This window comes from Aureimonas fodinaquatilis (genome assembly GCF_008369445.1).
Classification (GTDB): domain Bacteria; phylum Pseudomonadota; class Alphaproteobacteria; order Rhizobiales; family Rhizobiaceae; genus Aureimonas; species Aureimonas fodinaquatilis.
In genome coordinates this window covers 1-56,912 of record NZ_VTWH01000002.1, presented here as the reverse complement: position 1 = coordinate 56,912, position 56,912 = coordinate 1, and the positions used below count along the sequence as shown (strand labels likewise).

At 56.5% G+C, this 56,912-nt stretch carries 55 protein-coding genes and 1 pseudogene (1 of these 56 running past the window's edge); 31 read left to right on the top strand and 25 right to left on the bottom strand.

The genetic code is table 11. From position 1 onward, the window contains the following. Both FPY71_RS06335 and FPY71_RS06330 read left to right on the top strand, forming a co-directional pair. A protein-coding gene (locus tag FPY71_RS06335) for an N-acetylneuraminate lyase (protein ID WP_149298856.1) crosses the window boundary here: on the top strand, nt 1–849 show its 3' portion. 48 nt of this gene lie to the left of the window's left edge; the window shows 849 of its 897 coding nt (coding positions 49–897); its start codon lies beyond the left edge, outside the window; it ends in the stop codon at nt 847–849. Nucleotides 850–933: 84 nt separating this feature from the next. After that, on the top strand, nt 934–1,995 hold the full coding sequence (locus tag FPY71_RS06330) for an amidohydrolase family protein (RefSeq protein WP_149298854.1): 1,062 nt from the start codon (nt 934–936) through the stop codon (nt 1,993–1,995). Here FPY71_RS06330 and FPY71_RS06325 read toward each other — a convergent pair. Continuing rightward, the gene (locus FPY71_RS06325) at nt 1,992–3,161 is read right to left on the bottom strand and encodes a pyridoxal phosphate-dependent aminotransferase (protein WP_149298853.1); all 1,170 of its coding nucleotides are present in this window, start codon (nt 3,159–3,161) and stop codon (nt 1,992–1,994) included. The two genes, FPY71_RS06330 and FPY71_RS06325, sit on opposite strands and share 4 nt — an antisense overlap. Nucleotides 3,162–3,238: 77 nt before the next feature. On the opposite strand from FPY71_RS06325, the gene FPY71_RS06320 reads away from it, so the two are divergent. The 5 genes from FPY71_RS06320 to aat all read left to right on the top strand — a co-directional run bounded on the left by FPY71_RS06320 (nt 3,239) and on the right by aat (nt 8,234). Beyond that, a complete protein-coding gene (locus tag FPY71_RS06320) occupies nt 3,239–4,621 on the top strand; it encodes a M48 family metalloprotease (RefSeq protein ID WP_149298851.1) in 1,383 nt (460 codons plus the stop codon). A 52-nt stretch (nt 4,622–4,673) separates the two neighbouring features. Then, nucleotides 4,674–5,405 (top strand): DsbA family protein, encoded by a 732-nt coding sequence (locus tag FPY71_RS06315; protein ID WP_149300507.1) that lies wholly within the window; start codon nt 4,674–4,676, stop codon nt 5,403–5,405. 92 nt (nt 5,406–5,497) lie between these two features. After that, entirely contained in the window at nt 5,498–5,974 is a 477-nt protein-coding gene (gene accB, locus FPY71_RS06310; RefSeq protein WP_149298849.1) for an acetyl-CoA carboxylase biotin carboxyl carrier protein, read from the top strand. A 238-nt stretch (nt 5,975–6,212) separates the two neighbouring features. Then, nucleotides 6,213–7,565: an acetyl-CoA carboxylase biotin carboxylase subunit gene (gene accC / locus FPY71_RS06305; RefSeq protein ID WP_149298847.1), complete on the top strand. Its 1,353-nt coding sequence runs from the start codon at nt 6,213–6,215 to the stop codon at nt 7,563–7,565. A gap of 6 nt (nt 7,566–7,571) precedes the next feature. Next, nucleotides 7,572–8,234 carry a leucyl/phenylalanyl-tRNA--protein transferase gene (aat, locus tag FPY71_RS06300; protein ID WP_149298845.1) on the top strand — a complete coding sequence of 221 codons (663 nt, stop codon included), beginning with the start codon at nt 7,572–7,574 and terminating at the stop codon, nt 8,232–8,234. Here the strand turns inward: aat and FPY71_RS06295 are convergent. The 6 genes and pseudogenes from FPY71_RS06295 to FPY71_RS06270 form a co-directional block, all read right to left on the bottom strand. Further along, nucleotides 8,174–8,515 (bottom strand): annotated as a pseudogene (locus FPY71_RS06295) (DUF2155 domain-containing protein); the annotation flags it as partial. The gene aat and the pseudogene FPY71_RS06295 sit on opposite strands and share 61 nt — an antisense overlap. 65 nt (nt 8,516–8,580) lie before the next feature. Then, a complete protein-coding gene (locus FPY71_RS06290; RefSeq protein ID WP_149298842.1) occupies nt 8,581–8,967 on the bottom strand; it encodes an NADH:ubiquinone oxidoreductase subunit NDUFA12 in 387 nt (128 codons plus the stop codon). Between the two features lie 257 nt (nt 8,968–9,224). After that, nucleotides 9,225–10,721, bottom strand: coding sequence for an Asp-tRNA(Asn)/Glu-tRNA(Gln) amidotransferase subunit GatB (gene gatB / locus FPY71_RS06285; protein WP_149298840.1), 1,497 nt, complete (start codon nt 10,719–10,721; stop codon nt 9,225–9,227). A gap of 147 nt (nt 10,722–10,868) precedes the next feature. Further along, entirely contained in the window at nt 10,869–12,350 is a 1,482-nt protein-coding gene (gene gatA / locus FPY71_RS06280; protein ID WP_149298838.1) for an Asp-tRNA(Asn)/Glu-tRNA(Gln) amidotransferase subunit GatA, read from the bottom strand. 68 nt (nt 12,351–12,418) lie between these two features. Beyond that, nucleotides 12,419–12,706, bottom strand: coding sequence for an Asp-tRNA(Asn)/Glu-tRNA(Gln) amidotransferase subunit GatC (gatC, locus tag FPY71_RS06275; RefSeq protein WP_149298836.1), 288 nt, complete (start codon nt 12,704–12,706; stop codon nt 12,419–12,421). Between the two features lie 68 nt (nt 12,707–12,774). Continuing rightward, nucleotides 12,775–13,494: a metal-dependent hydrolase gene (locus FPY71_RS06270; RefSeq protein ID WP_149298834.1), complete on the bottom strand. Its 720-nt coding sequence runs from the start codon at nt 13,492–13,494 to the stop codon at nt 12,775–12,777. A gap of 78 nt (nt 13,495–13,572) precedes the next feature. Between FPY71_RS06270 and ruvX the strand changes: the two genes are divergently transcribed. The 11 genes from ruvX to rpmG all read left to right on the top strand — a co-directional run bounded on the left by ruvX (nt 13,573) and on the right by rpmG (nt 26,113). Then, nucleotides 13,573–14,070, top strand: a complete 498-nt coding sequence (ruvX, locus tag FPY71_RS06265; protein WP_149298832.1) for a Holliday junction resolvase RuvX — start codon at nt 13,573–13,575, stop codon at nt 14,068–14,070. Nucleotides 14,071–14,121: 51 nt separating this feature from the next. Then, complete coding sequence (locus tag FPY71_RS06260; RefSeq protein WP_149298830.1) at nt 14,122–15,075, top strand: aspartate carbamoyltransferase catalytic subunit; 954 nt, start codon at nt 14,122–14,124, stop codon at nt 15,073–15,075. Further along, nucleotides 15,072–16,379: a dihydroorotase gene (locus tag FPY71_RS06255; RefSeq protein WP_149298828.1), complete on the top strand. Its 1,308-nt coding sequence runs from the start codon at nt 15,072–15,074 to the stop codon at nt 16,377–16,379. Before FPY71_RS06260 ends, FPY71_RS06255 begins: the two co-directional genes overlap by 4 nt. Further along, nucleotides 16,376–16,987 (top strand): glycerol-3-phosphate 1-O-acyltransferase PlsY, encoded by a 612-nt coding sequence (plsY, locus tag FPY71_RS06250; protein WP_149298826.1) that lies wholly within the window; start codon nt 16,376–16,378, stop codon nt 16,985–16,987. Before FPY71_RS06255 ends, plsY begins: the two co-directional genes overlap by 4 nt. Nucleotide 16,988: 1 nt before the next feature. Then, nucleotides 16,989–18,092: a DNA-processing protein DprA gene (dprA, locus tag FPY71_RS06245; RefSeq protein ID WP_246160172.1), complete on the top strand. Its 1,104-nt coding sequence runs from the start codon at nt 16,989–16,991 to the stop codon at nt 18,090–18,092. A gap of 160 nt (nt 18,093–18,252) precedes the next feature. Further along, nucleotides 18,253–20,931 (top strand): type I DNA topoisomerase, encoded by a 2,679-nt coding sequence (topA, locus tag FPY71_RS06240; protein ID WP_149298822.1) that lies wholly within the window; start codon nt 18,253–18,255, stop codon nt 20,929–20,931. A gap of 5 nt (nt 20,932–20,936) precedes the next feature. Beyond that, complete coding sequence (gene rnr, locus FPY71_RS06235) at nt 20,937–23,192, top strand: ribonuclease R (protein WP_149300506.1); 2,256 nt, start codon at nt 20,937–20,939, stop codon at nt 23,190–23,192. Continuing rightward, nucleotides 23,189–23,629: a DUF983 domain-containing protein gene (locus FPY71_RS06230; RefSeq protein ID WP_149298820.1), complete on the top strand. Its 441-nt coding sequence runs from the start codon at nt 23,189–23,191 to the stop codon at nt 23,627–23,629. Before rnr ends, FPY71_RS06230 begins: the two co-directional genes overlap by 4 nt. A gap of 202 nt (nt 23,630–23,831) precedes the next feature. Next, complete coding sequence (locus FPY71_RS06225) at nt 23,832–24,533, top strand: NUDIX hydrolase (protein ID WP_149298818.1); 702 nt, start codon at nt 23,832–23,834, stop codon at nt 24,531–24,533. Nucleotides 24,534–24,672: 139 nt separating this feature from the next. Beyond that, nucleotides 24,673–25,854: an MFS transporter gene (locus FPY71_RS06220; RefSeq protein WP_149298816.1), complete on the top strand. Its 1,182-nt coding sequence runs from the start codon at nt 24,673–24,675 to the stop codon at nt 25,852–25,854. A gap of 91 nt (nt 25,855–25,945) precedes the next feature. Continuing rightward, entirely contained in the window at nt 25,946–26,113 is a 168-nt protein-coding gene (gene rpmG / locus FPY71_RS06215; RefSeq protein ID WP_149298814.1) for a 50S ribosomal protein L33, read from the top strand. A 215-nt stretch (nt 26,114–26,328) separates the two neighbouring features. Here the strand turns inward: rpmG and FPY71_RS06210 are convergent, their stop codons facing one another. Beyond that, nucleotides 26,329–26,697, bottom strand: coding sequence for a response regulator (locus FPY71_RS06210; RefSeq protein WP_149298812.1), 369 nt, complete (start codon nt 26,695–26,697; stop codon nt 26,329–26,331). 130 nt (nt 26,698–26,827) lie between these two features. Here FPY71_RS06210 and FPY71_RS06205 point away from each other — a divergent pair, with 130 nt between their 5' ends. The 3 genes from FPY71_RS06205 to FPY71_RS06195 are packed head-to-tail and all read left to right on the top strand — an operon-like array spanning nt 26,828 to nt 29,116. Then, a complete protein-coding gene (locus FPY71_RS06205; protein WP_149298810.1) occupies nt 26,828–27,136 on the top strand; it encodes a DUF3572 domain-containing protein in 309 nt (102 codons plus the stop codon). Next, nucleotides 27,136–27,801, top strand: a complete 666-nt coding sequence (locus FPY71_RS06200; RefSeq protein WP_149298808.1) for a hypothetical protein — start codon at nt 27,136–27,138, stop codon at nt 27,799–27,801. The genes FPY71_RS06205 and FPY71_RS06200 overlap by 1 nt, the downstream gene beginning before the upstream one ends. Nucleotides 27,802–27,829: 28 nt before the next feature. After that, the gene (locus FPY71_RS06195; protein WP_149298806.1) at nt 27,830–29,116 is read left to right on the top strand and encodes a DNA polymerase IV; all 1,287 of its coding nucleotides are present in this window, start codon (nt 27,830–27,832) and stop codon (nt 29,114–29,116) included. Between the two features lie 31 nt (nt 29,117–29,147). Here the strand turns inward: FPY71_RS06195 and dnaE are convergent, their stop codons facing one another. The 4 genes from dnaE to FPY71_RS06175 form a co-directional block, all read right to left on the bottom strand. Then, nucleotides 29,148–32,627, bottom strand: coding sequence for a DNA polymerase III subunit alpha (gene dnaE / locus FPY71_RS06190; RefSeq protein ID WP_149298804.1), 3,480 nt, complete (start codon nt 32,625–32,627; stop codon nt 29,148–29,150). A gap of 339 nt (nt 32,628–32,966) precedes the next feature. Next, nucleotides 32,967–33,182 carry a DUF3126 family protein gene (locus tag FPY71_RS06185; protein WP_149298802.1) on the bottom strand — a complete coding sequence of 72 codons (216 nt, stop codon included), beginning with the start codon at nt 33,180–33,182 and terminating at the stop codon, nt 32,967–32,969. Between the two features lie 27 nt (nt 33,183–33,209). Next, nucleotides 33,210–34,058 (bottom strand): serine O-acetyltransferase, encoded by an 849-nt coding sequence (gene cysE, locus FPY71_RS06180; RefSeq protein WP_149298800.1) that lies wholly within the window; start codon nt 34,056–34,058, stop codon nt 33,210–33,212. Between the two features lie 88 nt (nt 34,059–34,146). Further along, nucleotides 34,147–34,920 (bottom strand): alpha/beta fold hydrolase, encoded by a 774-nt coding sequence (locus tag FPY71_RS06175; protein ID WP_149298798.1) that lies wholly within the window; start codon nt 34,918–34,920, stop codon nt 34,147–34,149. Between the two features lie 152 nt (nt 34,921–35,072). On the opposite strand from FPY71_RS06175, the gene FPY71_RS06170 reads away from it, so the two are divergent. Together FPY71_RS06170 and FPY71_RS06165 are read left to right on the top strand one after the other, a co-directional pair. Continuing rightward, nucleotides 35,073–35,327, top strand: coding sequence for a zinc-finger domain-containing protein (locus tag FPY71_RS06170; protein WP_149298796.1), 255 nt, complete (start codon nt 35,073–35,075; stop codon nt 35,325–35,327). A 2-nt stretch (nt 35,328–35,329) separates the two neighbouring features. Beyond that, nucleotides 35,330–36,478, top strand: a complete 1,149-nt coding sequence (locus tag FPY71_RS06165) for an FAD-dependent monooxygenase (protein WP_188052239.1) — start codon at nt 35,330–35,332, stop codon at nt 36,476–36,478. Nucleotides 36,479–36,516: 38 nt separating this feature from the next. Here the strand turns inward: FPY71_RS06165 and FPY71_RS06160 are convergent, their stop codons facing one another. The 5 genes from FPY71_RS06160 to FPY71_RS06140 all read right to left on the bottom strand — a co-directional run bounded on the left by FPY71_RS06160 (nt 36,517) and on the right by FPY71_RS06140 (nt 42,642). Then, nucleotides 36,517–37,680 carry an AI-2E family transporter gene (locus FPY71_RS06160; RefSeq protein WP_149298792.1) on the bottom strand — a complete coding sequence of 388 codons (1,164 nt, stop codon included), beginning with the start codon at nt 37,678–37,680 and terminating at the stop codon, nt 36,517–36,519. 178 nt (nt 37,681–37,858) lie between these two features. Continuing rightward, on the bottom strand, nt 37,859–38,632 hold the full coding sequence (locus FPY71_RS06155; RefSeq protein ID WP_149298790.1) for an amino acid ABC transporter ATP-binding protein: 774 nt from the start codon (nt 38,630–38,632) through the stop codon (nt 37,859–37,861). Nucleotides 38,633–38,698: 66 nt separating this feature from the next. Beyond that, the gene (locus FPY71_RS06150) at nt 38,699–40,198 is read right to left on the bottom strand and encodes an amino acid ABC transporter permease (RefSeq protein WP_149298789.1); all 1,500 of its coding nucleotides are present in this window, start codon (nt 40,196–40,198) and stop codon (nt 38,699–38,701) included. 58 nt (nt 40,199–40,256) lie between these two features. Continuing rightward, nucleotides 40,257–41,447, bottom strand: a complete 1,191-nt coding sequence (locus FPY71_RS06145) for an amino acid ABC transporter permease (protein ID WP_149298787.1) — start codon at nt 41,445–41,447, stop codon at nt 40,257–40,259. A gap of 175 nt (nt 41,448–41,622) precedes the next feature. After that, nucleotides 41,623–42,642, bottom strand: a complete 1,020-nt coding sequence (locus FPY71_RS06140) for an amino acid ABC transporter substrate-binding protein (protein WP_149298785.1) — start codon at nt 42,640–42,642, stop codon at nt 41,623–41,625. 201 nt (nt 42,643–42,843) lie between these two features. Here FPY71_RS06140 and metC point away from each other — a divergent pair, with 201 nt between their 5' ends. Continuing rightward, a complete protein-coding gene (gene metC, locus FPY71_RS06135; RefSeq protein WP_246160171.1) occupies nt 42,844–44,034 on the top strand; it encodes a cystathionine beta-lyase in 1,191 nt (396 codons plus the stop codon). Here metC and FPY71_RS06130 read toward each other — a convergent pair whose 3' ends face one another. Next, the gene (locus tag FPY71_RS06130) at nt 44,035–44,844 is read right to left on the bottom strand and encodes a polyphosphate kinase 2 family protein (RefSeq protein WP_149298781.1); all 810 of its coding nucleotides are present in this window, start codon (nt 44,842–44,844) and stop codon (nt 44,035–44,037) included. A gap of 170 nt (nt 44,845–45,014) precedes the next feature. Between FPY71_RS06130 and FPY71_RS06125 the strand changes: the two genes are divergently transcribed. The 5 genes from FPY71_RS06125 to argC all read left to right on the top strand — a co-directional run bounded on the left by FPY71_RS06125 (nt 45,015) and on the right by argC (nt 49,382). Next, nucleotides 45,015–46,031: an SOUL family heme-binding protein gene (locus FPY71_RS06125; protein ID WP_149298779.1), complete on the top strand. Its 1,017-nt coding sequence runs from the start codon at nt 45,015–45,017 to the stop codon at nt 46,029–46,031. 213 nt (nt 46,032–46,244) lie between these two features. Next, nucleotides 46,245–46,709, top strand: coding sequence for a 50S ribosomal protein L13 (gene rplM / locus FPY71_RS06120; RefSeq protein ID WP_149298777.1), 465 nt, complete (start codon nt 46,245–46,247; stop codon nt 46,707–46,709). After that, a complete protein-coding gene (gene rpsI / locus FPY71_RS06115; protein ID WP_149298775.1) occupies nt 46,709–47,185 on the top strand; it encodes a 30S ribosomal protein S9 in 477 nt (158 codons plus the stop codon). Before rplM ends, rpsI begins: the two co-directional genes overlap by 1 nt. A 279-nt stretch (nt 47,186–47,464) precedes the next feature. Continuing rightward, a complete protein-coding gene (gene speB / locus FPY71_RS06110) occupies nt 47,465–48,433 on the top strand; it encodes an agmatinase (RefSeq protein ID WP_149298773.1) in 969 nt (322 codons plus the stop codon). 28 nt (nt 48,434–48,461) lie between these two features. Then, the gene (gene argC / locus FPY71_RS06105) at nt 48,462–49,382 is read left to right on the top strand and encodes an N-acetyl-gamma-glutamyl-phosphate reductase (RefSeq protein WP_149298771.1); all 921 of its coding nucleotides are present in this window, start codon (nt 48,462–48,464) and stop codon (nt 49,380–49,382) included. On the opposite strand, the gene FPY71_RS06100 is transcribed toward argC, so the two are convergent. Then, nucleotides 49,374–50,447, bottom strand: coding sequence for a COX15/CtaA family protein (locus tag FPY71_RS06100; protein WP_149298769.1), 1,074 nt, complete (start codon nt 50,445–50,447; stop codon nt 49,374–49,376). The genes argC and FPY71_RS06100 overlap by 9 nt on opposite strands. A 251-nt stretch (nt 50,448–50,698) precedes the next feature. On the opposite strand from FPY71_RS06100, the gene FPY71_RS06095 reads away from it, so the two are divergent. Both FPY71_RS06095 and FPY71_RS06090 read left to right on the top strand, forming a co-directional pair. Next, nucleotides 50,699–50,908 carry a DUF2842 domain-containing protein gene (locus FPY71_RS06095; protein ID WP_149298767.1) on the top strand — a complete coding sequence of 70 codons (210 nt, stop codon included), beginning with the start codon at nt 50,699–50,701 and terminating at the stop codon, nt 50,906–50,908. A gap of 124 nt (nt 50,909–51,032) precedes the next feature. After that, nucleotides 51,033–51,560 (top strand): polysaccharide biosynthesis/export family protein, encoded by a 528-nt coding sequence (locus FPY71_RS06090; protein ID WP_246160170.1) that lies wholly within the window; start codon nt 51,033–51,035, stop codon nt 51,558–51,560. 67 nt (nt 51,561–51,627) lie between these two features. Here the strand turns inward: FPY71_RS06090 and FPY71_RS06085 are convergent, their stop codons facing one another. The 6 genes from FPY71_RS06085 to FPY71_RS06060 all read right to left on the bottom strand — a co-directional run. Then, the gene (locus FPY71_RS06085) at nt 51,628–52,521 is read right to left on the bottom strand and encodes a glucosamine kinase nucleotide-binding domain-containing protein (RefSeq protein WP_188052238.1); all 894 of its coding nucleotides are present in this window, start codon (nt 52,519–52,521) and stop codon (nt 51,628–51,630) included. Between the two features lie 11 nt (nt 52,522–52,532). Next, on the bottom strand, nt 52,533–53,711 hold the full coding sequence (locus FPY71_RS06080; RefSeq protein WP_149298761.1) for a fumarylacetoacetate hydrolase family protein: 1,179 nt from the start codon (nt 53,709–53,711) through the stop codon (nt 52,533–52,535). Beyond that, complete coding sequence (locus FPY71_RS06075; protein ID WP_149298760.1) at nt 53,704–54,552, bottom strand: fumarylacetoacetate hydrolase family protein; 849 nt, start codon at nt 54,550–54,552, stop codon at nt 53,704–53,706. Before FPY71_RS06075 ends, FPY71_RS06080 begins: the two co-directional genes overlap by 8 nt. A gap of 192 nt (nt 54,553–54,744) precedes the next feature. Further along, nucleotides 54,745–55,677 (bottom strand): dihydrodipicolinate synthase family protein, encoded by a 933-nt coding sequence (locus FPY71_RS06070; protein ID WP_149298758.1) that lies wholly within the window; start codon nt 55,675–55,677, stop codon nt 54,745–54,747. A 94-nt stretch (nt 55,678–55,771) separates the two neighbouring features. Next, nucleotides 55,772–56,572: a transporter substrate-binding domain-containing protein gene (locus FPY71_RS06065; RefSeq protein WP_149298756.1), complete on the bottom strand. Its 801-nt coding sequence runs from the start codon at nt 56,570–56,572 to the stop codon at nt 55,772–55,774. Nucleotides 56,573–56,626: 54 nt separating this feature from the next. Continuing rightward, nucleotides 56,627–56,912: ATP-binding cassette domain-containing protein (locus FPY71_RS06060; protein WP_149298754.1), on the bottom strand; the 286-nt coding region annotated here is incomplete at its 5' end.

The window sequence follows — 56,912 nt, the reverse complement described above, 5'->3', positions numbered from 1 at the left end:
ACACCGTACACTTCAGATGGTGAAATCGACCATGGCGATCTGCGCCGGCTGGTCAATTTCGTCATCGGACAGGGCGTAGACGGATTATACGTTGGTGGCTCCACAGGCGAAGCTCTGCTGCACACGCAGGAAGAGCGGCAACGGGTTTTCGAAACGGTAGCAGAGGAAAACAACGGCCGCGTTGTTCTGATGGGACAGGTGGGTGCGATGGCGACCCGCGAATGTCAGGCTCTGGCCAACACCTGCAAGGCGCTTGGCTATGATGCGGTATCGGCCATTCCGCCGATTTACTTCAGCCATTCCAAGGCCAATATCAGCCGCTACTATCAAGACATTGTTTCGGCCGCAGACGGCGTGCCGCTGGTGGTTTACAATGTACCGGCGATGAGCGGCGTGAACTTCACGCTGGAAGACTTGGCCAGCCTCCTGGAAATTCCCGGTGTCATTGGTGTCAAACAAACCGCCAAAGACATGTACCAGATGGAACAGCTTCACCGCCTTTACCCTGACCTACTTTTGCTGAACGGCTATGATGAAATGCTGCTGGCCGGCATGGCCTCAGGTGCCAATGGCGGCATTGGCAGCACTTACAACATCATGGGCGGTCGTTACCTTGCCATGCGGCAGATGTTTGAATCGGGTGACATGGCTGGCGCGCTGGACATGCAGGGGCGCTGCAACAAGGTCATTGATGCCTTGATACAGCCAGGCGTTTTTCCGGCACTGAAATATGTTCTGTATCGAATGGGTATCATTCAGACACCGGTTTGCCGTGACCCGCTGGAAACTTTGCAAGGCACATCCTTCACCACACTCGACGCGATAGCTGCTGAACTGCGCCAGAGCTGATTTTCAAGGCAATTCGCCCTGCCGGTGCCCGGCAGAAACTGATGCGAATGTTATGCGCTTTCATTGCCACGGAGCGGGCTGGACATGGCTGGAGTTGGACTGCCGGATTCCGAATGGCTGGCCAGAACGCATGAAGATGCACTGGATCCGCAACAGCGCATTTGCGATGCCCATCATCATTACTGGGACCGGCCCGTGCCGGGTTCCGGTAATTTCAGATACTTGTTTGACGAGTTTGCAGCCGACCTGGCCACGGGCCACAATGTCTGCGCCTCTGTTACTGTAGAGGCCGGGGCGTTTTTGCGCCCCGGCCTTACACCCGGCACAATGTACCGCGCCGATGGCCCGAAAGAGCTGGAATCTCTGGGTGAAACCGAGTTTCTGAACGGCATGGCCGCTATGGCTCGCAGCCGCGCCTATTCTCCTGCCAATATCTCTGCCGGACTAGTTGCCTTTGCCAATCTTTCGCTTGGCGATGCTGTGGGCGAGATTCTGGATATGCATTGTGCATATCGCCGGGTTCGCGGCATTCGCAATCTCACATTCTACCATGAAGACGCGGCACTCGGCTTTCCTGATCTGGAGATAGAGCCCGGCGTGCTCGGCTCAGACGCATTCCGCGCCGGTTTCCGGTGTCTGGCCGACCGCGATCTCACCTATGATGCGACGGCGCTGCCAACGCAAATACCTGAAGTGACCGCACTGGCCCGCGCATTTCCCACAGTGAGAATTGTTCTCAACCATATTGGCGGCATATTCGGTGCCGGACCATATGACGGGCGGCGTCAGGAAAGCTTTGATTTGTGGCGCAGCGCCATGCAGGAGCTTGCCACCTGCCCGAATGTCTTTGTCAAAATTGGCGGCATGAGCAATGCGCGCAGCGGGTTCAACCTGCGCAACCGCCCTGCCCCTGCCAGATCACAAGAACTTGCGGCCCTGTGGAAGCCCTATGTTGAAACCTGTATCGAATTGTTCGGCGCAGACCGCTGCATGTTTGAAAGCAATTTCCCGGTCGAAAAACAGTCTGTCAGCTATACCGTTCTGTGGAACAGCTTCAAACTTCTGACAAATGGCTGTTCCGCCGATGAGAAGGACCGGCTGTTTTTTCAGAGCGCGGTCGATTTTTACCGGCTGGAACTGGTTTAGGCTCTGAGAAACGCCGCGATCCTGTCCAGCGCCTCGGCAATGGATGCGGGACTTCCGGCATAAGACAGACGCACTGTCGTTTCGCCGTGCAACAAATCAAAATCCAGCCCGGGTGTTATGGCGACATGAGCCTCGTGCAACACCCGGCGCGCAAATTCACTGGCTGTGCCATAACCTTCCGGCAGTTTGGCATATGTATAGAACGCGCCATCAATGGGCGCGATTCCTGAAAAGCCGAGCCGGGGCAAACGCTCGATCATCGCCGCGCGATTGATTTCATAGCCCGCACGCACGCCATCCAGCTCCTGCTTGGCATCGAACGCAGCCTGTGCCGCCACCTGCGACAGCTCCGGTGCGGAAATATACAGGCTTTGCGCCACGCGTTCGGTGGCGCGGGTCAGCGCCTTTGGCAAGACCAGCCAGCCCACCCGCCAGCCTGTCATGCAATAATATTTGGAAAAGGAGTTGATGACCAAAGGTCGATCGGAAAACTCCAGCGCCGAAGCGGCCGCTTCGCCGTAAACAAGCCCATGGTAGATCTCGTCCGAGATGAACAAAAGCCCTTCGCGGTCGGCAAACTGCACCAGACGCTCCAGCTCGTCACGCGGAGTTACCGTGCCGGTGGGATTGGCCGGGCTGGCAATGAGCACGCCCTGCAAGGGCTGCTTTGCATGTTCATGCGCCAGCCGCTCGGCGGTCAGCACGTAGTTATCCTCTGGACCGGTGTCAATTTCCACCGGCACCAGCCCCATGGCCTTCATGATGTTGCGATAGGCCGGATAGCCCGGAGCGGCAATTGCAATGCGGGCACCGGCGTCAAACCCGACCAGAAATGCCAGATTGAACCCGGCTGACGAGCCAGTGGTTACCATGACCTGAGCGGGGTCCACCACAATGCCATAAGCAGAGCGATAATGCCCGGCAATTTTATGGCGCAATGGCGAGATGCCCATCGCATCAGTGTAGGAAACAACGCCATGTTCCAGCATGTCGCGCGCCGCTTTCAGCGAGTGGCTGGAAGCCGGTGCGCCCGGCTGGCCCAATGCCAGCGAAATAACCGGTACGCCCTTGGCTTTCAGGCGGTTTGCATCCGCCAGCACATCCATTGCATGAAAGGGCGCAACGCCAGATCTTTCAGAAGGCCGAAGTTCGGGTAGCACAAGCATTAAAAAGCCTCATAATCACCAGACAAGAAAAGACAAACCTATCCGGCACGAATCGAATCTTGGGGGCAGGATTTAACATGAAAAGAAATCTTCGCCGCATATGGCGTGCGACCCTGATATCCGCTGTTGCTCTGACCACAGCGTTTTCGCCAATGATGGCACAGGTGGCTGAAGCGCAATCCGGCAGGCCGCGTCTGCCCGTCGTGCGTGATGCGCAGATAGAGGGGCTGATCAAGGATTATTCGGCCCCCCTGCTCAAGGCAGCGGGCCTTTCTGCCAACCGGGTGGAAATTATCCTGGTCAACGAGCTGACGTTCAACGCTTTTGTGGCCGGACAACGCATTTTCATCAACACCGGCACCATTCTCAATTCCGAAACGCCCAATGAAACCATCGGCGTTCTGGCGCACGAAATCGGCCATCTGGCTGGTGGCCATCAGGAAAGGCTGCGCGATCAGATGGCGCGGGCGCAGGTTATCGCCGTTGTTGCCAGCTTGTTGGGCGCCGGCATGGCCGCCGCAGGTGCCGCCGGCAACTCGCGCGAGGCCGCAGGCGTTGGCAGCGGCATCATGATGAGCGGCGGTGGCGTGGCCCGGCGCAGTCTGATGGCCTATCAGCGCACAGAGGAAATAACTGCCGATCGTTCGGCATTGACCTATCTGAACAAGACTGGCCAGTCGCCAAGGGGCATGCTGGAAAGCTTTGAAGGCCTGTTGCGCAACAATATTCTTTCCGGCCGCGGCACCGACCGCTATTTCAGCTCTCACCCGGCTCCTCAGGACCGCATCGGCTTTTTGCAGACAGCGGCGCGTGAAAGCCCCTATTTCGACCGTAAGGATCCGCCGGAGCTGCAACTGCGCCACGACCTGGCACGGGCAAAAATTGCTGCGTACAACGGTGGGGCCAATATGGTGCGGCAGACATTCGGCAAAGACCTGCACAGCCAGCCCGCGCTGTATGGAGATGCCATTGCCACTCAGCTTTCCGGCTCGCCCAGTGCGGCGCTGCAGAAAATAGACCGTCTGATCGCATCCAGCCCCAACACGCCATGGTTTCATGAAGTTAAAGGCGAAATTCTGATGGAAAGAGGCCGCGGCCAGGAAGCTGCTGCTGCCTTCAAACGCGCGGTGCAGTTGTCGCCCTCCCGATCCGGCCTTTTGCAGGCATCCATCGGCCAGGCGTTGGTAACCACCGGCAACCCGGCGCTCATGAAGGAAGCGATTGCGCAAATTCGCAAAGGCCTGGACATTGAGCCGAACAACTATAACGCGTATCGCTTTCTGGCGATGGCTTATGGCAATATCGGCGAAGTCGGCTCGGCAGAGCTGGCCACGGCAGAGGGCTACTGGCAGGCGGGCAATTTCAGGGAAGCGAAGGTTTTTGCCGCAAGGGCACAACAGAAATTCCGCCCCGGAACTCCATCCTGGCAACAGGCCAACGACATTATAACCACCCGCTGACGCGGATTGCGGATTAAGGAAACAGGCTTTGAAGCTGCAACTTTCACTGGCCATGGCCCTTTTGCTATCGCCGCTTTCCCCGGCGCTGGCACAAAATTTCGATGATTCGCAGAAGACCGAGATCGAAGAGATCATTCGCAACTACCTGATTGCGCAGCCGGAAGTGCTGGTAGAAGCCATGACGGCGCTGGAAGCAAAGCGCACTGCCGAACAGCGCGAAGGGCAGAAAGCTGCGATTGCCATGGCGGGAGAAACCCTGTTCCAGACCGCAAAGGGAGCTGAGCTGGGCAACCCGGAAGGCGATGTTACGATCGTCGAGTTTTTTGATTACAATTGTGGCTACTGCAAACGCGCCCATGCCGACATGCTGGCGCTGATTGATTCCGACCCGAATTTGCGCGTTGTGTTGAAAGAAGCACCGGTTCTTGGGCCCGATTCAGCGGCGGCAAGCCGTGTCAGCCTTGCTTTCCGCGAAATCATGCCAGAGCGTTACGGCGAGTTTCATTCGAAACTTTTGATGTCGCGCACCCCCGGAAATGAAGAGCGGGCACTGGAAGTGGCCAGGGAACTGGGCGCATCTGAGGCCGATATTCGCGCAGCCATGCAAAACCGGGAGATTGATACGGAGCTTCGGGCCGTATCTTTGCACGCCATGACGTTGCAAATCACCGGAACCCCGTCATATGTAGTCGGCGACGAGGTCGTCATTGGCGCTGTTGGCGCAGATGAACTCGCCGCTAAAATCGCCAATGTGCGCCAGTGCGGAAGTGCAACCTGCTCTTGATCGGCAAGTTTGTGGGCGCTTACACTTTCCGTAACGCTCACAAGCGGCTATAGGGCTGCAACGCATTTGCCCGTGGTTTGCAAGGATAAGAAATGTCGAAAGAAGACAACGCCGTCGATCGATCGCTCATTCGCGAACTCGCCGATATTCTGAATGATACGGATCTGACAGAGATCGAAGTGGAACAGGGCGATCTTCGCATTCGCGTTTCACGGCAGAAGGAATATGTCGCGGCTGGCGGCTATGCAGCAACTTTCCCGGCGCAATACGCGCCTGCGGCGCCTGCCCCGATGGCAGCGCCTTCGGCTGCACCCGTTGCTGCCAGCGGACCAGAAGCCGGCAGCGTGCCCTCACCTATGGTTGGCACGGTTTACCTGAGCTCCGCGCCCGGTGCCAAGCCGTTTGTGGAAGTGGGACAAAGCGTCAATGAAGGCGATACGCTGCTGATCATTGAAGCGATGAAAACCATGAACCAGATACCTGCGCCACGCGCTGGTGTTGTCAAACGCATCTGCGTTGAAAATTCCCAGCCGGTGGAATATGGCGAGGCTCTTGTCGTCATTGGGTAAAGCATTTTGCGTTGACGCGGTTGCGCTTCAACGTCAGGACGATGCGACAAACAATGCACCGGGGCGCTTTGCATCATCGAGTGATCGGTAAAAGCGTTCTGAAGCAATGTCGGCAAAACGTAGAACGGTTTTATGTGGGGCGCGGCCCGGTAGCGGAGATGAGAATCACTCCGTTCATTCGCGCCAGACAACAATTGGCAGTCGGGAATACGATCGTTGATCGGTGGGAAGGGTGTTTATGTTCAAAAAGGTTCTCATCGCCAATCGGGGCGAGATTGCGTTGCGCGTTTTGCGCGCCTGCAAGGAACTCGGCATTCCAACAGTTGCTGTTCACTCCACCGCCGACAACGCTGCAATGCATGTGCGACTGGCCGATGAAAGTGTTTGTATCGGCCCGCCCCCTGCCCGCGACAGCTATCTGAACATTCCGCAAATTCTGGCTGCCTGTGAAATTTCAGGCGCAGATGCCGTGCATCCCGGCTACGGCTTTCTGTCAGAAAATGCCCGCTTCGCCGACATTCTGGAAGCGCATAACATCACCTTCATCGGCCCGCGTGCAGACACCATTCGCACCATGGGCGACAAGATCGAAGCCAAGCGCACGGCCCAGCGTCTGGGTATTCCGGTGGTTCCAGGTTCTGCCGGCGCGGTAACCGATGATGGCGAGGCGCTGAAAGTTGCTGCGGAAATCGGCTACCCGGTGCTGGTGAAAGCCTCTGCGGGCGGTGGCGGGCGTGGCATGAAGGTTGCGCTTTCGGCTGCCGAACTGCCATTGGCGCTGGCAACGGCCCGTTCGGAGGCCGCGGCAGCCTTTGGCGATGACGCAGTTTACATGGAAAAATATCTCGCCAAGCCGCGCCATATCGAAGTGCAGGTCTTCGGCGATGGTGAAGGCAATGCCATTCACCTTGGCGAGCGTGATTGCTCTTTGCAACGCCGCCACCAGAAAGTCTGGGAAGAGGCCCGCTCGCCAGCGCTGAACGACGAGCAGCGTGAAAGAATTGGCGAAATCTGCGCCAAGGCCATGCGCGAAATGAAATATCGCGGCGCTGGCACGATTGAGTTTCTGTATGAAAACGGTGAGTTCTATTTCATTGAAATGAACACACGCCTGCAGGTGGAGCATCCGGTAACGGAAGCCATCACCGGGCTTGATCTTGTGCATGAGCAATTGCGGGTTGCCGCCGGTCAGGGGCTTTCCCTTACCCAGTCGCAGGTGGTCTTTTCCGGCCATGCGATTGAGTGCCGCATCAACGCAGAGGATCCGCGCACATTTGCCCCTTCACCTGGCCAGATCAGCTACTACCATGCGCCGGGCGGCCTTGGCATTCGCATCGATTCGGGCGTTTATCAGGGCTATTCGATTCCGCCCTTTTATGACAGCCTGATCGGCAAGCTGATTGTGCATGGCCGCACACGCAATGAGTGCCTGATGCGCCTGCGCCGTGCGCTGGACGAAATTATTGTCGATGGCGTCAAGACAACCCTGCCTTTGTTCCAGAACCTGATCGAAAACCCGGATATTCAGAACGGTGATTACGATATTCACTGGCTGGAAAAATATCTGGAAAGCGCCAACGCGGCAGCGTGAACAGCCATGACAAGCTCGGATGACGATGCAGTCACACCCGAGTTGCTACTGAAAGCCTATGCCTGTGGAATATTTCCTATGGCAGAGTCTCAGACCGGGGATTCGGTCCACTGGATCGACCCCACGCATCGCGGCGTCATATTGTTTGACAGGTTTCACGTTCCCCGTCGGCTTGCACGCACGATGCGGCAAAATCCGTTTGAAATTCGCTTTGACACGAATTTTGAGCAGGTCCTGACATTATGTGCGCAAACAACGCAAAGCCGGCAGGAAACCTGGATCAACGGCCAGATCCACGATCTCTATCTCAGCCTGTTTGAAATGGGTTATGGCCATTCCGTGGAAGCGTGGCACGAAGGTGAGTTGGTGGGTGGCCTCTACGGCATCAGCCTTGGCGGAGCATTTTTTGGCGAGAGCATGTTTTCCCGTCGCACCGATGCATCCAAAATTGCGCTGGTCTATTTGTGCCACCGCTTGCTGCGTGGCGGCTACAGCCTGTTGGACACGCAATTTCTCACGAGCCATCTGACAAGATTCGGTGCGTTTGAAATCTCACGCGCGCGCTACCACTCGCTCTTGCGCAAGGCGCTGAAGCTGGATGGCGATTTTCACTGCGGCGGCGTTGAAGACGTGGATTCTGTGCTGCAATCCTTCAGCCAGACATCGTAGACCGGGTGCTCAACTGCGTTCAAACCCGGTGAATCCGCAAACATCCAGCCCGTAAAGATTCTGCGAACCTGGCGGTCCAGCGTCACCTCATTAACCTCAACAAAGCTGTCGGTTTTCGGGGCTTCGTCGGGCGAACGGCTGTAGCAGATGCGTGGCGTTACCTGCAAAGTGCCAAACTGGAAGCTCTCATTGATCGCAACGTCAAAGCTGGTGATCCGCCCTGTTATCTTGTCCAGCCCGGAAAACACCGCAAAGCGGTTTTCAATGCGCGCAGCATCCGCAGGCACAATCAGCGCCAGCATTGTTGCAGCCATACACCCCGCCAAAACCCCTTTGAAGCACCGCATCAAGGCTTCCAGGCGTCGTAATCACCGGTGACGCGTGGGCGTTCGGCTGTATTGAGCAAGGAGCCTTTGGGTCTGTAGGCAAAGGCTGTACCGGTCAGATTTTCCTGATGCGGCTTTTCCCACTCATAAGGCTTGTAGTTCTCTGCTGTGGGAGGCGTGGCTACGCGGTGATGCATCCAGCCATGCCAGCCAGCGCCAATGGCGGAAGCCTCTGCAGGGCCGTTGTAAATGACCCAGCGGCGGGTGCCGTCGGCTGTTTGGTAATAGACATTGCCGCGCTCATCCTCGCCCACACGCTGGCCGAAACGCCACGTGTAGAAACGGGTGCCAATGGTCTGGCTGTTCCACCAGGTAAAAATTTCCACCAGCCAGTCTTTAAACTTCATAACCCTGTTCCTGCCACTCGGAAGCAATTTCAGCCTATAGCATTTCCTGTTGAAGCAAAATCGCTTTAACAGCAGGTCAATGCGACAAAGCAATGAGCCAGAGCGTTTCAAAAGATCATCCGATCAACTGAACGCTCTCAGCGTATAGCGGTATTACGACGGGAATTGCGTCAAAATAAAGAGGTGAAGCAATCCACGGAGCATGCGACGACAGTTGCACTCAAGCGCATATGCTACGCCTGCGCGCGAATGTCCAACTATTCCAATCCCAGCTTGGCCTTGACCAGTTCATTCACAGCCTGCGGATTTGCCTTGCCGCCTGTCGCCTTCATGACCTGCCCGACAAACCAGCCTGCCAGCGTCGGCTTTGCCAGTGCCTGAGCAACTTTTTCCGGGTTGGCGGCAATCACCTCTTCCACGGCCTTTTCTATTGCCCCGGTGTCGGTCACCTGCTTCAATCCGCGTGTTTCCACCAGCTCGCGCGGATCGCCGCCCTCAGTCCACAGAATTTCGAACAGGTCTTTGGCAATTTTGCCGGAAATCGTGTTTTCACGAATAAGATCCAGAACACCGCCCAGCTGATCGGCAGAAACCGGCGTCTCATCAATATCCTTGCCGGATTTGTTCAGCGCTCCCAGAAGATCGTTGATCACCCAGTTGGCAGCCTGCTTGTTATCCCGGCCCTCAGCAACCTGCTCGTAAAAATCGGCAATCGCCTTTTCCGAAACCAGAATGGATGCATCATAAGCTGAAAGCCCGCTGGCGATCAGCCGGGCGCGCTTGTCATCCGGCAGTTCCGGCAGGGTGGAAACGGCATCCGCAATGAATGCATCGTCAAATTCCAGCGGCAGAAGATCCGGGTCAGGAAAATAGCGGTAATCATGCGCATCTTCCTTGCTGCGCATGGAGCGGGTTTCACCCTTTGCCGGATCAAACAGCCGGGTCTCCTGCTGGATCTCGCCTCCATCTTCCAGAATGGCAATCTGACGCCGCGCTTCCGCTTCCACCGCCTGCCCGACAAAGCGGATGGAATTGACGTTCTTGATTTCGCACCGCGTGCCAAAATCGCCGCCGGGGCGGCGCACCGATACGTTGACGTCGGCCCGCAGCGAGCCTTCTTCCATATTGCCGTCGCATGTGCCCATGTAACGCAGCAGCGTGCGCAGCTTGGTCAGATAGGCGCGCGCTTCTTCAGCCGAGCGGATATCCGGTTTGGAAACAATTTCCATCAACGCAACGCCAGAGCGGTTCAAATCCACGAAAGACATGGTCGGATGCTGGTCATGCAGCGATTTGCCGGCATCCTGTTCCAGATGCAGCCGCTCGATCCCGATTTCAATTTCGTCAAAACCGCCCTTGGAATCCGGCCCGACAGAAACCTGCAACACGCCTTCGCCAACGATGGGCTGCTGAAACTGCGAAATCTGATAGCCCTGTGGCAAATCCGGATAGAAGTAGTTTTTGCGATCAAACACCGAGCGCTTGTTGATCTGAGCTTTCAGCCCCACCCCGGTGCGCACGGCCTGTCTTACGCATTCCTCATTAATGACCGGCAGCATGCCCGGCATTGCCGCATCCACGAGGCTGACATTTTCATTCGGCCCGGAACCGAAGCGCGTGGAAGCGCCGGAGAACAGCTTGGCCTCGGAAAGCACCTGCGCGTGCACTTCCAGCCCGACGATAACCTCCCAGTCGCCAGTGGCGCCGGAAATGAACTTCTTGGGATCAGGTGTGCGCGAATCAATGATGGCCATCAGATACACTCTGTTTCATGCCGGCAAAGCCGGAAAAAAATTCCAGAAAGTTTTGAGTTACTGTGAACTGCAAAACTCTCTAACCCCAGTTTGCCAGCAATTTTCAGCGCAGACCGTATGTCGGCCCGATGCAAATTGCTGTCACTTTTACCACCAGCGGGCTGGTGTAAAACGCCCTGCTGCCTGCTCGATCACCGAAGCAGTAGCAAACAGCGTTTCTTCATCGAACGGACGGCCGATCAATTGCAGACCAAGCGGTGTTCCCTGCGCTGACAAGCCGGCTGGCACCGCAATACCCGGCAGACCGGCCATGTTCACCGTGACGGTGAACACGTCGTTCAGATACATCTGCACCGGATCCTTTTTCATTTCCTCATCGCCAATTGCAAAAGCGGCGCTGGGGGTTGCCGGTGTCAGAAGGGCATCGACCCCCGCATGAAACACCGTTTCAAAATCCCGCTTGATCAGGGTGCGGATTTTCTGGGCCTTCAGGTAGTAGGCGTCGTAATAGCCGGCCGACAGCACATAGGTACCAATGAGAATGCGGCGCTGAACCTCGCGCCCGAAACCGGCGGCACGGGTATTTTCATACATTGCCGTAATATCTTTGCCGGATTCGCGCAGGCCGTAGCGCACGCCGTCATACCGCGCCAGATTGGACGATGCTTCGGCTGGTGCCACAATGTAGTAGGCTGGAAGAGCGTATTGCGTATGCGGCAGCGACACTTCAACAATTTCAGCGCCAGCGTCCTGCAGCCAGGCAATGCCCTGCTGCCACAGCGCTTCAATTTCGGCCGGCATATTGTCCACGCGGTATTCTTTTGGAATGCCGATGCGCAGGCCCTTGATAGATCGACCGACGGCTGCCTCGTAGTCCGGCACCGGCCTGTCAACGCAGGTCGTGTCCTTCACGTCCACCGAGGCCATGGATTTTAGCAGGATTGCGGCATCACGCACATCGCGCGCAATGGGCCCCGCCTGGTCCAGCGAAGAAGCGAAAGCCACCGTGCCCCAGCGCGAGCAGCGGCCATAGGTCGGCTTGATGCCCACGGTGCCGGTAAAGGCGGCCGGCTGGCGAATGGAGCCACCGGTGTCCGTTGCCGTGGCACCCGCGCACAATTGCGCTGCCACCGCTGCGGCGGAACCACCGGAAGACCCGCCCGGCACCAGCTTTTCCTCACTGCCCGTCTTGCGCCAGGGGTTCACAACCGCGCCATAATGGCTGGTTTCATTGGAAGAGCCCATGGCAAACTCGTCCATATTCAGTTTGCCCAGCATCACCGCGCCGTCTGCCCACAGATTGGCCGTCACGGTGGATTCATACCGCGGCTTGAAGCCATCCAGAATATGGCTGGCGGCCTGTGTGTGCACGCCTTCGGTTGCAAACAGGTCTTTGATACCCAGCGGAATACCTTCCAGCGCTCCGGCCTGCCCTGCAGCAAGCCGCGTATCGCTGGCTTTTGCCATTTCCTGCGCCTTGTCTGCGGTAACCGCGACATAAGCATTGACTGCCGGGTTTGCCGCTTCAATCGCGGCCAGATAGGCATTGGTCAGCTCCAGCGCAGAAAGGCTCTTGGCTTTCAGTGCGGCGCGGGCCTCTGCAATAGTCAGGGATGTTGGCTCGGTCATCTTCAAAATTCACAATCATCAACTGGGTGCAGCGAAGCATCGGACTTGCCGGGAAGGCCTGAAAAACCCTATTCGATCACTTTGGGAACCACAAAAAAATTGTCTTCCGAAAGCGGCGCATTGGCCAGGATGTCTGCAACCTTGTTGCCATCCGTTACGGCATCGGCGCGCTTGCGCATTTCCATTGGAGTCACGGATGTCATGGTTTCAACGCCGGTGACATCAACTTCTTCCAGTTTTTCGACAAAGCCCAGAATGGCATTCAATTCACCCTGCATCACTTCCAGATCATTGTCTGAAACGGCAATACGGGCCAGCCGCGCAACGCGGCGAACAGTTTGTATATCGACGGACAAGGTTCAGCCTTCCATACCGGAACTATCTTTTGTGGCTATATCGACACCAGGCGCAGGAGACAACGCCCTTAGGCGGTTTCAAGCGGCTGGATATCGAACGCAACGCCAATTTGCGGCGCAAGCACGGTCTTTGCCGCATCTTCCATCGCCTCAACAAAACCATCGGCTGTCTGGTCCAGCAATGGGAATGTTCCCCAGTGAATTGGCACGATTTTTTCAAAGCGGAAGTAACGCCGGCACGCCAGAGCCGCCACAGCACCACCCATTGTAAACCGGTCGCCAATCGGCACCAGCCCGATCTGCGGCTGGTGGAGTTCCTGAACCAGCGCCATGTCGCCGAAAATATCCGTATCACCCATGTGATAAATCGTCGGCCCTTTGGCGAAATGGAACACAAGCCCGTTGGCAGATCCAAGGTCGATCACACTGCCGTCCGCTTCAACCTGACCGGACGAATGAAACGCCTGTGTGAACGTTACTGAAAAATCTTCAAAGTGCAGGGTGCCGCCCGTATTGCCCGGCTCCGTGCGTGCAACGCCTTTTGATCCAAGCCAGCTCACCAGCTCAAAATTGCCAATCACCACCGCATTTGTGCGGCGGGCGATTTCAACCGTGTCGCCCACATGGTCGGCATGGCCATGGGTCAGCGCAATATGGGTTATACCTTCTGCCACCTCCTCCAGCGACCCTTTGAAATGGCCGTTGCCGGAGATAAATGGATCAACAAGAATGGATGACCGGTCTGTATCAATCCGAAATGCCGAATGGCCATAATAGGTCAGTCTCATGCTAAAGCGTCTCCAGGCGGGTGTGGCTGAACGGGATGCAAGACATATTGGCGCTTGCAAGGCAAAGGATCAAGAAGCGTGGCAGTGGTTGATATAGCAGAAATAAAAAGTCTTTTGCTGCCGAACACGGTGATTGCCGGGCTGGATCTGGGCACAAAAACCATCGGTCTTGCCGTTTCAGACCTTGGCCTGCGATTCGCCACGCCGCGCCCTGTGCTCAAGCGCACCCGTTTTTCAGACGACGCGGCGGCACTGGCAAAAATGCTGGATGAGGCGCGGTGCAGCGTCATCATCATTGGCCTGCCGTTGAATATGGACGGAACGGAAGGCCCAAGATCGCAGGCCACAAGAGCCTTTGTGCGCAATTATGGCAGGGGGGATGCACGCCCCGTGGTGTTCTGGGATGAGCGACTGTCCACCGTTGCTGCCGAACGCACGATGATAGATGCCGACCTTTCGCGTAAAAAACGTGCAGAACGTATAGATTCAGCCGCAGCGGCCTTCATTTTACAGGGCGCACTCGACAGAATGAGACATCTGAACACAACAGCAACAAATTTTCCGGTTGATGAGTGACACGGCCTGCTTGCCGCATCCGCTGGTTTGGGCATAAGAGCAACGCTTGATATGAACGTTGAAACAGCATCCTCGCCACATCCGCGTCGGCATTTAACGGGCATTGCGCATTTGTCGCTGCCTGAAATTCACCATCTGCTCAATCTCGCCGAAAGCGAAATCGCAGTCAGCCGATCCCGCGACAAGAAAAAGTCTGCCCTCAAGGGGCGGACCCAGATCAATCTTTTCTTCGAAGCATCCACCCGCACGCAGGCCTCTTTTGAACTGGCCGGCAAACGGCTGGGCGCAGATGTCATGAACATGTCTGTTGCCAATTCGTCGGTGAAAAAAGGCGAAACGCTGATAGATACGGCCATGACACTGAATGCCATGCAGCCGGATATATTGGTGGTGCGCCACCACGCAGCCGGTGCCGTGGCGCTGCTGGCGCAGAAAGTTGACTGTTCGGTTGTCAATGCCGGAGACGGCGCACATGAGCACCCCACGCAGGCACTTCTGGACGCGCTGACCATTCGCCGCCGCAAGGGGCAGATTGCCGGCTTGACCGTTGCCATTTGCGGCGATGTGCTGCACTCAAGGGTCGCCCGTTCCAACATTCTGCTGCTCAATGCACTGGGTGCAAATGTTCGGGTTGTCGCCCCTTCCACACTCTTGCCTGCAGGCATCGAAAATATGGGCGTTACGGTTTTTCATCGCATGGATGAAGGGCTGGAAGGCGCCGATGTGGTGATGATGCTGCGTCTTCAACGCGAACGGATGGAAGGAGCTTTCGTGCCTTCCGTGCGGGAATATTTCCGGCACTTCGGTCTGGATGCGCAGAAACTTGGCTGGGCAAAAGCGGGCGCGCTGGTCATGCACCCCGGGCCAATGAACCGTGGTGTGGAGATTGCCTCGGGCATTGCCGATGGTCCGCAAAGCGTGATTGAGGAACAGGTTGAAATGGGCGTTGCCGTGCGCATGGCTGTCATGGAATGGCTGGCTGGCGACGGTGGAGAAACCGCATGAGCCAACAGCCGCTACTCATTGAAAATGCCAGGGTTTTCGATCCAGCGAGAAATCAGGACGAAGCTGGCTCGATTCTGATGCAGGATGGTCGCATTGTTGCGGCTGGCGCCAGCGCCCGCAATCAGGGCAAGCCGGACGGTGCACTGGTTGTGGATGCCGACGGGCTTCTGGCCATACCGGGTCTGGTGGATGCACGCGTGTTCATGGGTGAACCGGGCTACGAGCATCGCGAAACCATACAATCTGTTGGGCAAGCGGCTGCGGCTGGCGGCATAACATCAATTCTGACCATGCCGGACACCAATCCGGTCATTGATGATGTGGCGCTGGCGCAATTTGTCATGCACACCGCGCGTGAAACCTCCAGGGTCAATGTCTTCCCGTCCGCTGCCCTGACCAAGGGTTTGAAGGGCGCTGAGATGACCGAAATCGGCATTCTCACCGATGCCGGTGTCAATGTGTTCACCGAAGGGCGCAAAACCCTTTCCAATCCGGCATTGATCCGCCGGATCATGACCTATGTGCGTGATTTTGACGGGCTGTTCATGCATGACACGCAGGATCCGGACCTGACCGGAAACGGTGTCATGAATGAGGGGCTTCTGGCCTCGTGGCTTGGACTGACGGGCATTGCGCGCGAGGCTGAGGTTATTCCACTGGAGCGTGACGTGCGGCTGGCTGCGCTGACTGGCGTTCGCTACCACGCGGCACAGCTTTCAACCGCCGGTTCAGTCGATGTTGTGCGCCGCGCCAAACAAAAGCTGGCCAATGTTACCGCCGGCGTGTCGATCAACAATCTATCGCTGAATGAAAATGACATTGGCGAATACCGAACCTTCTTCCGGCTTTCACCGCCCTTGCGGTCAGAGGATGACCGCCTTGCCATGGTTGAAGGTCTGGCAGATGGCTCTATCGACATTATTGTCTCGGCGCATGATCCGCAGGGCGCCGATGGCAAGCGCCGCCCGTTTCAGGAGGCGGCGGTCGGGGCGATTGGTCTGGAAAGCCTGCTGTCGGCCAGTCTGCGCCTGTACCATTCAGGCCAGGTCTCGCTGGAGCGCCTGATCTTTGCCCTCACCGCTGGTCCAGCCAGACTTTTGAAACTGGACCGCGGCACTTTGCAGCCCGGCAACCCGGCAGATATCACTCTGGTGGATCTGGACCGGCCATATGTGTTTTCTGAAACAGACATTCATTCGCTCCAGAAAAACACGGCGTTTGAAAATGCGCGGTTCCAGGGTCGCGCAGTGCGAACCATTGTGGCCGGGCAAACTGTGTTCAATCTGGATGGCGGCGCTGCATGAACGGGTTTTTCTCGCAGGTTCCCCTGGCAATATTGCTGTTCTGCGCCGCGCTGGGCTATTTCAGCGGCAGCATTCCGTTCGGGCTTCTGCTCACTCGGGCCTTTGGTCTGGGGGATCTGCGCTCTATCGGTTCGGGCAATATTGGCGCGACCAATGCGCTGCGCACCGGCAATAAGGCGCTGGCCATACTGACACTGGCCGGTGATGTTCTGAAAGGCACGGTACCGGTGGTGATTGCGGCGCGCTGGGGCGAACCAGCCGCGGCGATTGCCGGGCTTTCTGCCTTCATCGGGCATTTGTTTCCGGTGTGGCTTGGGTTCAAAGGCGGCAAGGGTGTGGCCACATATATCGGTGTTCTGCTTGGGTTTGCGCCATGGGGTGTGGCGGTGTTTGCCGCTGCGTGGCTGAGCATGGCCTTCCTGTTCCGCTATTCGTCACTGGCGGCTCTGGTTGCAACCCTGATTGTGCCGGTTGCGCTTTTTGCCATGGGCAACACGGTTGCAGCACTGCTCACAGGCATACTCACTGTTCTGGTTTATTTAAAGCACCATGCCAACATTCAACGCCTTCTGTCTGGAACAGAAGGGAAAATTGGCGGCGGAAAATAAGTTGCAAGCGTGCGGCCAGTTTTCTGAAACCGAACGTTATGCGCGTTTGCGGCTGGCCCGCAGCGTCAAGGTAGGTCCGGCAACATTCTGTGCACTGACAAGCCGATTTGGCAGCGCCCGCAATGCGCTGGTGGCACTGCCCCATTGCCGGGAGGCCAAATACCGCAGCATTGTTCTGGCGTCAGAGGCTGACATCGAACAGGAGTTTTTGAAAGCCGAGCGGTTTGGCGCAAAACTTCATTTCCAGGGTGAAAGCAGTTTTCCCGCTTTATTGGGCACCATTGCGCCTCCACCTCCGGTTTTGACCATCATGGGCGAATCGAACCTTCTGAACCGGCCGTCACTGGCAATTGTTGGCGCACGCAACGCATCGCTGGCCGGGATGAAGCTGACTCAGCGGCTTGCGAAACATGCAGGTGAAGCGGGACTTTGCATTATATCGGGCCTGGCGCGCGGAATTGACACTGCGGCGCATGAAGCAAGCCTGACCACCGGCACGGCCGGGGTTTTTGCCGGAGGGCTGGACCGGCCATACCCGCCGGAAAACAAACCGCTGATGCGCGCAATCCTGGACCATGGCGGATGCCTGATATCGGAAATGCCCTTTGGCTGGGAGCCGCGCCCGGCAGATTTTCCACGCCGCAACCGGCTGGTGGCGGGCCTTGCCAACGGACTACTGGTGGTAGAAGCGGCGGAACGTTCGGGTTCGCTGATCAGTGCGCGGCTGGCGCGGGAAATGCAGCGTCCGGTAATGGCCGTTCCCGGCTCACCGCTGGACAGCCGCTCGGCTGGCACCAACGCGCTTTTGCAGCAAGGGGCGATTCTTGTGGCAGGACCGGACGATATTCTGAAGGCACTGAACCAATGCGGCATATTTTCCGGCAGCGACTCAAAATCAATCAGCGAGATTTGCCCTGTTGATGGCGACGAACCGGATGACAGCGCAAAAATTATTGCCGCCCTCAGCACCGTTCCGGTCTCTCTGGATGAGCTTGTAGCCCACACTGGCTTCAGCGGTCCGATGGTGCAGTTGGTGCTGATGGAACTGAACCTTGCAGGCAAATTACAGCGCCATGCCGATGGGCGCGTTTCCCTTTGCGGCTAGTATGAAGTATGCCAGCAGGTGAAATGCGACTTGGTGGGAATAAAGGCAGGCGGGGTTGACCGTTGCCGCGTGGCTGTCCATTTGAGCGCAGAAAAATGATTCTGGTGAAGGCTGCAACCAATGCCGCCTTCTCCGGTACAAGCACCGGGATCTGTAGCCAATGGACGTCGTAATCGTCGAATCGCCGGCAAAAGCGAAGACGATCAATAAGTATCTGGGTAACAACTTCAAAGTTATCGCTTCTTTTGGCCATGTGCGTGACCTGCCAGCCAAAGACGGGTCGGTGCGCCCTGATGAAGATTTTCAGATGGAATGGGAGGTCGACAAGCCTGCCCAGAAGCGCCTGAACGAGATTGCACAGGCAGTGAAGGCTGCCGATGGCCTTATTCTGGCAACTGACCCTGACAGAGAGGGTGAGGCCATTTCCTGGCATGTGCTGGAGATTTTGAAACAGAAACGTGTTCTGGGCCAGAAGCCGGTGCGCCGCGTGGTGTTCAACGCCATCACCAAAAAAGCCGTGCTGGACGCCATGGCCAACCCGCGTGAAATTGATGTGCCCCTGGTCGATGCCTATCTGGCGCGCCGGGCACTGGACTATCTGGTGGGTTTCACGCTTTCGCCGGTGCTTTGGCGCAAACTGCCCGGCGCACGCTCTGCCGGCCGCGTGCAATCAGTCGCGCTGCGGCTGGTTTGCGATCGCGAAAGTGAAATCGAGCGGTTTGTTTCAGAAGAATACTGGCAGATCGGTGCGCAGCTTCAAACGCCGCGCATCGAGGACTTTGTTGCCCGCATTACCGGTTTTGAGGGCGAGAAACTGACGCGAATGTCGATTGGCAATGCAGATCGCGCCAATCAGATCCGCGCCATGCTGGAGGGGGCCAGCTTTCGCGCTGAAAGCGTTGAGGCCAAGCCGACAAAGCGCAATCCGGGCCCGCCTTTCACCACCTCGACACTGCAGCAGGCAGCATCCGCCAAGCTTGGCTTTTCCGCCTCACGCACCATGCAGGTTGCTCAGCGGCTTTACGAAGGCCTGGACATTGGCGGTGAAACGGTTGGTCTCATCACCTATATGCGTACGGATGGTGTGCAGATAGCACCGGAAGCCATTGCAGATGCTCGTTCGGCAATTGCTGCAACATTCGGCGAAAAATACCTGCCTGAAAAACCACGCTATTATTCCAGCAAGGCCAAGAATGCGCAGGAAGCGCACGAAGCCATTCGCCCGACAGGGTTTGACCGTCTGCCGCGGGACATGGAGCGTTTTCTCGATAAGGACCAGGCGCGGCTTTATGACCTCATCTGGAAGCGGGCGATCGCCAGCCAGATGGCGTCTGCCGAAATTGAGCGCACTACGGTTGAAATTCTGGCACAGAACGGTGCGCGCCACGCCAGTCTGCGCGCCACAGGGTCGGTCATCCGGTTCGACGGCTTCATTGGCGCCTATGTCGAACATCGGGATGACAGCGCACCGGCCGGCCAATCCTCCGATGATGATGATGATTCCGCCCGTTTGCCGGAAATCCGCGCTGGAGAGGATTTGAAGCGTCTGGCGATCAATGCAAGTCAGCACTTTACCGAGCCGCCGCCGCGCTATTCAGAAGCCTCGCTCATCAAGAAAATGGAAGAGCTGGGCATCGGGCGGCCTTCAACCTATGCCGCAACGCTGCAAACCCTGCAGGACCGGGAATACATCGTTCAGGACAAGCGCAAGCTGCTGCCGGATTCCAAAGGACGGCTGGTTACAGCGTTTCTGCACAACTTCTTCGACAAATATGTCGAGTATGATTTCACTGCCGATCTTGAGGGGCAGCTCGACCGGATTTCCGCCGGTGAGCTGTCGTGGAAAGAAGTGCTGCGTGATTTCTGGAAGGACTTCTCCTCTCAGGTTGACCAGACAAAGGAATTGCGCGTTACAGACGTTCTGGACGCGTTGAATGAGGAACTGGCACCTCTGGTCTTTCCTGCCCGGGAAGATGGCGGAGAACCGAGAACCTGCCCCCGCTGCAATTCCGGCGCATTGTCTTTGAAGCTTGGCAAGTTCGGTGCCTTTGTTGGCTGCTCCAACTATCCTGAATGCGGTTATACACGGCAACTGGGCAGCAACCTCAGTGCAGAAGCGGCAGGTGAAGCTGTCAATGAGCCGAGCGAGCTTGGCACTGACCCGCAAACCGGTGAGGCAATCACCCTGCGTTCCGGCCGGTTTGGCCCCTATGTCCAGCGCGGCGAAGGCAAGGAGGCAAAACGCTCATCATTGCCCAAGGGCTGGCTGCCTTCTGAAATGGATCTTGAAAAAGCCTTGCAGTTGCTGAACCTGCCACGTGAGGTTGGTCTGCACCCGGAAAGCGGCAAACCAATCCTGGCAGGCCTGGGCCGTTACGGACCGTTTCTCCAGCATGATGGTGCCTATGCCAATCTTGAATCGGTGGATGAGGTGTTCACCGTAGGCCTCAATCGGGCCGTAACCGTCATTGCCGAGAAAAAAGAACGCGGCGGGCGCGGAGCCCGCTCGGCACCGGCGGCCTTGGCCACGTTAGGCGAACATCCGACATTTGGCGGCTCCATCACGGTGCGCGATGGCCGGTTTGGACCCTATGTCAATGTTGGCAAAATCAACGCCACATTGCCCAAAGGCAAGGACCCGGCCTCGGTTACGCTGGAAGAAGCCATTCAGATTTTGAACGAACGGGCGGAAAAAACCGGGACCGGGACGAAGAAGCCCGCGACCAGGAAAGCGCCCGCCAAAAAGGCGGCGGCCAGCAGAACCGCAAAGGCCAAGCCCGCGGCAAAGGCAACCAAAGCCAAGGCCCCGGCTAAAGCAACGAAGAAAAAGGCGGAATGAGCAAAATGGCACGCCGGGATAGAGGCAAACCGCAAGCGCCGGAACTGAACCGCGAGGCGATTCTGCGCTTTATTGCCGAAAATCCCGGGCGCGCCACGAAGCGGGATCTGGCCAAGGCCTTTGGCGTCAAAGGCGGCGCGCGTATCGAATTGAAAACGCTTCTGGCCGAGTTGCAATCTGAAGGCGTGGTGGAAGGTGGGCGCAAGCACTATTCTGCGCCGGGCGAATTGCCGAAGATCGGCGTGGCGGAAATTCGCCACCGCGATGATGAAGGCGGCCTTCTGGCAGAGCCTGCTGGCTGGGATGAAGAGGCACGAGGCCCGCGTCCACGGTTCAGGGTTATTCAGACCAGCGGCAACACCGCCGGAATTGGCGATCGAATTCTTGCGCATTTTGATTATGACAATGAGGATGGGCCGACCGCTCGCACCATTCGCGTATTGGAAAAGCGCGGCGGCTCGGCCCTTGGCGTTTTCCGCAGCAACAATTTCGGTGGTGGGCGAATAGAGCCGGTAGAACGGCGTCAACTGGAATATCGAGTTGCGCCCGACGAGACAGGCGGCGCCAAGGATGGCGATCTGGTGGAGGTGGAGCCGCACCGCGTTGCACGTGCGGGGCTGCCTTCGGCTCGGGTGGTTGAGGTCATCGGCTCGCTCGGTACCGAGCGCGCCATATCCAGCATTGCCCTGCATGCTCATTCCATTCCGTATGTTTTTCCACAGGCCGTGCTGGACGAGGCGGAAAAAGCCACGGCTGCCACGATGGACCACCGTGAAGACTGGCGCGATGTGCCATTGATCACCATTGATCCGCGCGACGCCAAAGACCATGACGACGCAGTTTATGCAGAGCCGGACAGTGACGTTGCCAACCCGGGCGGCTTCATCGTCACCGTGGCCATTGCCGATGTGTCATGGTATGTGCGGCCCGGTTCCAAACTGGATGCGGAGGCCTTGCTGCGCGGCAATTCGGTGTATTTCCCGGACCGCGTTGTGCCAATGCTGCCAGAGCGCATCTCCAATGATCTCTGCTCACTGCGAGAGGGCGTGGACCGCCCTGCTCTCGCCGTTCGCATGGTGTTTGGCAAGGATGGCTCCAAACGCCGGCACCATTTTCATCGGATCATGATGCGCAGCCACGCGCGACTGTCCTATGAACAGGCACAAGCGGCGGTGGATGGCGCTGAGGGTGATGTCAGCGCGGATATGGTGGCAAATGTGCTGCGCCCGCTTTGGGAAGCCTATCAGGCCCTGCACACGGCAAGGCTGCACCGTCAGCCGCTGGATCTTGACCTGCCGGAGCGCAAAATATTGCTGCGGCCTGACGGCAAGGTGGACAGGGTTGTTATTCCCGAGCGGCTGGATGCCCATCGCCTGATTGAGGAAATGATGATCCAGGCCAATGTGGCCGCTGCCGAGACACTGGAGGAAAAGCATCAGGCGTTGATATTCCGTGCCCATGATGCTCCGTCCATGGCACGGCTGGAAGCGTTGCGTGACTTTTTGCGCACACTGGACATGCCTCTGGCCAAAAGCGGCAGCCTTCGGCCTGCGCATTTCAACCATATACTGGCAAATGTTCGCGATACCGAGCATGAAAGCCTGGTGAATGAGGTGGTGCTGCGCTCTCAGAGCCAGGCAGTTTATGCGGTTGAGAATATCGGCCATTTCGGCCTGAACCTTGCGCGTTACGCGCATTTCACCTCGCCTATTCGCCGCTACGCGGATTTGATTGTGCACCGGGCACTGGTCAAGGCCCTTGGGCTGGGCGAAGGCGGCCTGAGTTCCGATGATGAAGCGTCAATGGAAGGCACCGCCGACACGATTTCAAAGGCCGAACGGCGGGCCATGGCAGCAGAGCGCGACACGGTGGACCGGTTGATAGCTCATCATCTTGCAGAGCATGTTGGCGACGAATTTGCCGGGCGCATCACCGGGGTGACGAAATCGGGCCTGTTTGTACAACTGCCAACATTTGGCGCAGATGGCTTTATCCCGATTTCGAGCCTGGGCAATGACTACTATCATTACGACGAAGCGGGCCATATGCTGGTCGGACAGCGCAGCCATCTGGGCTTCCGGCTGGGCGACAGTGTCATGGTTCGGCTGGTCGAAGCTGTGCCGCTTGCCGGGTCGATCCGCTTTGAAATGCTGAGCGAGCCGCGCAAATTGCCCGGTGCAACGGCCTCATTTCATAAAGCGAGAAGCCGACTGCGCCGCCCGGGTGACAGGCCAAAGGAAAAACGCAGGAAAGGCCGATGAGCAACAAAGGTGACATCACTCTGCAGCTTGGCGGCGAGAAATCTGCGACAGATGCAGGGGCCCCCCGTCCGCTGATGCCAGCTTTGTGGAGTGGTTTTTTGTGCCGTTGCCCGAATTGCAACAAGGGCAGATTGTTTTCGGGCTTTTTGCGCAGTGTGGATCATTGCCAGGTCTGTGGTGAGGTTTACCACCATCAGCGAGCCGATGACCTGCCGCCCTATATCACCATTTTTGTGGTCGGGCATATTGTCGTGGCGCTGTTCATGGCAGCGGAGCAGTTGCTGGATTTGCCTTTGTGGGGCCACCTGGCCATCTGGGTTCCATTAACGACAGTCATGACAATAGGCCTCATGCAGCCGGTCAAAGGTGCCACCATCGCCCTGCAATGGGCCTTGCGGTTGCATGGGTTCGACAAGAACAGCAAAGAGCAGCATTGACGAACACCGGAGCGGAGCGGAGTTGCCTGCCGTTGAAACGTCACCGTTTCAACGAGAAATGCTCAGCCTCTTTGTTTTGTCGCATTGTCTTGCCTTTGAAACGTGACCGTTTCAACGAGAAATGCTCAGCCTCTTTGTTTTGTCGCATTGTCTTGCCGTTGAAACGTAACCGTTTCAACGAGAAATGCTCTAGGACAGGTTCATGACATCCGCACCAACTTCAAAACCTGCCATTCGAGATGCTGCGTCGCTGTTTATCGTCGATGACCGCGGCTCAGAACCGCTTATTCTGGTTGGTCGCCGTGCACACACCCACATTTTCATGGCTGGAAAAACCGTATTCCCCGGCGGTAGGGTGGACCCGGAAGATCTGCGTCTGGCACGGCAGTTTCGACTTGATGGGCCCGCAGAAGAAAGACTAACCGCCCAGACCACACGTCGTTTCTCCGCCACCCGCCCGGTTGCCCTGGCTCTGGCTGCCATTCGCGAAACTTATGAGGAAACCGGCGTGATGATTGGCCACAAAGGTCAGTTCGAGACCGCCAGTCCGGCATGGCAGCCCTTTAACCAGTCGTCGGTTATCCCCGCTCCGGAACTGCTGACGCCAGTGGCTCGGGCCATCACGCCCCCTGGCCTGCCCCGACGATACGACACGCGTTTTTTTGCTGTCAGCGCGCGCAGCATTGCCTGGCACACCCCGGATGGTGCCTTGCCGACCAATGAGTTGACGAGTGTGGAGTGGATGTCGCTGCCAAGGCTGGCGGAAGAGCCTCTGGCTGACATCACACGCATCATTCTGGCGGCGCTGGTTGAAAGAATGGAAAGCGGCGCGCTCTATGACCCGACGCATCCAATGGTGTTCCATCGCCGCCGAAATGGCGCATTCTGCCGCGCCCTGATTTAACAGTTTGCCATAAACCTGCTTTAGAGCGTTTCATGCGATCTCTCGTTCCACTGAACTGCTCTGCACTCTTTGTTTGTCGCATTATCCTGCCGTACCAGCGATTCCGCCTCAACGGGAAATGCCATTAAAGTCGTATCCGATGAACAGTGATAACAAGTCCCTTGAAATAGATACGGTAGATTGGCTTGGCGCGGGGGCGGCAATCGCATCCATAACCGCTGTCGGCGTGGCTCTGGGCCTGGGCCTGCCGCTGCTCAGCGTCATTCTGGAACAGCGCGGCTTCTCCTCCACCGTCATTGGCTTCAACACCGCCGTTGCCGGGCTGGCATCCATTCTGGCCACCCCGCTGACAACGCCCATCGCCCGGCGTCTGGGCGTTCGGCTGACCATGCTGATCTGCATTCTGGCTGCCGCGATTTCCGCACTGGGTTTCTACTATTTTACATCCCTTTTGGCCTGGACACTGCTGCGGCTGGTGTTCCACTTCAGCGTCACCACCATGTTTGTCCTGTCCGAATTCTGGATCAACATGGCGGCGCCACCAAAACGGCGCGGGCTGATCCTCGGAATTTACGCCACATCGCTGGCACTCGGATTCGCCGCCGGCCCATTTGTTTTTTCGCAGGTTGGCTCCCAGGGCATCACCCCCTTTGCCATTGGCGCATCCGTTTTGCTCGCCTCTGCCGTGCCACTTATTGCGGCATGGAATCGAGAGCCACCCCTGACAAAAACCCACAAAGGCTCCGGCTTTCGCCGCCACCTGTTTTCTGTTCCGGCTGCAACCGGTGCTGTGCTGGTGTTTGGCGCAGTGGAAGCTGGCGGTTTTGCGCTGTTTCCCATATTCGGCAGCAGGCTTGGCATGGACGAAGCGTCTGCCGCGCAATTGCTGACGGCGGTCGGGCTCGGCAGCGTCGCATTGCAAATTCCCATTGGCCTTATCAGCGACAGGGTGCGTGACAGACGCAGCCTCCTCCTGCTGTTCGCAGGAATAGGGTTGGCAGGCTCATTGGTCCTGCCGCTCATCAGCGGTAGCTGGTGGGCAATGGCCGTTGTGCTGTTCGGGTGGGGCGGTGTTGTCGCTGGTCTATACACCGTAGGCCTTGCGCATCTGGGCTCTCGCCTGTCGGGCCATGATCTGGCATCGGCCAATGCAGCGTTCATTTTCTGTTATTCAATGGGAATGTTGATCGGGCCACAGCTCATTGGTGGCTCTATGGATGTGTTCGGAACCAGCGGTTTCGCATGGTCCTTGGCCAGTATGTTTGCCGCATATTTTATTTTCATGGCGTTCAGGCTTGCCAGAATACGCCGCAGACCTTGACTTCCGGCTGTGTTTAAGTAGTGTCCGCCGCTGAATACCGGCGGTGGGGACTCCGTTCTGCCGGTCCCCCCTGCAAGATGGATTGACCGTTATGGCGAAGGCTACAACCATTAAAATCAAGCTGCTCAGCACCGCTGACACTGGCTTTTTCTATGTCACCACCAAAAACAGCCGTACCATGACGGACAAGATGGTGAAGACAAAGTACGACCCGGTTGCGCGCAAGCACGTTGAATTCCGGGAAGCGAAGATCAAGTAATCTTCGACTTTCAGCGCTTTTACAGCTGCATTATCAGAGCATTTTCGCCAATTTTTTCAATGGCGTTGATGCTCTGATTTTTTGTGCTGGCATCATAATCGCTGCTGGCCGGATGTGCGGTGCGTTTCGTGAAATCTCTCGATCGCCTGCAAAGCTGCCGGCCGTCTGATTGCGTGCATTTGCCGCTCTGAAAAACGGTTTCGGCAGGAAATGCTTCAGTCGCCAAGAAACTGTTTTATGGTTTCGATGAAGCGCGTCACGGAAATGGGCTTTGAAATGTAGGCCTCGCATCCGCCCTGCATGATTCTCTCTTCATCGCCCTTCATGGCGAATGCCGTAACGGCAATGATGGGAATCGATTTCAGCTCTGCGTCGGCTTTGATGGTTCTGGTGACATCCAGACCGGAAATTTCGGGCAGCTGAATGTCCATCAAAATCAGGTCTGGTCGCGTTTCACGCGCCAGCTCCACAGCTTTCAAACCGCTGCGCGTCTGCACGGTGTCATAGCCATGTGCTTCAATCAGATCGCGAAACAGCTTCATATTAAGCTCATTATCTTCGACGATCATTACGGTCTTCGACATCCGCAAAACTCCACTACCGTGCTGATGTTGCGGACAGGCGAGTTTCTCACGCATCCTGCCATCGAGTCGTAACCTGATATCATTTAAGAATTGAGAATCGATCAACGTTCAAAATTTCGGATCTTTGTTTATGATTCATTCAGACAATTCTCGCATCAACACCGCCAACGGTGCTGGAGCACAGGAAATCGGCGTTTCAGCGCTGACATTTCTGGCGCAGGATCCGATATTGTTGCAGCGTTTTCTCGCCCTTTCAGGACTCACAGTTGCAGATTTACGGCAGGCAGCACAAGAGCCGGCCTTTTTTGCCGGGTTGCTGGATTTTATCATGGGGCATGAGAAGACTTTGATGGAATTTGCCGAGTTCGCCAATATCAGCCCGGCCACTGTCGGCGCTGCCCGTGCGACATTTCGGCAAGTGTTTGGTGATGCCGAGTAATGGCCAATCGCAAACCCGTGACAGCAGGCCCGGCCCTGTCCGAGCTGAAACCGGAGAAGCCGCACCTTCTGGTTCTGGATATTGATGAGGTTGTGCTGCAATTCATCGACCCGTTTGTTTCAATTCTGAATGAAAACGGCGCGACGCTGCATCCGGAAGAGTTCAAACTCACCGGTTCGGCAAAATCCATGTCCACCGGGCAGGCACTTGGCGGCAATGAACTGAAACAACTGGTGATGCGGCTGTACGACGAACAGGAGACGCGCCAGCCACTTGTGCCGGGGGCAGCCAGCGCTCTGGCCAATCTGTCCGAACATGCCGACATTGTTTTTCTGACGGCAATGACGCCGAGCTACCATGCCAGACGGCGTCAGTATCTCGATGCATCCGGCCTGAATTTTCCGATGATAGCGACCGAAAGGCCAAAGGGCTCGGTCATCCACGAACTGGCGCAGCTCTGGACCGGACCAATTGCATTTGTCGATGATCTGCCGTCCAATCTGGCGGAGGTGCGCCGCAGTGCGCCGGATACGGGCCTTCTGCACTTCATGGCCAGCAAGCTGTTCTGGCCCTATTTGCCAGCCCTTCCATCCGGTGTGCAAAGCGCCAGAACCTGGCCGCAGGCAGAGACAATGATCCGGCAGTTGCTGGGGCACACTTCATGATTTTTGACCGGGACGAGGCTGAACGTCGATGAACCAGGAGGCAAAGGCAGTCATTTGCCGCGATTGTCTGAGCATGCAGTTGCAGTCTGCTCAGCGTTGCGGCCAGTGTGGCAGCCCGCGTCTTCTGCGCCACGCCGAACTGTTTGATCTTGCGATTGCCCATATTGATTGCGACGCCTTTTACGCATCGGTTGAAAAGCGTGACCGGCCCGATCTGGCAGACAAACCTTTGATTATTGGAGGCAGGCAACGCGGGGTTGTTCTGACCTGCTGCTACAATGCGCGCATTTTTGGCGTGCGTTCGGCAATGCCTATGTTTCAGGCCCTGAAACTCTGCCCGCATGCCACGATCATTCGCCCGGACATGGCGAAATATGCGGCGGTGGGGCGTGAGGTGCGGGAAAGAATGCGCACGCTGACACCGCTGGTCGAACCGCTGTCAATCGACGAAGCCTTTCTTGATCTTTCTGGCACAGAAAAGCTGCACAAGGCACCGCCGGCCTTGTCTTTGGCACGTCTGGCCTTTGAAATTGAACGGGATCTGCGAATTTCGGTGTCGATAGGGCTTTCGCACAACAAGTTTCTGGCAAAGCTGGCATCGGACCTGCAAAAACCCCGAGGCTTTTCAGTCATTGGACGGGAGGAAACACTCAGCTTTCTGGCGCAGCGCCCGGTCACGTCGATTTGGGGCGTTGGCGCTGCAATGGAAAAGACGCTGAGAGAAAATGGCATAACCCGCATTGGCCAGTTGCAGGAAATGGAGCAGGAAAATCTGATGCGTCGATATGGTGTCATTGGGCAACGCCTGTGGCGGCTGTCGCGTGGAATTGATCATCGGCAGGTGACACCGCATTCCGAAGCCAAGAGCATTTCAGCAGAAACCACGTTTAACGCCGACCTTTCCACCGCGTCCGAGCTTTTGCCGGAACTGCGCCGCCTTTGTGAAAAGGTTGCCAGCCGTTTGAAGAAAACCGAACTTGCAGGCACAACGGTTGTTCTGAAACTCAAGACTGCGCAGTTTCAAAGCCGCACGCGCAACCGCAAGCTCAGCGACCCGACGCGGCTGGCCGATAGATTGTTTGCCCATGGGCGGGAGCTTTTGCTGAAAGAACTGGACGGCACCAAATTCCGGCTTCTGGGCATTGGCTGCAACGAATTTGCACCTGCCCATCTGGCAGATCCGCCCGATATGCTGGATGCAGGGCTGGCCAGACGCGCCAAGGCAGAAGAAGCGCTGGAAATCCTGCGCGGAAAATTTGGCGATAATGCCATTGAGACCGGCTACACATTTCGCGGTCCCAAACCCAAGGAATAGAGCAAGGTGTAAAGGATGCTGGCGTTCTGACTCAGGTCAGTTCAACATCAATAACGCCGGGTGCAGCTTTGATGGCACCCGCCATTTGCGGTGACACGCGGAAATGGCCGGGCAAATTGATTTCCACCTCGCGCTCACCATTGTTCTGCACCAGAACAAGCGCCACCGTGCTGTCGCCGCCTTCCTTCAACTGGCCGCGAAAACTGTCCAGGGGCTTGGCGTCCCGCATAAAAATGCGCAGGCCCTTCTGCATTTTCATCGCTTCAGTTTCAAGGCTGTGCACAGTCTGCGCCCGCAGCGAAATGCCTTCCGGCCGTTCTTCCGCAGACACTGCAATGATGACAGAAGCACCGGCCTCCAGCATATCGCGATAGGTGACCAGAGTTTCCGTGAACATCACAACTTCAAACTGTCCGGTCGGATCGGAAAGCTGGACAATGCCGATCTTGCCGCCAGTTCGCGTGCGCCGCTCCTGCCGCGAGGTCACCGTGCCGGCCACGCGGCCTGCAGTGGCGCCTTTTTTCACCGCTGCAACAAGCTCGGCATGGCTTTGTACATTCAACCGGCGCAGCACGTCCTTGTACTCATCCAGAGGGTGGGCTGAAAGATAGAAGCCCACGGCCTGAAACTCCCGCAGCAGCCGTTCGGCTGTTGTCCAAAGCGCTGAATCTTTCAATCGCAAAGGCTCAGGTCCGGAGCCCGCACCGCCGAACATGTCGTGCTGGCCAGACGCGCGTCCTTCATGGATCATTGCCGAATAAGCCGCCAGACTGTCGATGTTGCCGCTCAACCTCGCGCGGTCATGGCCAAAGCAATCCAGCGCACCCGCTGAAATCAGACCTTCCAGCGTGCGCCGGTTGACAATCTTGGGATCAATACGGGCACAAAAATCTTCCAGAGAGGCAAACAGTCCGTTCTGGCGCTCTGCTACAATATGCTCCACCGCGTGCTCGCCAATCCCCTTGATGGCGGCCAGTGAATAGAAAATCCGGCCATTGTCCACTTCAAATGCCCGGAACGAGGTTTGGACGGATGGGGGAACCACCTCTATGCCAAGACGCCCCGCATCTGAACGAAAATCGTTCAGCTTGTCGGTGTTGCCCATATCCAGCGTCATTGAAGCCGCCAGAAATTCTGTCGGGTAATTCGCCTTTAAGTAGGCCGTATGATAGGCGACCAGCGCATAGGCTGCGGCGTGACTTTTGTTGAAGCCATAATCCGCAAACTTTGCCAGCAAATCAAAAATTGTGTTGGCCTGCCCCTTGGCAATCCCCCGCTCGACCGCGCCGTCCACAAAACGCACGCGCTGCGTGTCCATTTCTGCGCGGATTTTCTTGCCCATGGCACGGCGAAGCAAATCCGCCTCGCCCAGCGAATAGCCGGATAGAACCTGGGCGATCTGCATCACCTGTTCCTGATAAACAATGACGCCCTGCGTTTCGCGAAGAATTGGCTCGATCTTCGGATGAATGATCTCGACCTCTTCCTCCTTGTGCTTGCGCGCATTGTAGACAGGGATATTTTCCATCGGACCGGGGCGATACAAGGCCACCAGCGCAATGATGTCTTCAAAACAGTCGGGCCGCATGCCTATCAGCGCTTTGCGCATGCCCGCAGATTCCACCTGGAACACGCCCACGGTTTCGCCGCGCGACAATATTTCGAAGCTTTTCGGGTCATCCAGCGGAATAGCGCCCAGGTCAATATCCACCCCGCGCCGGGCAATCAACTGCACCGCAGTCTGCAATGTGGTCAGGGTTTTCAAGCCCAGAAAGTCGAACTTGACCAGACCTGCCTGTTCAACCCATTTCATGTTGAACTGGGTGACCGGCATGTCTGAACGCGGGTCGCGATACATTGGCACAAGCTGCGAAAGCGGCCTGTCGCCGATCACGATGCCGGCCGCGTGGGTGGACGCGTGCCGATAAAGCCCCTCCAGCTTGAGAGCGATGGAGATAAGCCTGTCCACCACCTCTTCACTCTCGCGCGCTTCCTGCAGGCGCGGCTCTTCTTCCAGCGCCTGGGCCAGCGTTACGGGATTGGCCGGGTTGGCCGGCACCAGTTTGCAAAGCTTGTCCACATGGCCATAGCTCATTTCCAGTACGCGGCCCACATCGCGCAAAACAGCGCGCGCCTGCATGGAACCGAACGTGATGATCTGCGCCACCTGTTCACGGCCATATTTCTGCTGGACGTATTGAATGACCTCTTCCCGGCGGTCCTGACAGAAGTCGATATCAAAATCCGGCATGGAAACGCGATCCGGATTCAGAAAGCGCTCGAACAGAAGTGAGAAGCGCAGCGGATCCAGATCGGTGATGGTCAAGGCATAGGCAACCAGCGATCCCGCGCCCGAACCACGGCCCGGCCCAACCGGTATGCCATTGGCCTTGGCCCATTTGATAAAGTCGGCAACGATGAGAAAATAGCCGGGAAACTTCATTTTCTCGATAACGGTCAGCTCAAAGTCCAGGCGCTGCCGGTAGCTGTCTTCGGTTTCTCCCGGGGCAACAGCGTGCGCGCGCAACCGCTCTTCAAGCCCCTCCTCTGCCTGCCGCCGCAACTCAGCCGCCTCGGCAATTTCCGCCGCTTCCGCCTGCTCATCTCCGCTGGTAAAGCGCGGCAAAATCGGCTTGCGAGATTGCGGACGGTAGGAGCAGCGTCTGGCAATTTCTATGGTGTTTTCCAGCGCTTCAGGCAGATCGGCAAACAGCTTTGCCATGTCTTCCTGCGATTTCAGGCAATGATCGGGGGTCAGCCGCCGCCGGTCTTCGTGGCTGACCAGCCGGTTTTCTGCCACCGCAACCAGTGCGTCATGCGCATCAAAATCATCCTGGCAGAAGAAGAATGGTTCATTCGTGGCAACAAGCGGTATGCCGAGATCATAGGCCAGTTCAACACTTTGCAATTCAGTGCGTTTGCCGCGCCGCTCATGGCGCTGCAACTCCAGATATAGCCTGTCGCCGTAAATTTCCTGCAGCAGCAAAAGCCTGCTGCGCGCCATTGCCGGTTTGTTTCCGGCAATCGCAGTACCAATCGGCCCAAGCGGGCCGCCCGTCAGGCAGATAACGCCAGCGGCGTGCTGCTGCAGCCAGGATGCCAGAACATGCGGACGGTGGTCGCCGCCATGGCGCAGATAGGCCATGGATACGACTTCGACCAGATTTTCGTAGCCGATTTCATCTGCCGCGATCAGAACCAGTGGTGCCGAGCTGGCAACAGCTTCCCGCTCCCTTCCGCTTGAAAGGTCTGCATCACCGTCCTGAAAATCCACCTCAATCTGGCAGCCGACAATTGGCTGAATGCCGGATTTTGCCGCTTTCTCGGAAAACTCCAGAGCGCCAAAAAGATTGTTGGTGTCAGCTATGCCAATGGCAGGCATGCCATCGGATTTGGCATATTTCACAATCTGGTCAACGCGCAGGGCACCTTCCAGCAGTGAATAAGCACTGTGCACGCGCAGATGAATGAATTTCAGCGGTTTGCCTGATCCGGCTGTTGCGTCATTCACGGCGACACTCCTGCTTTGATGCTGCCTTTACATAATACCGCTTTGTCTCAGCGTCTTCCCCTCCAGCGGACATTCCACCGGAATTGCTTACAAGGCGTGCAGGACCAGCGAGAACGAAACCACAAAGCCGGACAGAACAGTTAACGAGAGAAGCTCACGAACGAATGCCATATTCTCATTCCTTTCCCTATTTGTTCGCTTAATGTTCTCTTTTTGTTGAACTGAGTCAAGCCGATCTGCGAAATTTGAAATTATTGGTTAATAAAAAAGCCCCTGGCTTTCACCAGAGGCTCTGAAAACCCGGCGCGGCGTATTGCCAGCCGAAACCTGATTTCCGCTTCAGTCTTCCAGATCAATATCCAGAATGGTCATGGTGAAGTGGTAGGAAAGTTCCCCCTCATCCGTGTCCTTGGCAATCAGACCCGCGAACTCTCCGCCAATGTAAACCTCGGCAGTGTCGCCGCTTTTCTTTGGCAACGCCCGTACTTCAATATCGGCCGCCTTGAAGGTTTTCTTCAGATAGGCTTCGACTTTTTTAATCTCATCACCCTTCACGGGCTTCTCCTCAAATCAGGTCCGGCATCACGCCGGATTGCTTGTTTTACGCGGCTCAGCATCCTTGCCGAAGCACTGGTTCATGGTACGCGCCGGCTCTGAGCAGCCAGAGGTTCCAATAACTTTCGCGGGAATGCCCGCAACGGTGGAATTGCACGGCACGTCTTTCAAAACGACCGAACCCGCGGCAATGCGCGAGCATTTGCCAACCGTGATGTTGCCCAGAATTTTTGCGCCTGCGCCAATCAGCACACCATCGCCGATTTTCGGGTGCCGGTCGCCGAACTCCTTGCCGGTGCCACCCAAGGTGACTTCCTGCAATATGGAAACATTGTCACCGATCTGCGCGGTCATGCCGACAACCAGCCCGGTGGCGTGATCGAGAAAAATGCCGCGTCCCATTTTCATTGCAGGGTGAATATCTGTCTGGAAGGCAGCCGATGAACGCGATTGCAGATACAGGGCAAAATCATGCCGGCCACTGTTCCAAAGCCAGTGCGCCAACCTGTGCGTTTGAATTGCGTGAAAACCTTTGAAGTACAGGAGCGGCTCCAGATAACGCTCGCACGCCGGGTCGCGGTCAAACACTGCCTGAATATCGGTGCGCAGCATCTGCGCAAAGGATTTGTCGGCAATGAACATCTGGCCATAGGCATGGTCTATCAGCACGGCAGGCAGATCCGGATGGTCCAGTCGCTGCGAAATGCGGTGCGCCATCGCTGCTTCCAGCGTGTCGTGGTTCAAAACCGTTGCGTAAATGAACCCGCTCAGTGCCGGTTCCTTTTCGCTTGCCGCCAGCGCCTCATCCCGCACGCGTGCCCAGATCGGATCCACCGACTGAAGTCGATCCTGATATGGTTTGTTGGAAACGCTCATGGTCCTGCCTTTCCTGCCCCGCGCCCGATAGCTAAACTTTAGATAGATATCCGCCGACGCATTAACAGTGATAGCCTCAATTAAACGACTAGTCCGCCAGAGTGAACCCGTTTTCGTTCAGAAAGCGCAGCACTTCAGCTTTAAAGGTGCGATCGCCCACTGCCAGCATGTGATCGCGCCCTGCAATATCAAAAGCATGCGCATTGGGCATAAGATTGGCAAGCTTTTGCGCCGAGCCGGCAATATCATCGCGAGTGCCGACGCCGATCAGCACCGGAACGGTGATGGTTGCCACTTCATCGGCGCTCGGCTCTTCACGCGATGTGCTGATACAGGCCGCCAGCGCCAGCCGGTCGCTCCGCGTTCTATCGGCAAAACTGCGGAACATGCGGCCGCGCTCATCCGTCACATCAGCCAGCGATGGTGCAAGCAAGGCTTCTGCAATCGGGTCCCAGTCACCAACACCGTCGATCAATCCATAGCCCAGCCCACCCAAAACCAGTGCGGCGACACGGCTTTGGTAATGCAGGGCCGCATAAGCGCTCACACGTGCGCCCATCGAATAGCCGAAAAACACCGCGCGTTCGAGGTTCAGATGCTCCAGCAGCGCATCCGCATCGCTGGCCATGGCCCGCGGTGTGTAAAAGCTTGCATCATGCGGCTTGGCGCTCTTGCCATGCCCCCGGTGGTCGAACGCAATAACGCGCAACCCGGCCTTAGTCAGCGTATCGACCCAGCCCGGCTCCTGCCAGTTGACCAGAATCGATGACGCAAAGCCGTGCACCAACATCACCGGGAAGCCGTCACGCGGACCTTCATCGATATAATGCAGTTCCAGGCCTTCATGCTGAAAAAACGCCATTCTCGCCACCATCCGCTTCAGATGAGGCGTCATAACCCGCAATCGGTCATATGTACCAGTGCTTTGCTGCATAAGATGGTTGCGGCCTTTTCATAGCCGGGTTGTTTCATGTATGGTCCGGCCAATTCATTCAGCAATCGGAGACGGTCCTCATGGCCGGGCATGCAACCCCACATTTTCAGAACGATTCCGGCCACGAGACGATTGAGATCGGGGTCAAGGAGTTCATGTGCGTGGGGGCAATCCCGCCATTTGATCACCCGCATATCTACCTCGACATGGGCGATGACAGCGAAAAGGTCTGCCCTTATTGCTCGACGCTCTACCGTTTTAATGCGGCCCTTTCCTACAAGGAAACTGTGCCGGCAGGCAGCTTTTACGACGACCAAGCCATAAAAGCTGCCTGAAGGTGCGCAGCGCCACGATTGCCGGTGCTGGAATTGCAGGGCTGACGGCAGCACTCTGCCTTGCCCGGACCGGCTATCAGGTTGATATCTTCGAGCGCGCAACAGAAATTTTGCCGGTTGGCGCCGGTTTGCAGCTTTCTGCCAATGCGTTGCGTGTCATCCAGCGCCTTGGCTGTCTGGAAGAGCTGCAGGCTCTGGCATCAGAGGCTGACACTGTCACCCTTCGCAGCGGCAGTTCCGGTCGCATCATCGCCACCGTTCCCGTGCGCTCGCAAGATGGCACACCCTATCTCTCTGTACACAGGGCGGATCTACACCGTGTCCTGTTCTCAGAGGTTACGGCCAATCCACAAATAAGGTTGCATCTGGGCACAGGCGTTACAGGCGTCGAGTTGCGTGAAAACCATGCAGCGCTGACACTGGAATCTGACGGCAGAGTGTCCAGCCATGATACACCGCTGCTTGTGGCGGCAGATGGCATTCATTCCGCCATTGCTGAAAGCCAGGGTTTCGCGAGTCCGATCCGATCCGGCTTCACCGCATCTCGCATGATATTGCCAGCCAGTGCGGCCAATCACCGGCTTGCCACCGTGGAGGCATGGGTCGGCTCTGCGCGACACGCCGTGTCTTACCCCATCCATTCCGGCACGGCGATCAATCTGGTTTTCATTAGCCCTGACATGCCCGATGCGGATGATAGCGGGCATAAAACCGCCCTGCTGCAACAGTTCTCGCACTGGAACAGCGAGTTGGCGCAACTGATGCAGATCGCCGATTATGTCGGTCAATGGCCTCTATCAACTGCGCCTGTGCAAAGGCCTTACCACATTAATGGCGTGGTCGCTTTTGTTGGTGATGCAGCTCATGCCATGCTGCCCTTTGCCGCGCAGGGGGCGGCCATGGCAATCGAAGACGCCGCTGTTCTGGCCCACTGCCTGCACACATATGGCAAGGATGCGCTGGCACAGTATGAAGCGCAGCGGCGACCGCGCATCACGAAGGTTTTGAAGCGCGTTCGCTTTCACGACGTCATGTACCATATGCCGAAACCACTGAGTTATGGTCGCGACCTTGCCTTGCGTCTGACACCTAAGGAAAAATTGCGCAGCACCTTGGGCTGGCTCTATGACTGGCAACCGCCCGAGTTCTGATCACAGGCGATCGTAAAATCGCATGTGAGGCTCCAGGCTCAACTTGTGTCGTCCTGAGTATTTGGCGAAGAGTCGGACGCCAGAAAGTTTCCGAAAGACTGCATTCCATCAACATAGCTGGCCAGAATTTTGACACCCACCATGATTGGCACGGCCAGAAACATTCCGGTTATGCCCCAGATCCACCCCCAGAACGCCACTGAGAGAAACACCGCCGCCGCATTCATCTCCAACCGGCGACCCACCACCAGCGGCGTGATGAACTGACCTTCAATCGACGTGCAGGCAAAATATAGAACTACAGGTATCAGCGCCGTGGTGACGTCGCCAAATTCTGCCAGAGCGACAACACCCACCAGCCCCAGGCCGACAATAGCACCGATGTAGGGAACGAAGTTCAGAATTGCCGCCAGCGCACCAAACACCGCAGGTGTGGGCATGTTGACGAGCCAGAGCACAAAGCCGATGGCAAAGCCGAGGCATATATTGATCAGAGTGATGGTGAAAAGATAACGCGACAGCTCTTTTTCGATGGCGTGGGCGATCGAGAGCGCTTTTTTCTTGTCAGAGAATGTCGGCATGGTCTGGACAAGCTTTGAGTGAAACAAATCTCCCGAAGCGAGCAGAAAGAACAGAAATATCAGCGCAAAAGCAATTCCAGCCAACATCTGCGGCGCTGTGGTGGCGGCGCTGTCCAATAGTGATGGCGATCGGACGATGACTTCCTGCGGCACATCTTCCTGCGGTACGTCTACTGCAACCTCCGTTTGTTCCTGTACCGCATGGCGAGCTCTGGTCAGCTGGTTAAAGCGGCGGCGAACTTCCGATATTTCATCATCGACAGCCTGAGCATAGGTTGGGGCGTTGCGCACAATCTGAGTCATCGGATCGCTGAGCGCATAGAACATGGCGGTGAACCCGACCAGGGTGCCTACAACCAGAACAATCGCCGTGATTGGTTCCGGAATGCGAAGGCGTCGCCTCGCAAAACGAACAATCGGGCTGAGCACCAGCGCGAACAGGATTGCGAACACCACCGGAAGAAGAAAACTGGCTGTGAGGTAGAGAGCCCCACCCAGCAATATCAGAAATATGCCGATGACGGCCCATCTGGGGCCAACCTGCACCGTCTGTTTGGTTACAAGGCCGATATTAGGCGCAACAACAGTTTTGCGCTCCGGCGGCTGAACTGGTCCCGACACACCATCCCCCAATATCGATGCAAGCTACCACACAACGCTCTTCAACGCTGAGCGTTCCTTGCGTCTTCACAAAGGGCTGATAATAAAAAACGCCCGGTCCTGATCGGAACCGGGCGTCACGTTGAAAGACGCGCTGGCCTGGCACTGTTCCCATAGAGAACAGTACCCAGCCGACTTGCTAATGCAGAATTTGCGACAGGAACAGCTTGGTGCGCTCATGTTGCGGGTTGCGGAAAAATTCTTCCGGCACATTCTGCTCAACAATCTGGCCAGCATCCATGAAGATAACCCGATCCGCCACCTGCCGGGCAAAGCCCATTTCGTGCGTTACGCAGACCATGGTCATGCCCTCTTCCGCCAGGCCAACCATGACGTCCAGCACTTCCTTGATCATTTCCGGATCCAGCGCCGAGGTTGGCTCGTCAAACAGCATCACCTTTGGGCTCATGCACAGGGAACGCGCAATTGCCACACGCTGTTGCTGACCGCCGGAAAGCTGGCCGGGATACTTGTGCGCCTGATCGGGAATTTTCACCCGTGTCAGATAATGCATCGCAATTTCCTCGGCCTTGGCCTTGGGCATTTTGCGAACCCAGATCGGGGCCAGTGTGCAGTTTTCCAGAATTGTCAGATGCGGGAAAAGATTGAAGTGCTGGAACACCATGCCAACCTCGCGGCGCACGACATCAATCTTCTTGAGATCGTTTGTCAGCTCCACACCGTCAACAATGATCTGGCCCTTCTGATGCTCTTCCAAACGGTTGATACAGCGAATGGCTGTGGACTTGCCCGAGCCGGATGGGCCGCAGACCACGATGCGCTCACCTGTCTGAACCGTCAGGTTGATGTCACGCAGCACGTGAAACTCACCATACCACTTGTTGACATTGATCAGTTGAATGGCGGGAGCAGTTGATTTTGCCGTGTTAGCAGCTTTTGCCTCAGCACTCATTCGGGCACTCCGTAAATGGGGTTCTGGAAAAAGTCGCCGTTGCGACCGCGCGTAGGTTCAGCAGCATCATCGCTTATGACCTGTGCTGAGACGGCGTTCCATGTAGATAGAATAGCGGGACATGGCAAAGCAGAAGAGCCAGAAGACAAAACCCGCAAAGACAAGGCCGGTGGCCGGTGTGGACGGTGTGATCCAGACAGGATCGTTGAAGCCACGGCGCACGGTGCCGAGCAAGTCGGCCAGCCCGATGATGTAGACAAGGCTGGTATCCTTGAACAGCCCGATGAAGGTGTTCACAATACCCGGAATGACCAGACGCAGCGCCTGCGGCAGAATGATCATCCGCATTTTCTGCCAATAGGTCAGCGCCATGGCATCGGCGCCCTCGTACTGACCCTTGGGGATGGCCTGCAATCCACCGCGAATGACCTCTGCCATATAGGCAGCGGAGAACAGCGACACGCCAACCAGAACACGCAGAAGCTGGTTGAACGAAACACCGCTTGGCAAAAACAGTGGCAGCATGAAGTTTGCCATGAACAGCACGGTGATCAACGGAACACCGCGCCAGAATTCAATGAAGATGACCGACATCAGGCGCACCGCGGGCATTTGCGACTGGCGGCCAAGCGCCAGAAGAATGCCGAGCGGCAGCGATGCCACAATACCCACCACCGCAACGACCAGCGTTACAAGCAAACCGCCCCAGATGCTGGTGGCAACCTGCGGCAAGCCAAAATTTGCCGTCAGCACAAAGGGCAGAAGCACGGCGACCGCCACCGGGGTCAATAATCCCAGGGCAAGGCGCTTGCGCTCCGCAGTTAGCGCCACGGCCAGAACTGCTGCAATGATGGCGCCGAATGCCAGGTAGAATGAGGCAGCCGATACCAGTGTGAAGCGGTATGTTAAAATGGTGATGCGGCCGGAGGATACGACCCAGTTGGCCATGAAGGCCAGAATGGAAAGAACCAGCAGGATTTTAGCCAGTTTCATCAGCCCATGACTGTTCACCAACGGGCTTCTGCCAACTGCCAGAGACAGCGTTGCGGCAGCCGCCATAATGAAGAACAGAGCCAGTGTTGTGCCGCCAAGTGAATAGCGTCCACCCGTCAGCAGCACCAGTGCAATCGGCGGAAACACGCCAAACAGCAGGATGGCGTTCAAGCGCTTGTAGGGCACACGCGGTATCGCCAGGGCCACCAGCAGCGCGGCGAACACGGCGAACACAACATCCACGCGCCAGCGTTCTGCCACTGGATACAGGCCGTAGATAAACTGACTGAAGCGCGCCTTGATGAATGCCCAGCAGGCCCCTACTTCGCGACCTTCCTGCGGCAGGCAGGCCTGGCGATCCGTGCCTTCAAACACGGCATTGGCGATCCCCCACATATACAACTGCCAGGCAACGTAGAACGATGCAGCCAGAAGGATGGTGGACATGATCGCATCAACCGGCGTGGCAAAAAGATTGGTGCGCAGCCAGCCCAAAACGCCAGCTTCGCTGGCCGGAGGCGGCAGAGGTTGTTTCTGCTCCCGCGCGACAAAAGCTGAGTTCAGATCTACCATCGGCTTAAAATCCATACACAAGATACTGTTTTCAATCGAAAATTTTGCACCCTATCTATCATCTCTCCACCAGTTTCATCCGGCGGTTGAACCAGTTCATCAGCACCGAAACCGTCAGACTGATGCCCAGATAAACCGTCATCCAGATCACCACGACTTCGATTGACTGACCGGACTGGTTCAAAACCGTCGATCCGACGGCAACCAGTTCGGGATAGCCGATAGCCAGGCCGAGAGAGGAGTTTTTGGTCAGGTTGAGATATTGGCTGGTGAGCGGTGGAATGATGACCCGCAGCGCCTGGGGTACAACCACAAGCCGCAACGCAAGTCCGCGTCGCATACCAAGCGCGGCGGCAGCCTCGCTCTGCCCATGGGAAACCGCAAGGATACCGGCCCGGACAATCTCGGCAATGAAGGATGCGGTATAGACCGACAGAGCCAGGAAAATTGCCAGGAATTCCGGACGGATGCTGAAGCCGCCCGTCAGGTTGAATGTTCCCTGAACCGGCACTTCAAAGGTCAAAGGCATTCCCAGAAGAACAAATACCACCAGCGGCAGGCCAACGATAAGGCCCAGCGCAATCAGCCACATCGGCCTGCGCCGGCCGGTTCGCATCTGCTCGGCTTTGACAGCGCGACTGACAAAAAATGTCAGGATGATTCCAACTAGAAGAAACGCGCCGATGATCCAGCCATTATCGCCCCAGACCATTGATGGCGTTTGAAGGCCGCGATTGGAAAGATAGCTCGAAAACGGCAAGTCAATGGCATTGCGCGGCAATGGCAGTACGGCAAGCACGCCGAAATACCAGAAAAGAATAACCAGAAGAGGCGGCAGGTTGCGGAAAATCTCGACATAGGTGGTCGCAACGCTTCGAATAACGAAATTGTGCGACAGCCGGCCGATGCCCACAATAAAGCCCAGAATCGTTGCGAACACGATACCGGTTCCAGCAACGATGAGCGTGTTGACCAGTCCGACCAGCAGCGCCCGCCCATATGTGGAGTTGCTGGTATAGGCTATCGGCACCTGGGAAATGTCAAAACCTGCCCTGCCCTCCAGAAATCCGAAGCCGGACGCGATGTTGGCAGACCTCAAATTGGTAGCGGTGTTGTGAACGATCCACCAGCCAAAGGCGAACAGCGCGCCTATGAGAACGATCTGAATTACCACGCTCCGAAACGCTGGATTGGTCAAAAGGCTTTCGCGCGTTGGGGCGGTTTTGATCGTCTGAGTATCAGCGGTCATGGGCACCTGTCAGCTATTTGAGCAGTTTTGGCAAAGCCGCCATGGGTCCTTGCGCTGAAACTGCGACAAAAGAGGAAGTTGGGACGGCAATTGCGTCAGTCGAAGCGAAAATGCGCCTGTAACAAGTAACCGCGGGCCAGTCATGACCCGCGGCATTCTTCAAATCCGGTCGGGTTTAGCGAACCGGAGGAGCGTATTGCAGACCACCATCGGTCCACAGAGCGTTCTGGCCACGTGCAATGCCCAGCGGCGAGCCGGCACCGACATTGCGCTCGAAGATTTCACCATAGTTGCCAACAGCGGTGATAGCCTGTGCGGCCCAGTCAGCTGGCAGGCCAAGATCAGCACCATAGGTGCCTTCGGTGCCCAGCAGACGGCGGATTTCAATGTTTTCCGAGGTCTTCATCTCTTCAACATTGGCCTGAGTGATGCCAAACTCTTCAGCATTCAACAGTGCGAAGTGAACCCACTTCACAACGTCAAACCACTTTGCATCGCCCTGGCGAACTGCAGGCCCGAGTGGCTCTTTGGAAATGATTTCGGGCAGAACGATATGCTCGTCTGCATTGCCCATTTCCAGACGCGAGGCATACAGGCCGGAAGCATCTGTTGTCAGCGCGTCGCAACGACCGCTGTCATAGGCAGCATTCACGTCTGCCTGCGATTCAATAACGACCGGGTTATATTCCAGATTGTTAGCGGCAAAATAGTCCGCCAGGTTCAGCTCGGTGGTGGTGCCGCTCTGTACACAAACTGTTGCGCCCGACAGCTGAAGCGCCGACGTTACGCCAAGCGATTCACGAACCATGAAGCCCTGGCCGTCGAAATAGTTGATGCCAGCGAAATCCAGGCCGAGAGCAGAGTCACGGCTGGCAGTCCAGGTCGTGTTGCGCGCAAGAACGTCAACTTCGCTGTTCTGAAGTGCAGGGAAGCGCTGAACTGCGGAAAGCGGAGAGAAAGCAACCTTTGTCCCATCGCCGAAAATTGCCGCAGCAATCGCGCGGCAGTAATCAACGTCGAGGCCGGCCCATTCGCCATCATCTTTCTGGAAGCCGAAACCTGGAAGCCCCGTGTTGACACCACAGCGTACAGTCCCCCGGGACTTGGTTTCTTCCAGCGTCTGGGCAGCGGCCGTTCCGGCTGTCGCACCCATTGCTGTCAGGCACAATGCCGCGGTCAGAAGCTTCAAATTCATCAGAATACCTTCCCAATTTGTTATTAGAGCATACCGCAATCATTGCCGAAATGGCTAACGCGGGATATCCCGGACAATGACTTCGTACACTGCCAATCACATGCGATAATGTTTTGCAGGTCAAGCTTAGATCGCATATTTTGCACGTGCGAATGGTGTAACCAAAGTTACTGCCCTATTCATGAGCGGGAAGATACTATTTTGAGCAACAACCGTAAGTATACTGAACAGAATCAGCGCTTTCACACCCGGGCAGCACATTCGGGGTTTGATTCCCGCTCGTTTCACGGCTTCGTAAATCCGCCAGTCGTTCATGCATCAACGGTGCTGTTTCCCGATATGGCAACCTTGCGCCGCAACGGGCAGCAATACACTTACGGCCTGACCGGCACCCCCACAACAGCGGCGTTGGAGGCAGCTTTGAACGAGCTTGAAGGCTCGCATGGCACCGTGCTTGTTCCCTCGGGTCTGGCAGCAATCAGCTTGCCGCTTCTCACTTTTTTGTCAGCAGGCGATCATCTTTTAGTTGTAGACTCAGTATACTTTCCGACACGTCGATTTTGTCGCAGTGTGTTGCAGCGCATGATGGTGGAAATCACCTATTTTGATCCTTCAATCTCGACCGAGACCTTCGAATCGCATTTGCGACCGAACACAAAAGCAGTGCTGCTGGAGGCACCGGGCTCCAATACATTCGAGATGCTGGACGTTGCGGCTTTGAGTGCCGCCGCACACAAGGCCGGTGCAGTTGTTATGATGGACAACACCTGGGCAACCCCGCTTTATTTCCGACCGTTGGACCATGGCGTGGATGTTTCCATTCATGCTCTCACCAAATATCCGGCGGGGCATTCCGACATCATGCTGGGCAGCGTTTCCACCACGGCCGAGTGCTATGGTCGGCTGCGCGAAACCCAGATGGCCATGGGGATCAACGCTGCACCGGACGATGCCTACATGACCCTGCGTGGTCTGCGCACAATGCCGACGCGCATTGAGCGGCATGAAAAATCCGCATTGCAACTCGCTCAGTGGCTCGAAACCCACCCTCGCATTGCCAAAGTGCTCCATCCCGCCTTGCCATCTTTTGAAGGCCATGAGCTTTTCAAACGCCAGTTCAGCGGCTCCACGGGTTTGTTTTCCATTGTGCTTGCTGGCGGAGGCGATGTTGAAGGTGCGGCCTTTGTCGACGCATTGGAAATTTTCGGGATTGGTTACTCATGGGGCGGGTTTGAAAGCCTCGCCTTGCAGGTGGAACTGTCGGACAGAACGGTAGCTGTCGCGCCGAAGGAAGGTCCGGTCATCCGCCTGCAGATCGGGCTGGAGGATGTGGAAGACCTTCAGCGCGATCTGGAACTGGGCTTCGCCGCTCTGGATCAGTTAGACGGCTGATCAGGGTTTCTGTTCAGCCGCTCGCATTTTTTCATATTGTTTGAGCAGCTTTTCCGTTGGCTGCTGTGGTTTCAAGTCCACTCCGGCGGCCAAGCAATCGGCAATGGTTTCCAGCGCTGTGATGCGGGCAAAATGCTTGTCGTTCGCGGCAATTACGGTCCATGGTGCAAAACTGGTGTGGGTTTTGGCAAACATGTCGTTGGCGGCCTCTTCATAAAGCCCCCATTTGTCGCGGTTGCGAAAATCCTCATAACTCAGTTTCCAACGCTTGAGCGGGTCTTCCATCCGGTCCCGAAACCGCACAAACTGTTCTTCCGGGGTGATGTACAAAAATATCTTTGCAATGCGGATACCGCTGCTTTGAATGGAATTTTCAAATGCCACGATCTCGTCATAGGCCCGCCGCCATTCGGCTTCAGTGGCATAACCTTCCACCCGCTCCACAAGCACGCGGCCATACCATGAACGATCAAACACTGCGATTTCGCCCTTGATCGGCAGACGCTCCCAGAACCGGGCCATGTAATGATGCTTCATATCGTCCGGCGAGGGAGCGGCGATTGGCCAGACCTTGAAGCCGCGCGGGTCCATAACCGTGGACATACGTCGTATGGTTCCGCCTTTTCCGGCGGCGTCCCAGCCTTCGAAAACGATGGCCGCGCTGTCTCCCGTTCTCAGATAAGCCTGCTGAATCTTGACGAATTTCTTCTGAACCTTTTTCAGCCGTTCCTTGTAATCGGCTTTTTCCAGCCGAACCGTCATATCAAGATGTCCAAGATGCGGGCTGGGAGCAAATTCGGGGCTTTTCATACGCGCACCTTCACATAGATTGTTGGTTGGCAGAGCAAACATGCTCTCTACATGTAACAATATGGCTATTTGCCAAAACGGAAAGTCCGCAATGTTGCCGCGCAACCAAGAAGGCGCTGGCGCGTTAATTTTTGGCACTCGTAAAGCCAGTTTATGTGCAGGAGATTGGAATGTTTCGTGACAAGCCCACAGCCATCGAGCAATTATCAGATGCGCTGAGCGACATTGGAGATCGTATTTCCAGTATTGAGCATCAGATCTCCGAGCGGGTGAATCCCAGATCGGGCACGCTGGAGCGCATTCGCCGCGAGATCGGCAGATTGCCCGGAATAAACCAGGCCAGACCGCAGAATTTTCTGTCGGATCTGGTATCCGGGTGGCATCTGCCGGACACCGATGCAGCCAGAGAGACGCTGCGCTCCGGCGCTCACGAGGTGGGCGGCCATCTGCGTGATGGGGCGGACGCGCTGAAGACCTATCTGCCAGCAGTGGCCCCGGCGCTGTCCAGCCTCCGCTTGCCAACCATGCGCCAGCTTCGGCGCTACAAACAGCCAACTGGGCTGATGGCAACTATGCGCGCCAATCCGGGGGTAACCACAGCCGTTGTTGCCGGTGGTTTGGTCATCGCGGCGGGCGCTGCACTTTATGCGACAAACCGCATTGCGGAGCATGCCGAAGAGCCGGATTATGACGTCGAGCGTCAGGACGGTGACATTGAAATTCGCAGCTACAAGCCCATGCTGGTGGCCGAAACCATCAAGAGCGGATATCACGAAAAAGCGCGTCGCACCGGCTTTGAAACTCTGTTCAATTTCATCCGCGCCAGCAACCGGTCGGGCCGCAAGATTGCAATGACAACTCCTGTCATGCAGCAGCTGGCGGAAGGTGAGACTGGCAAGGGCTGGGCCATTCGGTTTGTAATGCCTGGCAAATACACCAAGTCCACAGTTCCTGCGCCGGGTACAGATGACGTCAAAATTGTCGAAGTCCCTGCCCGCCGCGTTGTCGCCATTCGTTTCAGCGGGGCATTTTCAGCATCACTGGCCAGTAGAAAGCTGATGGCGATCTACAATTATCTGGCTGATGAGAATCTGACCCAGAAGGGTGATCCGGTCTACGCATTTTACAATCCGCCATGGACACCGGGCTTCCTTCGCCGGAACGAAATTCTGATCGAACTCGAATAACGGTATTCAAATACCCTATATATGTGGTTAAATAATACCACCTCCCGGAACCTCTGCGTTTTAAGGGGTTTCGGGGCCAAACATGCAAAATCAGCACTTGATTTTATGGGCTTATCACAATATTGAAGCGTCAAAGCATGGTCCCAGCGGCCATCTTTTTCGTATGCTGGAGGTTCGCTTCCGGTTTTTGAACGGATTTCCAAGGGTAGACCCATGAAAACCTTCTCGCAGAAAAACGAGACGGTGGAGAAAAAGTGGATCCTGATCGACGCCGAAGGGCTTGTCGTAGGACGCCTTGCTTCACTGGTCGCGCTTCGCCTTCGTGGCAAGCACAAAACCACTTTTACTCCGCATGTTGATGACGGTGACAACATCATCATCATCAATGCCGACAAAGTGGTTTTCACTGGTAAGAAATACCAGAACAAAACCTATTACTGGCACACCGGCTATATCGGTGGCATCAAGGAACGCAAGGCTCGGGAAATTCTCGAAGGCCGCTTCCCTGAGCGTGTTATGGAAAAGGCTGTGGAGCGCATGCTGCCACGCGGCCCGCTTGGCCGTCGCCAGTTGAAAAACCTGCGCGTTTACTCCGGCGCAGAGCACCCGCACACTGCCCAGACTCCGGAAGTTCTGGACGTTAAGGCGCTCAACTCCAAGAACGCGAGGGCTGCATAATGGCCGATTTCAATTCGCTCCAGGAGCTTGGCTCTTCCAATGCAGTAGAAGCATCTGCTGCACCGGTGCACGTTCAGAAGCTCGATGCATATGGCCGCGCCTATGCCACCGGCAAACGCAAGGACGCTGTTGCACGCGTATGGGTCAAGCCAGGTTCTGGCAAGATCACCATCAACAACCGTGATTTCTCGGAATATTTCGCGCGTCCGGTTTTGCAGATGGTCCTGCGTCAGCCTATCGTAGCTGCTGCTCGGGATGGCCAGTTTGACATTATCGCAACCGTTGCTGGCGGTGGTCTTTCGGGCCAGGCCGGCGCTGTGCGCCATGGCATTTCCCGCGCCCTCACCTTTTATGAACCAGGCCTTCGCCCGGTTCTGAAAAAGGGCGGCTTCCTGACACGCGACAGCCGTACGGTTGAGCGTAAGAAGTATGGTAAAGCCAAGGCTCGCCGTTCATTCCAGTTCTCGAAGCGTTAATCGCTTCACCATCCGGAACTGCAAGGGTCGCGGGAAACTGCGGCCCTTTTTGTTTTTTGGTCGATCGTCAAATGTGAGCTATCGATCACCCACACTGCGCTCTAATTCTTTGCAGGTCGCATTGTCTTGCCGTTGAAATGGTCCGTTTCAACGAGAAATGCTTAGAGTGTTGCGGGCGATCTATCGATCACCCACACTACGCTCTAACTCTTTGCTGGTCGCATTGTCTTGCCGTTGAAATGGTCCGTTTCAACGAGAAATGCTTTTGGGAAATACGGCATGGCTTCCAAATCCATCGACAACGCCTTTACGGCAACATCAGATCTGGGCGCTGCCAGTGACCCGACCTATGCCGGTGCAGCATCGTTCATGCGTCGGCGCTATACAAAATCAGCTGTGGATGCTGACATCACAGTGTGGGGCGTGCCATTTGACTCGGCAGTTTCAAACCGCCCCGGCGCGCGCTTTGGTCCGGCCGCTATTCGCCGGGCATCAATGATTTTCGACAATGACCCGCAATATCCGTTCCACATCGACCTGTTTGAAACGTTGAAGGTTGTCGATTATGGCGACTGCATGATCGACTATCGCCTGCCGGAACTGGCCCATGCCGCAATGAAGGCTGAGGCGTCGAAAATTCTCGCGCAAAGCCGGTTTCTGCTGACACTGGGCGGCGATCATTCCATCACGCTTCCATTGCTTCAGGCGCATGTTGAAAAGCACGGCCCTGTTGGCCTTGTGCATTTTGACGCGCATCAGGATACGTGGTCGCTGACACAGGATATTGGTGGCACCAACCGCGTTGACCACGGGTCATTTGTCACTGCCGCTGTCGCAGAGGGCCTGCTGGATGTAGACCGCTCGATCCAGATTGGTATCCGCACTGACGCGCCGGAAAATTACGGCATCAGAATCATGCATGGCTATGATGTTGAAGAGCTGGACGCGAGTGCCATCGCCGAAGCGGTTATCGAGTGCGCCGGGCAAGGCCCGGTCTATCTGACGTTCGATATAGACTGTCTTGATGCGGCTTTTGCACCGGGAACTGGCACACCGGTTTCCGGCGGCCCTTCCAGCGCCAAAATGCTGTCCGTTCTGCGCAAACTCGGAAAATTGAACATTGTCGGAGCGGATGTGGTGGAAGTTTCGCCACCTTTCGACCATGCTGACATAACGGCAATTGCTGGCGCTACCGTGGCCATGTATATGATCGGCCTGAAGGCAGAAGCTGCCAAAACTTCGAGTTGACGCGGCTGAACAGGACTGAGATTTCAATATGAAACCACGCATTTTCATCGACGGCGAACATGGCACCACCGGTCTTCAGATCCGCAGCCGGATGGAAGGGCGTGCCGATGTGGAATTGCTGTCCATTCCCGAGGCAGAGCGCAGAAACGCGGCCATGCGGGAAGACCTGCTGAACACAGCCGACATCGCCATTCTGTGCCTGCCCGATGATGCCTCGCGCGAGGTCATTGCGTTTTTGTCCGGCAACACAACCACAAGAGTAATTGACACCAGCACCGCCCATCGGACCGCGCCGGGCTGGGTTTATGGTTTTGCCGAGCTGGAAAAGGAACAAGCAAGCAAAATTCGCGACGCAAGGTTTGTTGCCAATCCGGGCTGTTACCCAACAGGGGCAATAGCACTGCTGCGCCCCTTGCGTGATGCAGGACTTTTGCCGGGTGACTACCCTGTGTCGGTCAATGCGGTCTCGGGCTATACTGGCGGTGGCAAGCAGTTGATCGCGCAGATGGAAGATGCAGCGCGTCCCGACCACATCACCAGCGAGCATTTTCTGTATAGGCTGGATCTTGCCCATAAGCACCTGCCCGAAATGAAACTCTACGGCCGTTTGCCGCGCGAGCCGATTTTTGCGCCTTCGGTCGGCCGTTTTGCGCAGGGGATGCTGGTGCAGGTCCCTCTGCATCTCGAAGGCGTGTCGGTTGAAACCGTCCATGCCACTCTGGCAGACCATTACGCCGGTCAAGGCATCGTCACGGTTGCCTCACCGGCAGAAAGCGCCGCCGCAAAACGGCTGGACCCGACCGAGTTGGCCAATACCGACCTGATGAAACTGCATGTTTTTGCATCGCCGGATGGAACACGGCTTAATCTGGTGGCGCTGCTGGACAATCTTGGCAAAGGCGCTTCAGGCGCAGCCGTGCAGAATATGGACCTGATGCTGTCAGCCTGATCTGCGCATGCCCTGCGCATGCACAATCGCCAGTGTCAGAACAACTATGGCAAATGCCTGATGTTTCAGGGCCCAGCCCATGGGCACATGCAGCAACAGCGTAGCAATTCCCATTCCAGCCTGAATCAGAATGGCTGCGAACAGGTAAAAGGACAGCAAGGCATATTTCGACGCCGGCGCCTCGCGGAAGCACAGAACCATATGCGCAGCAGCGGCTGCAAACAGCAGATAGGCGCCAATGCGGTGGTTGAACTGAACCGCCATGACGTTTTCGAACAGGTTGCGCCATAGAGGTTCGATAACCCACAGGCCGGATGGCACGATCGCGCCATCCATCAGCGGCCAGGTGTTGAAGGCCAGCCCGGCATTCAATCCGGCAACGAGTCCGCCGAGATAGATCTGGAAAAGACACAGAAAAATCAGCACAACGCCAAGGCGGCGGTTGAGCAGACTGGCTTTGGCATCTTTGATTGCGGGCTTAAGGCCTTCGGCCACCCACATTGTGGCGGCGAAAATCAGACAGGCAAGCGTCAGATGCACCGCCAGGCGGTATTGACTGACATCCGTCCGCTCACTCAGGCCGGAGGCAACCATCCACCAGCCAATGAAACCCTGCAAACCGCCCAGCGCCAACAGGCCGACCAGCCGTGGCTTCAATCGGGCTTCTATTCGCGCCGTTACCCAGAAAAAGACCAGAGGCAAGGCAAAAACAATACCCACGCCGCGTGCCAGAAACCGGTGCGCCCACTCCCACCAGAAAATATTCTTGAACTCATCCAGGCTCATGCCTTTGTTGATAAGCTGGTACTGAGGTATCTGGCGGTATAGATCAAACTCTTCCTGCCATTCCTGCGCGGACAGCGGTGGAATAACGCCATGGATCGGCTTCCATTGCGTAATGGAAAGGCCGGAATCTGTCAGGCGGGTAGCGCCGCCCACAACCACAAGCGCGAAAACCATCAGCGCCACGACATAAAGCCAGTAACGAATGGCAGTCCGGTTGGCCAATGTCTGGCTGGCAGGAAGACCGGTGGCGGCCGCGTGGCCGAGCTGCGAACTGTTCATCAAAAACACGCCGTCAATCAATGAAAGGCTGGCAGTTGCTGCGCACTGCCGTTAGAGCATTTCCTGTGGAAGTGGAATCACTTCCACAGCAGGACAATGCGACAAAACCAAGAGTTAGAGCGCTTCACATGATCGGATGATCGGATGAAGCGATCTGAAATGCTCATGTGGACCCAAACGGCAAAGATCGCAAGTTTGTGGGAGCGATTAACGGTTTTGTGTCCTGACTTGAACAAACAGGACCAATGACAATGCCCGTGCGACTGAAAAAACTCATCGGCACAATTCTGCTGGTTATCATAGTGGTGGTGTATGCAGTGGTGGCAACGGCGGTGGCCGTCGCGCAACTGTCGCAATCCAGCGCGTGGGTTCACCTCGCTTACTTCCTGCTCACCGGCCTGCTTTGGATATTGCCCGCGATGCTGGTTATTCGCTGGATGGAAAAACCGCCGCGCCAATAGAGCTTTTTCGGATTGAAGAGTCTGCTCCACTGATCTTTACTCATGATTAACCATAAACCGGCTATTAAATCTCCAGTTGCAATATCCGGTGGGCGGCATGGAAAAATGGGGCGTCCTGGCTGTCTTGAGCTTGACCGTACTGTCCGGTTGCAGCACCTACGCGCCCCCTGCTCCAGCGTTTCACCCGCAGCTCACCGGTGAACATTACGTCGATTCCGGCGACATGCTGCGCGTCACCGTTTATGGTGAGAACGACCTTTCCAGCCAGTACGCCGTGGATCAGGCAGGATATCTGTCGTTGCCGCTGATCGGCGAAGTACCTGCACGTGGACGCACAACGCATCAACTGCGCCAGGCCATCACTGCCCGTTTTGCCGACGGGTTTTTGCTGCATCCGGATGTGGCCGTGGAAGTGGCCGAATATCGGCCGATCTTTGTGATGGGTGCGGTGCAGAATGCCGGCAGCCATGCCTTCATGCCCGGCATGACCGTGCAAAACTCCGTTGCAATTGCAGGCGGCTTTCAATCCGGAGCAGATCAACGCACGGTAGATTTGACGCGGCAGGTCAACGGTCAGGTCATGACCGGACGTGTGCTGATCACCGACCCGGTGATTCCGGGTGACACGATTGTTGTGCGCCCGCTTTTCTAAAGCGTCTGACGCAATCCCTGATCAGCTTCAACGCACCCGTTCTTTGCCTGCAGGCCTTGTCTCATGGTCAAGACGAACCCGTTTCAACGAGAGATGTTTTCAGCTGCCGGGCCAAAGCCAGAGCGCCATCCAGTGCGTCGCCGGCGGGTACACGCAGATATGTCTGAATGTCATCAGACAAAAGCGGCTGGTATCGAACCGCCAGACCGCCCAACAAGGCAATGGCTGGCGCACCCAATGCCATCAGCCGCCGAAGCCCGCTTTCCACCGCAGCCACCCGCGCTTGTATGATGTGCCGTGCCACTGCATCATTGCCGCGAGCAAAATCCCAGACCAGCGGGCAATAGCTGCCATAATCCCGTGGGGTGGCTGATCTTGAAAAATGTGCAACAGCCGCAGCACTGCCGCCAAAGCTGGCCAGAATCGCCTCTGTAAGGCCGCTTTGCGGGCCCATCTCATCATGCGCCAGCAATGCTGCTGCCAAAGCCGCGCGACCGATATCCGCCCCGCTGCCACCATCTGAAAGCGTCAGCCCCCAACCGCCGAACAGCGTTTCCACACCGCCCGCTCTGGCAACATAGGCCGACCCTGTGCCCAGAATGGCAATGCCGCCATCGCACCCTGCATGGGCGCCCAGGCAGGCGGTTATGGCATCGCTTTTGATGGTTGAAGCGGCAAAGGGAAGCTGCTGTTCAGAAAAATCGCTGGCGGTCTTTGCAAGATTTGCACCGGCAAGCCCCAGGCCCGCATGGCATTTTGCCAGACACCGCTCTTCCAGACCGGCCTGTGCCAGGGCCGCAGTGGCCGTCTCAACAATGGAGTTGCGTGCTCCAGCCGGGTCGGAAAATATGTTGGCGCTGCCACCTTCGGCCTCGCCAACAAAAATGCCGCTACCTGTTGTAATACGGACGCGGCAGCGAGTGCCGCCGCCATCCACACCCAGTAACAAGTATTCGCTCATTGTCGCCTGCGCTAGATCAATCCCCGCTTCGACAGGTTTCGCATTAGATGACTTGCGGCGAAAGTCCATTTTTCGCAAGCATCGGTAGAGCGGATTTCATTGGACAAGGCGCCCAGCCGCGGCGAGCGGATGGTGACAACATCACCCACCTTGTGTGTAAAGCCTTCGCCCTCCACATCCCGGTCGTCTGTCGGGGCAAACAATGTGCCAAGAAACAGCACAAGCCCATCAGGATAGGCATGATGATCATTCAACGCCTGGGACGCCAGGTCAGCCGGATCACGACTGATTTTGTCCATCAGGGAAAAGCCTGAAAGCTTGAAGCCATCCTGCCCTGTCACCGTCAGATCCAGACGTGCCTTGCGAACATCGTCCAGCGAGAATTCGCCATCAAAGAAGCGCAGCACCGGACCGATTGCACAGCTTGCATTGTTGTCTTTTGCCTTGGACAGCAAAAGCGCCGACCGTCCTTCAAAGTCGCGCAGGTTCACGTCATTGCCAAGAGTGGCACCGACAATTTTGCCCGCGGAAGAAATTGCCAGCACAATTTCCGGCTCAGGATTGTTCCATGCCGAATCCGGACGAACGCCAGCCAGTTGCCCGGAGCCAACAGAAGACAGGATTTGCGCCTTGGTGAAAATTTCAGCATCCGGGCCAATGCCCACTTCCAGATACTGACTCCAGACACCTTTTTCGATCAGCACCTTTTTCAGCGCCATCGCCTCCGGTGAACCGGGGCGCAGTGCCTGAAGATCAGTGCCGATGAGACGCCCGATTTCTTCCCGGATTGACCGGGCAGCGGAAGGATCTCCCTTGGCGCGCTCTTCAATCACCCGCTCCAGCATGGAGACGACGAAGGTCACACCTGCGGCCTTAAGGGCCTGCAGATCAACCGGGGCCAGAAGCCACGGCTTCGTCGCATCCCTTTTGTCGGGATGCGCGTTGGCAAGAAGATCAGCAAACGAGCCGAGCGTTTCGCCTGTCGCTTCCCGCAAGGCAGCGGCAGGGTCAGGAGCTTCGCACAGGTCGCGCATGGTCGGAAATGCAGCAGAAATATCCACCACATCACCGTTGCGAATGGCCACAATCGCCGGGCCACCAAGATCAGGCCGCCAGACGCGACCGGCCAGAGCGGCCTTGTCTGCGTCTTCCGGTAGAGTTTCGTTTGCGCCTGGCCAGATATCAGCCATTGGTCGCAACCACCGACTGCTGCTGCTCACCCAGACCAGCAATGCCCAGACGCACAGTGTCGCCAGCCTTCAGATAGCGCGGCGGCTTCATACCCATGCCCACGCCCGGAGGTGTACCGGTGGTGATCACGTCGCCTGCTTCCAGCTTCATGAATTTGGACAGGTAGGAAACAATGTGTGCAATCGTGAAAATCATAGTCGATGTATTGCCGGTCTGCACGCGTGCACCGTTCACATCCAGCCACATATCAAGATTTTGCGGATCGGAAATTTCATCCCGCGTCACCAGCCATGGGCCGATTGGGCCAAAGCTTGGTGCGCTCTTGCCCTTGGTCCACTGGCCACCGCGCTCGATCTGCCACGCACGTTCGGAAACGTCATTACAAATTGTGTAACCGGCAACGTAGTTTAGTGCGCTTTCTTCAGAAACGTTGTAAGCGTCTTTGCCGATGACGACGGCAATTTCAACTTCCCAATCGGTCTTTTCCGAACCGATAGGAATGTACACTTTGTCGTTCGGGCCGGTGATGGACGAAGGCGACTTGTTGAAGATGATGGGCTCGCTTGGAATCGGCAGATTGGATTCATGCGCATGGTCGACATAGTTGAGGCCGATGCACAGAAAGTTGCCAACACGCCCTACAACAGGCCCAAGGCGCGAGTCGGCAGGCGCAACCGGCAGGCTGGCAAGATCGGCCTTGCGCAGTTTGTCCAGGCTGGCATCAGACAGATGCTCGCCCGAAAAATCCGGTACAATAGCCGAAACATCGCGGATTTTGCCGTCTGCATCCACAACGCCCGGCTTTTCCTGACCGGCGGCCCCAAAACGTACAAGCTTCATTAAATTCCATCTCCCGGTTGCGCTCTGAGCATTACTGGTTGAAACGGAATCGCTTCAACCGCAAGACAACGCGACAAAGCAAAGATCCAGAGCGTTTCAGGTCAATCTTCGACCAGTTGAGACGCTCGGGACGCACTTCGAAATCACAAGTCCTCAATTGCCGTAACACAGGTTACGGCAATGGAACAGGTGTTATTTGCCCCAACGCAGTGCAATAGGGTCAACCTCACGGGCCAGCTCAAGCATCCCCGCACGTGTTGCCGGGTGCAGCTGTTCCAACGGATGGCGAACACGGTCGCATGCAATCACGCCGCCTTCCTGCATGACTGTCTTGGCTGCGCGCAGGCCGCACTGGCGGTTTTCATAATTCACCGCCGGCAGAATGCGTGCATAGGCTTTTGCGGCCTCTTCACGCCGCCCGGCACGGTGATGTTCAAAAATCGGCTTCAAAAGGTCCGGCAGCATGGCGCTGGACATTGTGCCTGTTGCACCGGCATCCAGATCGGCCATCATGGTGATGGCTTCCTCGCCGTCAAACGGACCTTCAATAACCTCGCCGCCCTGCTCAATCAGCGCGCGAAGCTTGGCCGCAGATTGCGGCACCTCAATCTTGAAATAGCGAACCAGCGGCAGCTCCCGCGCCATTCTCACCATGAATGGCACCGAAAGCGCCACGCCTGAAAGTGGCGCGTCCTGAATCATGATCGGCAGGCCGGAAGCCTCAGCCACACGCGCAAAATGCTCGTAGGTGTGCTTCTCATCCGCTTTGAGAAAAGTGCCGTGATAGGGCGGCATCAGCATCAGTATTGCTGCGCCCAGTTCAGCGGCCTGTTTGGCACGCGCCGCGGCTATGTCCGTCGAAAAATGGCTGCATGTCACCATAACGGGCACCCGCCCGGCCACACGCTCCAGACACAGCTTTGTCAACGTTTCGCGCTCTTCGTCAGACAGCAGAAACTGTTCGGAGTAGTTTGCCAGAATGCAGATGCCATCCACACCCTGGTCAATCATGCAATCCATGACCCGGCGCTGACCTTCCAGGTCAATTGAGCCATCTTCACGAAATGGTGTGGGGGCAACGGGAAACAGGCCGGTGAAAGGCTGCTGAGAGTGAGACGATGTCATCGCATATTCCATGATCAAAGGATGATGTGAGGAAAAGGCCACGCCACCCCCGGAGGAGTGGCGCAGCCCAATATTAAGCTTCAATGACGAAAGTTTACTGCAACATTTCTGCTGGCAGAGACTGACCGAAATACTCTTCGTAAATTGCGTTCAGCTTGCCATTGTGCAGGTTGGTCGAAACCCACTCATTGACCCATTCTGTCAGTTCAGTATCGTTCTTGCGAAGACCAATGGCCATTGGATAAGCGGCCATTTCAAGCTTGACCTCATGTTCCAGGCGCGGGTTGTTTTCCGCCAGATCCTGCGCAGTCGAAAGTGCTGCGGCAAACAGGCTCTGCTGGCCGGTGCCAACCGCGGTCGTTGCCGTTGCTTCATCTTCGTAACGAACGATGGTGGCGTTAGCGCCGGATTCCTTGACCAGTCTGGTCACTTCAATATCGGCAGTTGTGCCACGCGCCACGGCAATCTGCTGGCCGGCCAGATCGGCAGGGCTGCTGATGGCGATGGATGCAGGTGCGGAAATGACAACAGGAATAACGCCGTAAGGACGCGAGAAATCAATAACCTTTTTGCGCTCTTCGGTGATCGAGAAAGACGCGATAACCAGATCAACACGATTGGAAATCAGAAATGGCACACGGTTGGCACCGGATACGGCGACAACCTCAAGTGCAACGCCCAGATCTTCAGCAAGAAGCTTGGCGGTTTCGACGTCTGATCCGGTCTGCTGTGCCGAACCGTCGAGCATGCCGTAAGGAGGATGACCAAGGTCAATCGCAATGATAACGCGGCCGCGTTCCTTGATCTCTTCCAGCTTGTTTGCGTGCGCGGGCTGCGCCAGCAAACCAAATGACAGAGCCAGTGCAAATGCACCAGTAAAAGCATGTCTAAGCATTCATTATCCTCCAGAGAACCGGCTTCCTCTGCCGGTAGAAATGTTCAGAAAAACTCACAGGCCGTTGCCGACGAACTGGTTGAGCTCCGGTGTCTTGGGGTTCAACAGCATGTCTCCGGTTCCGGTTTCCCAGACTTTTCCCTCGTGCATGAACACGATGAGATCGGCGACCTGACGTGCAAAAGCCATTTCATGGGTTACCAGAACCATTGTCATGCCTTCCGCCGCCAGCCCGGCAATAACGCGCAGCACTTCACCGGTCAGTTCCGGGTCCAGTGCCGAAGTTACCTCGTCAAACAGCATCAGCCGTGGCTGCATGGCCAGCGAGCGGGCAATTGCC

Bases quoted from the DNA above. Each gene is read 5' to 3' on its own strand.
- FPY71_RS06330 (WP_149298854.1), top strand. From the start codon at position 934: ATGGCTGGAGTTGGACTGCCGGATTCCGAATGGCTGGCCAGAACGCAT.
- FPY71_RS06325 (WP_149298853.1), bottom strand. From the start codon at position 3,161: ATGCTTGTGCTACCCGAACTTCGGCCTTCTGAAAGATCTGGCGTTGCG.
- FPY71_RS06320 (WP_149298851.1), top strand. From the start codon at position 3,239: ATGAAAAGAAATCTTCGCCGCATATGGCGTGCGACCCTGATATCCGCT.
- FPY71_RS06315 (WP_149300507.1), top strand. From the start codon at position 4,674: ATGGCCCTTTTGCTATCGCCGCTTTCCCCGGCGCTGGCACAAAATTTC.
- accB (WP_149298849.1), top strand. From the start codon at position 5,498: ATGTCGAAAGAAGACAACGCCGTCGATCGATCGCTCATTCGCGAACTC.
- accC (WP_149298847.1), top strand. From the start codon at position 6,213: ATGTTCAAAAAGGTTCTCATCGCCAATCGGGGCGAGATTGCGTTGCGC.
- aat (WP_149298845.1), top strand. From the start codon at position 7,572: ATGACAAGCTCGGATGACGATGCAGTCACACCCGAGTTGCTACTGAAA.
- FPY71_RS06290 (WP_149298842.1), bottom strand. From the start codon at position 8,967: ATGAAGTTTAAAGACTGGCTGGTGGAAATTTTTACCTGGTGGAACAGC.
- gatB (WP_149298840.1), bottom strand. From the start codon at position 10,721: ATGGCCATCATTGATTCGCGCACACCTGATCCCAAGAAGTTCATTTCC.
- gatA (WP_149298838.1), bottom strand. From the start codon at position 12,350: ATGACCGAGCCAACATCCCTGACTATTGCAGAGGCCCGCGCCGCACTG.
- FPY71_RS06270 (WP_149298834.1), bottom strand. From the start codon at position 13,494: ATGAGACTGACCTATTATGGCCATTCGGCATTTCGGATTGATACAGAC.
- FPY71_RS06260 (WP_149298830.1), top strand. From the start codon at position 14,122: ATGAACGTTGAAACAGCATCCTCGCCACATCCGCGTCGGCATTTAACG.
- FPY71_RS06255 (WP_149298828.1), top strand. From the start codon at position 15,072: ATGAGCCAACAGCCGCTACTCATTGAAAATGCCAGGGTTTTCGATCCA.
- plsY (WP_149298826.1), top strand. From the start codon at position 16,376: ATGAACGGGTTTTTCTCGCAGGTTCCCCTGGCAATATTGCTGTTCTGC.
- topA (WP_149298822.1), top strand. From the start codon at position 18,253: ATGGACGTCGTAATCGTCGAATCGCCGGCAAAAGCGAAGACGATCAAT.
- rnr (WP_149300506.1), top strand. From the start codon at position 20,937: ATGGCACGCCGGGATAGAGGCAAACCGCAAGCGCCGGAACTGAACCGC.
- FPY71_RS06230 (WP_149298820.1), top strand. From the start codon at position 23,189: ATGAGCAACAAAGGTGACATCACTCTGCAGCTTGGCGGCGAGAAATCT.
- FPY71_RS06225 (WP_149298818.1), top strand. From the start codon at position 23,832: ATGACATCCGCACCAACTTCAAAACCTGCCATTCGAGATGCTGCGTCG.
- FPY71_RS06220 (WP_149298816.1), top strand. From the start codon at position 24,673: ATGAACAGTGATAACAAGTCCCTTGAAATAGATACGGTAGATTGGCTT.
- rpmG (WP_149298814.1), top strand. From the start codon at position 25,946: ATGGCGAAGGCTACAACCATTAAAATCAAGCTGCTCAGCACCGCTGAC.
- FPY71_RS06210 (WP_149298812.1), bottom strand. From the start codon at position 26,697: ATGTCGAAGACCGTAATGATCGTCGAAGATAATGAGCTTAATATGAAG.
- FPY71_RS06205 (WP_149298810.1), top strand. From the start codon at position 26,828: ATGATTCATTCAGACAATTCTCGCATCAACACCGCCAACGGTGCTGGA.
- FPY71_RS06200 (WP_149298808.1), top strand. From the start codon at position 27,136: ATGGCCAATCGCAAACCCGTGACAGCAGGCCCGGCCCTGTCCGAGCTG.
- FPY71_RS06195 (WP_149298806.1), top strand. From the start codon at position 27,830: ATGAACCAGGAGGCAAAGGCAGTCATTTGCCGCGATTGTCTGAGCATG.
- cysE (WP_149298800.1), bottom strand. From the start codon at position 34,058: ATGAGCGTTTCCAACAAACCATATCAGGATCGACTTCAGTCGGTGGAT.
- FPY71_RS06175 (WP_149298798.1), bottom strand. From the start codon at position 34,920: ATGGCGTTTTTTCAGCATGAAGGCCTGGAACTGCATTATATCGATGAA.
- FPY71_RS06170 (WP_149298796.1), top strand. From the start codon at position 35,073: ATGGCCGGGCATGCAACCCCACATTTTCAGAACGATTCCGGCCACGAG.
- FPY71_RS06155 (WP_149298790.1), bottom strand. From the start codon at position 38,632: ATGAGTGCTGAGGCAAAAGCTGCTAACACGGCAAAATCAACTGCTCCC.
- FPY71_RS06150 (WP_149298789.1), bottom strand. From the start codon at position 40,198: ATGGTAGATCTGAACTCAGCTTTTGTCGCGCGGGAGCAGAAACAACCT.
- FPY71_RS06145 (WP_149298787.1), bottom strand. From the start codon at position 41,447: ATGACCGCTGATACTCAGACGATCAAAACCGCCCCAACGCGCGAAAGC.
- FPY71_RS06140 (WP_149298785.1), bottom strand. From the start codon at position 42,642: ATGAATTTGAAGCTTCTGACCGCGGCATTGTGCCTGACAGCAATGGGT.
- FPY71_RS06130 (WP_149298781.1), bottom strand. From the start codon at position 44,844: ATGAAAAGCCCCGAATTTGCTCCCAGCCCGCATCTTGGACATCTTGAT.
- FPY71_RS06125 (WP_149298779.1), top strand. From the start codon at position 45,015: ATGTTTCGTGACAAGCCCACAGCCATCGAGCAATTATCAGATGCGCTG.
- rplM (WP_149298777.1), top strand. From the start codon at position 46,245: ATGAAAACCTTCTCGCAGAAAAACGAGACGGTGGAGAAAAAGTGGATC.
- rpsI (WP_149298775.1), top strand. From the start codon at position 46,709: ATGGCCGATTTCAATTCGCTCCAGGAGCTTGGCTCTTCCAATGCAGTA.
- speB (WP_149298773.1), top strand. From the start codon at position 47,465: ATGGCTTCCAAATCCATCGACAACGCCTTTACGGCAACATCAGATCTG.
- argC (WP_149298771.1), top strand. From the start codon at position 48,462: ATGAAACCACGCATTTTCATCGACGGCGAACATGGCACCACCGGTCTT.
- FPY71_RS06100 (WP_149298769.1), bottom strand. From the start codon at position 50,447: ATGAACAGTTCGCAGCTCGGCCACGCGGCCGCCACCGGTCTTCCTGCC.
- FPY71_RS06095 (WP_149298767.1), top strand. From the start codon at position 50,699: ATGCCCGTGCGACTGAAAAAACTCATCGGCACAATTCTGCTGGTTATC.
- FPY71_RS06085 (WP_188052238.1), bottom strand. From the start codon at position 52,521: ATGAGCGAATACTTGTTACTGGGTGTGGATGGCGGCGGCACTCGCTGC.
- FPY71_RS06080 (WP_149298761.1), bottom strand. From the start codon at position 53,711: ATGGCTGATATCTGGCCAGGCGCAAACGAAACTCTACCGGAAGACGCA.
- FPY71_RS06075 (WP_149298760.1), bottom strand. From the start codon at position 54,552: ATGAAGCTTGTACGTTTTGGGGCCGCCGGTCAGGAAAAGCCGGGCGTT.
- FPY71_RS06070 (WP_149298758.1), bottom strand. From the start codon at position 55,677: ATGACATCGTCTCACTCTCAGCAGCCTTTCACCGGCCTGTTTCCCGTT.
- FPY71_RS06065 (WP_149298756.1), bottom strand. From the start codon at position 56,572: ATGCTTAGACATGCTTTTACTGGTGCATTTGCACTGGCTCTGTCATTT.